Source organism: Rhodococcus sp. SORGH_AS_0301, assembly GCF_030818285.1.
Lineage (GTDB): Bacteria > Actinomycetota > Actinomycetes > Mycobacteriales > Mycobacteriaceae > Rhodococcoides.
This window is the reverse complement of sequence record NZ_JAUTAC010000002.1, coordinates 2,575,368-2,632,037: the sequence shown is the minus strand read 5'-3', so window position 1 is coordinate 2,632,037 and position 56,670 is coordinate 2,575,368. Positions and strand designations below refer to the sequence as shown.

Sequence of the window (56,670 nt, the reverse complement as noted above, 5' to 3'; positions counted from 1 at the left end):
ACGGTGCCTGTCTCGATGATCGATCCCCGGTCGGCGACCACGACGCGGTCGCAGAGAGAGGCGGCGACGGCCAGGTCGTGCGTGACGAACAGCAGGGCGGGTCCTCGATCGCCGCCGGTCGCGGCGCCGAGAGTCGCGACGACGGTGCTCTGGCTGACCACGTCGAGTGCCGTGGTGGGCTCGTCGGCCACGATCACCGGGGCGTTCGAGGCCAGAGCCATCGCGATGCAGACACGCTGACGCTGCCCGCCGGAGAGCTGGGCCGGACGCGCTGCCGCGATGCGCTCGGGATCGGTGAAAGCCATGCCCCGCAACAGTTCCTCTCGGTCGGCACGTCGCCGACTCGCCTCGCCGCGATGGCGCAGTGCGAGATCGAGCTGCCGTCCGACTGTGAGGAAGGGGGCGAGTGCGGACGACGCGTCCTGGAAGACCATCGCCGCCCGGGCGTCACGGGGGCGGCGGGGGACGGGCGTGCCCGCCACGTCGTGACCGCCGATGCGCACGTGACCGTCGACGACCAGGTCGGGAGGGGTGACGCCGACGACGGCGGACGCGATCACGGATTTCCTGGAGCCGGACGCGCCGACCAGTGCGACACGGTGTCCCGCAACGACATCGAACGTGATGCCGGTCACGAGCGTGGTGGCGCCGACCCGGACGGTCAGGTCCTCGACCTCGAGCACGGTGGTGGCCCTCCGCCTTCTGTCGATACTGATAATCGTTGTCGTCGAGACAGTAGGGGTTCGTCACGATGGGGGCAAACCGGCCGACGTCGCCCGTCCGATCCGACAACGGTTGTCGGTAACGCTATGATCGCTGCACGTCGTCCTCGCAGGCGATCCACCGTCACCGATCCGCAGCTGCTCGCAGCGCGGTGCAGAGGGAGTCCCACCATGATGTTTCCCGTCATCGCCAAGGCGGCGTCCACCGTCGTGACCGGGGTCGTGGGCGTCGCGGCCTACAACGGTGTGAAGAAGATCGTCGAGCGTGCACCGCTGCGCGAGGCTGCCGTCCGGGTCACCGAGGTGAGCCTGCGGGGGGTGCGCAAGGCGGAGGTCAAGGCCGAGTCCGCCCGTCTCGCGGTCTCCGACGTGGTCGCCGAGGCGAAGGATCGCATGGGTGAGGAGGCGCGGCCCCCGGCGGCGTCCGACGTCGGTCACGGCCACGACCACTGAGCGCCGACGTGAGCACCGCGGTCGCCGCTCGCACGGACACCGGTCCCGCCGAGACGCCGACACCCGCAGCACTCGAGGTCCTGTCCCACGGCGCCGGCAGGATGCGCGTCCGACTCGACTGGATCGCCGGCAGTGACGTCCGCGCGGTCGCGGTCGAGGACTTTCTCGACGCCGTTCCCGGTGTCCGCGCCGTGCACGCGTTCCCTCGGACGGCGTCCGTCGTCGTCTGGTACTCCCGCTCCCGTACCGACCCCGCGTCGGTGCTGGCCGCGCTGACGGCCGTACCCGCGGCGACCGCGCTCACGCCGGGCCAGGCCGCGGTGCGCACACCACGGTCGGCAGACGTCGGTACCGGCGAGCTGCTGCGCATGACGGTGGGCGGAGCGGCCCTGGTCCTGCTGGGCCTGCGCCGGTACGCGCTGCGCCGACCTCCCGTGCTGGGCCCCACCAGTCGGCTCGTCGCCACCGGGGTCTCCGTCTTCACCGGCTATCCCTTCCTGAAGGGCGCCGTGCGGTCCCTCACGGGAGGCCGCGCGGCCGGAACGGACGCCCTGGTGTCCGCGGCGACGGTCGCGAGCCTCGTCCTGCGTGAGAACGTCGTCGCCCTCACCGTGCTGTGGCTGCTGAACATCGGCGAGTACCTCCAGGAGCTGACGCTGCGCCGCACCAGGCGTGCCATCTCGGATCTGCTCAGCGGCACCCACGACACCGCGTGGATCCGGACCGGTGACGGTGCCGAGGTCTCCGTGGACATCGACTCGCTCGAGGTCGGCGACGAGGTCGTGGTGCACGACCACGTCGGAGTCCCGGTCGACGGCACCGTGATCGAGGGCGACGCCGTCGTCGACCAGTCCGCCATCACCGGCGAGACGCTGCCGGTCACTGTGACCGTGGGGACCCGGCTGTCGGCCGGATCCGTCGTGTTGCGCGGCCGCGTCGTCGTCCGCGCGTCGGCCGTGGGTCGCGACACGGCGATCGGCCGCATCATCGCCCGGGTCGAAGAGGCGCAGGAGGATCGCGCGCCCATCCAGACGGTGGGCGACAACTTCTCCCGTCGCTTCGTGCCCGCGTCGTTCCTGCTCTCGGCCGCCACGCTGCTCGTCACCCGTGACGTCCGCCGGGCCATGACCATGCTGCTCGTCGCGTGCCCGTGCGCGGTCGGTCTGTCCACCCCCACCGCCATCAGCGCTGCCATCGGCAACGGTGCCCGGCGCGGAATCCTCATCAAGGGCGGGTCCCACCTCGAACAGGCAGGCCGTGTCGACGCCGTCGTCTTCGACAAGACGGGAACGCTGACGGTCGGGCGCCCGGTGGTGACCAACGTGATCGCGTTCCACGACGCGTGGGAGCCGGAGCAGGTGCTCGCCTATGCGGCCAGCTCCGAGATCCACTCTCGGCATCCGTTGGCGGAAGCCGTGATTCGCAGTACCGAGGAACGTCGCATCGAGATTCCACCGCACGAGGAGTGCGAGGTGCTCGTCGGGTTGGGCATGCGGACCGTCTCGGACGGCCGGACGCTGCTGCTGGGCAGTGCGCCGCTGCTGCGCAGAGAGAACGTCGAGGTCTCCGAGGAGGCGTCCGACTGGGTGTCCCGTCTGCAGCACCGCGCCGAGACACCGCTGCTCCTCGCGGTCGACGGCGTGTTGGTCGGGCTGGTCAGTCTGCGCGACGAGATCCGCCACAACGCCGCCGAGGTACTGCGCGCGTTGCGGGCCGACGGTGTGCACCGCATCGTGATGCTCACCGGGGACAACCCGGCCACGGCCGCCGCCGTCGCGGCCGAGCTCGGTATCGACGAGTGGCGCGCCGAGGTCATGCCCGAGGACAAGCTCGACGTCGTCCGCGCCCTGCAGGCCGAGGGCCACATCGTCGCGGTCGTCGGCGACGGCACCAACGACGCGCCGGCGCTCGCGGCCGCGGACATCGGCATCGCGATGGGTGCCGCCGGGACCGACGTCGCGGTGGCGACCGCGGACGTGGCACTCGCCGGGGACGATCTGGCGCGACTGCTCGACGTGCGCGCCCTGGGGCGGCGCTCGGTGGCCGTCATCCGCCAGAACTACGGCATGTCGATCGCGGTCAACGCGATCGGACTGGCCGTCAGTGCCGGCGGAGCACTGTCGCCGGTTCTCGCGGCGATCCTGCACAACGCGTCGTCCATCATCGTCGTCGGTAACAGCGCGAGACTCATCGAGTACAGGCCCGAATCCGGGTAGGTTCGACAGAATGACGACCACCGCACCGCGTACCACCGCAGCACCCGTCGGACCGCTCGACCTCTTCGCCGCCGACTCCCTGCTCGACGAGGACGAGCGTGACATCGCGGCCACGGTCCGCGCGTTCGTCGACAAGCGGCTCAAGCCCGAGGTGGGGGACTGGTTCGAGGCCGGCACCCTTCCGCGTGAGATCGCCCGCGAGTTCGGCGGCATGGGTCTGATGGGCATGCACCTCGAGGGGTACGGCTGCGCCGGGACCAATGCGGTGAGCTACGGCCTCGCGTGCATGGAACTCGAGGCGGGCGACAGCGGGTTCCGGAGCTTCGTCTCCGTGCAGGGTTCGTTGTCCATGTTCTCGATCCACCGCTACGGGTCGGAGGAGCAGAAGCAGGAATGGCTCCCGCGTCTCGCCACCGGGGAGGCCATCGGGTGTTTCGGGCTGACCGAGGCCGACTTCGGCTCCAACCCGTCGGGAATGCGCACCCGCGCCCGACGGGACGGCGACGACTGGATCCTCTCCGGCTCCAAGATGTGGATCACCAACGGCACCCTCGCCGACGTGGCAACGGTGTGGGCGCGGACCGACGAGGGCTTTCGTGGATTCGTCGTGCCTACGGACGCACCGGGTTTCGCCGCTCACGCCATCGGTAAGAAGTTGTCGCTCCGCGCGTCGGTGACGGCGGAACTCGTCTTCGACGACATCCGGTTGCCGTCGTCGGCAATGCTGCCGGGTGCCACCAGTCTCGGAGCTCCGCTCTCCTGCCTCAACGAGGCGCGGTTCGGCATCGTGTTCGGCGCTCTCGGCGCAGCGCGAGACAGTCTCGAGACCGCCATTGCGTACGCGAACTCCCGCGAGGTGTTCGACCGGCCGCTCGCGAGTTTCCAGCTTACGCAACAGAAGCTGGCCGACATGACGCTCGAGCTCGGCAAGGGGTTCCTTCTCGCCGTCCACCTCGGCAGGATCAAGGACCGCGGTGAGATCACGCCGGATCAGGTGAGTCTGGGCAAGCTCAACAACGTGCGCGAGGCCATCGCCATCGCTCGCGAGTGCCGCACGATCCTGGGCGGTAGCGGCATCACTCTGGAGTACTCGCCGTTGCGGCACGCCAACAACCTGGAGTCCGTGCTCACCTACGAGGGAACCAGCGAGATGCACATGCTGTCCATCGGTAAGGCGCTGACCGGCCAGCAGGCCTTCCGCTGACTCCTCACCGCTTCTTCGCGGTCTGCTTCCTGTTCTCCTTGTCGATGGCGTCGACCAACTCGTCCTTGGTCATCGTCGATCGGCCGTGCACGTCGAGGTCGCGAGCGACCTCCTCGAGGTGCTTCTTCGACGCGTTCGCGTCGACGCCGCCGGCGCTGCGGCCCTTCGGGTTCGGGCCGCCGCTCTCGGCGCGCTCGTCGGAGGGGCCTTTCTCGTCCTTCGGCTCCCAGTGGTCGCCCACCTTCTCGTAGCTGTGCTTCAGCGAGGAGTAGGCGACTCGGTGCGCCCGCTGCTCGTCGTCGTATTCCTCCTCCGCGGAGTCGAGTGTCTTCGCGAAGGTGCGCTGCGCCTTCTCGTCCGATTTCTGCAGGGTGGAGGGCAGCTCCGACTCGATGGGCTTGCCGTCGTCGTTCGTGGTGGGCACGACTGCCTCCTTCTCTCGGGTCCTGACGTCGGGTCTCGTGTCCAGGTGGCCTACCCGCGTCCCGAGGCGCGAAAACCCTGCCGACGTCACCGTCTCAGCGGCACCGTCTCGCCGCGCCCGACGTAGGTGATGCGGTCACCGAGACCTCGCGCGCGCATCTCGCGGGAGAAGTCGGACAGGGGAGAGGCGAAGACACCGTAGTCGTCGACATGCACGGGCAGTACCTGCGCCGGGTCGACGAGCTGCATGGCGTCGGTGCCCTGGCGGCCGTCCATCGTCACCATCGCTCCCCAGCGCGGGTTCTGCCCGAACGGCAGGGTGGTGCCACCGAGGTGCACGACACCGGTGTCGATGTCCGGATAGCGCGTGGGGATCTCCCGGAGCTCGTCGACCATCAGGGTGTCGCCGGAGACGTACACGCGCAGGTCGACGGTGTCGGACTCCGCGGATCCGAACTCGAGCATCGTGCCCATCACCGGCGGAAGCACCCGCAGACGCTGTGCCCAGACGGGGCCGTGCCGACCGGGCATCGCCGTGATCGTCACGACCTGCTCTCCGACTCGCAGGCGTCGTGATTCCCACGTCGACAGTCCGGTCGCCGCCTCGAAGCCGCGACGGGTCAGTTTCGAGGCGGCGTGACCCGTGGTGAACACCGGCAGCGACCGGTCGAGCCCGCTCTGTGCGCGCCGGTCCCAGTGGTCTCCGTGCATGTGCGACAACACGATCGCGGACAGCGGTGGCAACTCGTCGATCGAGACGGCCGGATCGAGACGGCGTGTGGAGAACAGACCGTGACCGAGATAGGCACGCTCGCCGGCGTGCAGGAAGTTGGGATCGGTGAGCAGCGTGATGTCGCCGTAGCTCACCAACCCGGTCGCGTTACCGACGATGTGTAGCTGCCGTGGGAGACCATGCCGGCGGCTTCCCCGCCGACATGGTTCCAAACGGCGTGGTTCTACTTGGACAGCGTGAACTGCATGATGTCGATGGTTCCTCGGCGGAACTGCTTCGCACATCCGCCGAGGTACTTGATGTAGCGCTCGTAGACCTCGTCGCCGGCGATCGCGATGGCCTCGTCCTTGCGGGCCTCGAGGTTCTCCGTCCAGATCTCCAGCGTGCGGGCGTAGTGCTGCTGCAACGAGTGCACCCGGTCGACCGAGAACCCGACGGACGTCGCGCGTTCCTGGATGGTGCCCGGGCGCTCGAGCTCCCCGCCGGGGAAGATCTCCCGGAGGATGAAGCGCATGAAGACGGCGTCGCGCTTGTCGACGGCGACACCCTTCTCCGCCAGATCGTCCAGTCCGTAGCCGACGATGGTGTGCAGCAACATGACTCCGTCGGAGGGGAGCAGCGAGTGCGCCTTCTCGAAGAACGGGACGTGGCGCGCGCGACGGAAGTGCTCGAAGGCGCCGATGCTGACGATCCGATCGACCGGCTCGTCGAACTCCTCCCAGCCCTGCAGGCGTACCTCGGCCTTGCGGTCGCCCGTGAGGTCGTCCAGACGGGACTGGACGCGTCCGAACTGGTGCTCGCTGAGCGTCAGGCCGACCACGTCCACATCGAACCGCTCGCGGGCGCGGATCATCGCGGTTCCCCATCCGCAGCCGACGTCGAGCAGGCGCATGCCCGACTCGAGGCCCAACTTGTCCAGGGCCAGATCGATCTTCGCGAGCTGTGCCTCCTCGAGCGTCATGTCCTCGCGCTCGAAGTACGCACAGCTGTACGTCCACGTGGGGTCGAGGAAGAGCGCGAAGAAGTCGTCGGACAGGTCGTAGTGCGACTGAACGTTCTTGAAGAAGGGCTTCAGGTCTGTCATGTGGTCTAGCAACCTCACACTCGACGGGCAGGAAGGAGCGACGGCACACCCTCCCCCGGGGATGTCTGTCATGCGCGAATCTACGGTCTTCCCAGTCGATCCGCGCTCGGAACCGCCAGGTCGACGCGCTAAACGAACCTGCGGTCCGAGTCTCGCGCGTCCGTCGTGGTCGGCCCCGGTTCTCGGCTCCCGCAGGTCGTCGAAGGTCCGTTTCGAGGCTGTCACTCGGCGATGTCGCGCTCCTCCAGGATCGTGGTCGCCAGGGTGCGGTAACCGTGTTCGGGAAAGTGCACGGTGACGCGGTCCGCCTCGGCCGACACCACGTGCCCCGCGCCCCAGTCGCGGTGATGCAGCGTGTCGCCGGGCTGGTAGCTCGTGTCACCGCCGTTGACGTCGGACTCGGCCGCGGTGCCGGACTCGCAGGTGTCGCACCGACCGCAGAGTTGCTCCGTCACCTCGCCGAGGTACTCGAGGAGCACCTGTCGTCGGCATCGCCGCGTCTCGGCGTAGGTCCGCACCATCTGCACCCGCGATCGCGCCGCCGTCTCCTGCCGGCGAGCCGCCTCCAGTGCGCGCTCGACGGCCTCGGTCGTCGAGAGGCTGCCGGGCACCCACCCGGCGTCCGTGTGGTGCACGGCGTCGACGTGATCGAGCAGCTCCAGGGCGGTCTCCACAGCGCGCGGTGACAGGTCGGGCAACCCCGTGAGCGACTCGGTCGACATCGGTTCCGTGGCGGACCGCAGCGCCCCCTGCACCGCCTCGAGCGCATCTGGGCGCGGTCGGCGAGTGGCGAAGAACGACGGCAGCCCCAGGTCCTCGGCGCGAAAGTGCAGGACGGCAGCGGCGTCCGCACCGTCGCGACCGGCGCGGCCGAACTCCTGGTAGTACCGCTCCAGCGAATCGGGCGGTGCAGTGTGGACGACGAACCGGACATCGGGCTTGTCGATGCCCATCCCGAACGCCGACGTGGCCGCGACGACGTCGACCGTCCCGGCCGCGAACGCCTCGTGCGCCTCGTCGCGCGCGGACCGTGCGAGACCGGCGTGATACGCGAGCGCTCGGAGGCCGCGCTCCGCCAGCAGAGCCGCGAACTCCTCCGCCTGCGCGCGAGTGGCGGTGTACACGAGACCGGTTCCAGCCTGCCCGTTTGATTCCGACCGGCCTCCGGCCTGCCCGCCTGATTCCGACCGGCCTCCGGCCTGCCCGCCCGACTCCGACCGGCCTCCGGCCTGCCCGCCGGACTCCGAGCGCCGGACGACATCGTCCACGGCCGCCCGGAGTGCCATGTCCGCGTCGTGGTGCCGGACGACGGACAGCCGGATCTCGGGCCGATCGAAGGAGCCGACCACCGTCAACGGATCGAGCATGCCGAGGCGCGTCGTGATCTCGTCACGGATCGGCGGGGGAGCCGTCGCGGTGACGGCGATGATCGGCGGGCGTCCGATCGCCTCGGCCACGTGACCGAGACGAAGGTAGGCCGGACGGAAATCGTGGCCCCGGGCGGCGATGCAGTGGGCCTCGTCGACGGCGACGCACGCGACGCCGAGTGCGCGCAGCCGATCCTGCACCTCGTTCCGCGAGGCTGCTTCCGGCGTCAGGTAGACGATGGTCGCCTCACCGCGAGCGAGGGACTCCCACGAACGCTCGTTCTCGGTGTCGCTCTGCTCGGAGTGCACCGCGACCGCCCGCACGTGTGTCGACCGACGACGCAGACCGTCCACCTGATCGCGTTGCAACGCGATGAGCGGGCTCAGGACGACGGTCGGCCCGTCGAGCAGCGACGCGGCGACCTGATAGATGGCCGACTTGCCGAAACCGCTCGCCAGCAGTGCCAGCACGTCTCGTCCGGACACGACGGCATCGATCGAGTCACGTTGTCGCGGATGCAGTTCGGCATGACCGAGCGCCCGCGCGGCCGCATCGATGTCGGGCGGTGGGACGGTGTCGGGGCTCACGAACGCCCAGGTACCCGCGAGTGGGCGTGCGAATCCTGCGCGGCCGCACCGTCAGAAGCGGCGCGTCAACCGCAGCCGCAGTGGTCGGCCGTCGGGGTCGACCACCAGCCGGTAGAGGAGCGAGAACACCCGCTGCTTCCACAGCGGCGGCACCTCGATGGCATGCATGCGCAACCGTCCCCGCGGGCGATCACCGTCGCGGCCCCCGTCGTGCCACGCGTCGAGCTCGCTGACCTGCTCGGCGACCGCGTCGAAGCAGTCGTCCGGGTCGAGGAGGTCGGCGACGTCGGCGTCCGCGCCGCTCCCACGGGACAGGTGTTCGGCGAGGAGCTCGAGGCGGAGATCTCGGGCGAACACCCGCGCACCGTCACCCAGGCCACCGGGATCGACGGGCTCGCGCGCATCCCGCTCCTCGTCGACCACGGCCGCCGTGAGCTCCGAATCGTGCGTCCAGGAGCGGCGATTGAAGTTGTCGCTACCGACGGCCGCCCACACGTCGTCGACGATGCAGACCTTGGAGTGCACGTAGACCGGCACGCTGTCGTCGTTTTCCACGTCGAGGACGAGCACCCGGTCGGCGCCCGCGTCGCGTAGTAGGTCCAACGCGGCGGCGTGACCCAGGAGCGACGGCGGGATGGTCATCGCACTGTCGTCGTCGAGGTGCCGGGGTACCACGATGATCATGCGGAGCCGGGGCGAGCGCCGCAGCGCACGCGCGAAGACCCGCGCGACGTCCACGGACCACAGGTACTGGTCCTCGATGTAGATCAGGCGCTCGGCGCGACCGAGGGCTTTGGCGTACGCACGGGCGGCGCTGCGCTCGCCGTCCTGCGCGAACGGGTAGGACGGTCGGCGACGCGGGTAGGTGCGGAGCAACTGCACCGAGCACGTTCCCGTCGCCTCCGGGTCGGGGAGGGCAGTGGGCAGCTCGGACGGCTCGCGCCGGTGCCGGCGGACGACGTCGCTCACCACGTGCCACGGCAGCCGCGACAGTGCCGCCGGATCCTCCCAGCGCTCCCGGAAGGTGTCCTCGACGTCGCGCACGGCCGGACCGCGCATCTCGAGTTGCAGGTCGTGCCAGGCGGGGGTCTCCCCGTACTCCGGTGGAAACGGTCGGCTCAGGGCATCGCCGTGATGGTGCGCATCGTCCCGTCGCGACCGGGCCAGATCGATCCCGCCCACGAAGGCGACGTTGCCGTCGGGATACGACGCGGAGCGCATCACCACGAGCTTCTGATGATGGGACCCGAACGTCAGAACGCGCTGATCGAGAACGCACTCACCGCCCGCGTCCTCGAGGGCGGTCGCGAGGGCACTGTTCTTGCCGCCGGTGTATCCGAGGCCCTCCGCGTGCGAACGCCACAGCAGACCTCGGACGACGACACCGCGCGTCGCGGCACCGGTCAGCGCGTCCTCGACCGTCGGACCGCGGTCGGTGAGCACCTGCTCCGGGTCGCCGCGCCAATCGGTGAACAACACCAGATCGTCCGGTTTCGCGTCGGCCAGGTGCTCGTTCAGCACGCGGAAGTAGGTGTCGCCGTGCACGAGAGCGACGCAACGGTTGCCCTCCGTCCAGGCGCGGATGCGAGTGTCCGGGTTGGCGCGCTCCTCCGCGGACAGGAACCAGGGATGCGCCTCGTCGTCGAAGTCGATGTCGGCGAAGATCGACGACCGACCCAGGGCGTTCGAGATGCGGTCGACCGCCGTCATCAGCACGTTGCCGCGCGGTGGTGCACCCGTCTCGACCGCGCGTCGTCCCGACCCGTGCGTCACGCGACGCGTGCCGCGGGTGGGAGGGACTCGGTGCCGCCGGTGGGCCACGCCAGAGGGTCGGAACCCAGGGCGTGCAGCTGACGGACCTGGTCCTGACACCACGGCGACAGATCGCTCTCGCCCGCCAACACGGTCGCGACGAACTCGTTCCACGGTTCCCAGCGGTAGTCGGCCACCTCGTCCGGTCGCGGATCGACGGTCCTGTCGTCGTGCAGGACGAGGAACACCGGGCAGATCTCGTACTCGACCACGCCGTTGTCCATCACGGCGCGGTACCGGAACGAAGGGAGCACCGGAGCCGCGCTGTCCGCACCGATACCCAGTTCGTGATCGAGGCGCCGCAGAACCGCGGAGTCGAGACGCTCACCCGGCGCGGGGTGTCCGCAGCACGTGTTGGTCCAGATTCCGGGCCAGGTGCGCTTGTCGTGCGCCCGCTGTGTCACCAGGACCTCGCGCTCGCGGTTGATCACGTAGCTCGAGAACGCCAGGTGCAGCGGTGTGGCGTCGTGATGCACAGTGGCCTTGTCGTGGGTGCCGATGGCACGGCCGTCCTCATCGAGCAGTACTACGAGTTCCACACGTGTCCCTTCCGGATGTACGACCGGCCTCCGGTCCAGAGTAGTGGTCGCTCAGCGGGGCCGAGACGGGCGGACGGACACCACCTCGTGGGTGCGCACCGGCCCGGCGACGCGGGCGTGGCACGTGGTGAGGATCGGCGCCGACCGAGACTCCTGGAGGACCACCTCGACGGTGTCCCCGTGGTGGTCGAGGAGGACGTGTCGCCGACCGTCCGGGCCGGGAGCCTCCGACAGGGGATGCAGGGTGTCGATGGCGAAGTCCTGCAGGACGGTTCGTGCGGCGTGCTGGGCCACCTGCACGGCCCCCGAGAGCGCACTGCGGCCGCGCAGGAACTCCGGGGTGACGAGTCCGTCGTGGTGGCGGCGCAGGATGCGGACGACGTCCGCGTCGTCGACGTTGCCGTAGTAGAGACCGTGCGGCAGGACGATCATCGTGCCGGCGAACCGGTCGCCACCGAGGTGCGAGCACTCCCACACCTCGCCGGGGTACGCCGACACGGCCGGCCCGAGGATCGTGCGACCGCGGACGGCGCAACAGCGGTCGTGCCTGCCGTGGGTGCACACGGCCACGATGGTCTCCGTCGACGCGGTACCCGACGATCCGTCGAGCGGGACGTCGAGCAGTTCGGCCGCGTCGGACACCTCCCCCCGGTGCACGCTCTCGTGCCCCGGCCGTGCGTCCACCGACGCCCACCGCCACCGGCCGCGGCCTCGGCGACGGCCGGGCTCCCGGACGGCGAGGGGGCGGAATCCGGCACTCTCGATGCGGCGCACGAGCGCTCCACCCAGTACGGGATCGAGGACGGACGGGGAATCGAGGAACGCCGACGGGCCCCAACTTCCCGCGACCTCGACGAGGAACCATCGTTCTCCGCGAGAACCGCTTCCCGCCAACGTGTCTCCCCGATCACGAGCATTGTCGCTGCACGGGTGCCACGCCGCGGTGGTGCTCACCGGCGTCGTCACGATCGGGCGACGACGAGACCCTCGCGGAGCAGGCGACGCACCACGACGATCGCGTCCTGATCGTCGAGACCCGTGAGGTCGCCGACCGCGCAGTCTTTCCCGCTGTGCAGCTGCCGAACGGCGTCCGCCGCGATCGAGGGCAGCGTGATCGTCTTGGTCCGCGTCGTCACGGCGACCGACTCGGGCGACTGCGTCACCCGCGCGGCGAGCCCGGATCGCCACGTCACCACGGTGGCCGCGGACAGGCCGGCCATCGTGCGCACGGTCTCGAGAGGACGCACCGGAGCCGGCCGCGTGACCTCGACGAAGCGACGGCCGACACGCTCTGCCGCCGTCCGCGCTCGACCGTCGGTGTCGGCGAGGGTCGCGGTCAGATCTGCGATCAGCGCGCGCACGTGCGGTACGACGGCGTCCGGATCGGTCAGATCGAGCCCCACGGGCAGCGGGGCCCGGAAGCTCGCGTCGTCCGCGAGGGTGCCCAGCACGTGATGCAGGAGGTCGTGCCGGGTGAAGGCCGACATTCCGACGGTCAGATGGATCGAGGTGTCACCCAGGGCCTCGGCGGAATGGATCCAGCCCCTCGGAACGTACAGCGAATCACCCTCGCGCAGAACGACGTCGAGGGTCGGGTCCGTGCGCGCCATGGCGGCGACGGCGTCCCGGCGATCCGACCACGGCTGGTTCGACAGCGGATGCTCGTGCACCGGGGGGTGCAGGATCCACCGCTTCTCGCCGGCGATCTGGAGGACGAAGACGTCGTGCACGTCGTAGTGGGGATCGAATCCCCGCGAGGACGCGGGGGTGATGTACGAGTTGACCTGCACCGGGTGGCCGAGATCGGCGACCAGGTCGCCGGTGAAGTGGATGAGGGGAGGCCACAGTCGATGGAGTCCCTGCAGGACGAGGGTGTGGCCGTCCGCGAAGGCCGCCAGAATTCCGGCGGAGTCGAGCTGATCGGTCACCTCGGCCCCGAAGCCACCCGAATCGGTGAACTGACTGCGGTCGGTCAGTGCGCCGTTCCGGGCCATCCGGGCGAACGGAGTGCGCACGCCGCGTTCGGACACCAGCTCGTCGACGGCGTCCGTCGACAGCAGATCGGTGAACGGAGCGGGTAGATCGACCGCGCGCGTCAGGAGCGGCGCGCGACCCCAGTGGTCCTCGGCGAAGGCGCGGGGCTCGATGCTCAGAAGACGACGCAGCGCGGACCGGTCTCCCGGTCCGCGCTCGTCATCGGTCGGTCGGCTCAAGCCGTACCGTCCGCACCGCCGTCGTGGCCGTCGGGGTTCGAGCCGCCGTCGGCCGGGCCCTCGCCGCTGGCCGCGGAGCCGTCCGCGCCGCCGTCGTGTCCACCCGGGTTCGAGCCGCCGTCGGCGGGGCCCTCCGTGCTGGACGCGGTGCCGTCGGCGCCGCCGTCGTGACCGTTCGGGTTGGAGCCGCCGTCGGCGGGGCCTTCGCCGCCTGCTGCTCCGGAAGTGGTGATGTCGTCGTCGTTGATAGCCATCGTCTACCTTTCAGTCGTCACGACCGGACGCCGGAATTCCGGCGTCGGACACACATCGAACGTCCCCGTTCTACAGGAGACAGGTCACGTGTTGACGATTTCGGGACTTCTCAAACTCCGTGTCCACCGCATCGCCGCGTAGAGCACGCCGCCGACTAGGAGCAGCACGCCGGCACGCAGCCATGTCTGCGCGGTCTGCTGCGTCGCGAGCACGCCGCAGCTGATCAGAGCGAGCACCGGAAGGATCACCGGGGTGCGGAAGTGCGGGTGGTCCACCTGGTCCTTGCGCAGCACCAGCACGGCGAGGTTGGTGCTGACGAACACGATCAGGAGCAGCAGGACGACGGTTTCGGCGAGTGCTGCGACGGTCCCGGTGGCCGCGAGAATCATGGCCACCACCGTGGTCGCGACGATGGCCACCCAGGGAGTCTGCCGCCGTGGCAACACCCGGCCCGCGACGGCGGGCAGCAGTCGTTGTCCGGCCATGCCGTACGTGAGGCGACTGGCCATGATCATGGTCAGCAGGGCGCCGTTGGCAACGGCGATCAACGCGACGAGTCCGAACAGCCTGTCGGGGACACCGACGTCGGCGGCCGAGACGACGGCGAGCAGGGGCGCCGAGGTGTCCGCGAGGTCGCTCGCGGGCACGACCGCACTCACTGCGAGTCCGACCGCGACGTAGACCGCACCGGCCGCCGCCAGGGAGAGGAAGAGCGCGCGAGGGTAGACGCGGTGCACGTCCCGGACCTCCTCCGCCATGTTGGCCGAGGTCTCGAACCCCACGAACGAGTAGAAGGCGAGCAGTGCCGCCGCGAGGACCGCCACGGCAGGGTTCACGGCGTCGGTGAACTCGAGGGTGCGGCCGAGATCGCCGTCGCCGCGACCGAGCACGATGCAGGCGAGGACGACGACGAGGACGAGTCCGCTGACCTCGACGACGGTCATGACCAGGTTCGCCCGCATCGACTCCTTGATGCCACGCGCGTTCAGCAGAGCGACGACGGCGAGGAACACCAGCGCGGCAGGAACCGTCGGGACGTCGAGGAAGGCGCCCAGATAGTCACCGGCGAAGGCGACGGACAGCCCTGCCGCGCTCGTCACACCCGCCGCCAGCATCGAGAACCCGACGAGGAACGACACCACCGGCCGTCCGAAGGCTCGCTCGGCGAACACGGCGGCACCACCTGCGCGCGGGTACTTGGTCACCAGCTCGGCGTACGAGGCCGCGGTGAGCATGGCCATGGCGAGGGCTACCAGCAGCGGCACCCACACGGCACCGCCGACCTCGCCGGCGATCTCGCCCACGAGTGCGTAGATGCCCGCTCCGAGAACGTCACCCAGGATGAAGACGAACAGGAGTTTGCCGGTGACGGCGCGACGCAGACCGGGGGAGTCGCCCGGGGCCGCAGGGTCGTTCAGGTCGGTGCTCATCGCAGCCGGTTACCCGTTCGCGGGGCCGTTACCCACGCGCACGATCCGGCGATCCGGGTCGTTTGTCGGGTCCGCCTCCGGGTAGCCGGGGCGCGACAAGAGCACGACCCCCGAGCACTGTCAGGAGCCTTCATGTTCCGTCACACCGACCACCTCCAGTTCGACGTGAAGCCGGAGAAGCCGGATCCCGTCTACGCCCGAAAGCTGCAAGAGTTGATCGGCGGCGCGTACGGCGAGATGACCGTCACGATGCAGTACCTGTTCCAGGGATGGAACTGTCGCATGAAAGGCAAGTACAAGGACCTCATCATGGACATCGCGACCGAGGAGATCGGTCACGTGGAGATGATCGCGACCATGGTCGCGCGGCTCCTCGAGGGCGCACCGGCCACCGAGTCCACCAAGAACGCTGCCGCCGATCCCGTCGTCGCCGCGGTGCTGGGCGGGATGGATCCGCAGCAGGCCATCGTGTCCGGCGGCGGACCCACCCTCGCCGACAGCAACGGTGTCCCGTGGAACGGGCGCTTCATCGTCGCCAGCGGCAACCTGCTGGCGGACTTCCGCGCCAACGTCGCGGCGGAGGCGCAGGGCCGCGTGCAGACCGCACGCCTGTGGCACATGACCGACGATCCCGGTGTCAAGAACATGCTCGAGTTCAACCTCGCCCGCGACACGTATCACCAGAACATGTGGCTCGCGGCCATCGAGGAGTTGCAGGCGGACGGTCTGGAGGGTGTGGTGGCGCCGAACGACCTGTTCGACGAGGAGTACGACGAGCACGCGAGCACGCTGTGGCATCTGTCGGACGGCACCGAGTCCGACAAGGGCCGGTGGGCGCACGGCACCGCACCCGACGGCCGCCACGAGAACAGGTTCCTCGCCGATCCGCAGCCGCTGGGCAACAAGCAGAGTGGACCGCCGCCGGACCCGAAGCTCTACGCCACCTACGACGGCGGACTCGGCGAACCGTCGAACGCGGCTCTCGGCACGGAGAAGGGCGTCATGGGCAAGATCAAGGAGACGTTGGACCCCGACGCCGGCTGATCGGCCGACCCGAACGACGAAGAACCCCGGCGCGGATACGGCGCCGGGGTTCTGTCAGGTTGATGTGGATGGTGCGAGTCGATCCGGAGAACAGGCTCCGCGTGATCGTCCTCGCGTCGGAATGAACACGTGTCTCATCGTCACCGTGTTGATACGCACCACCTGCCTCGAGTTCGTCCTACGACCTGTTCGGCTTGCGTCTCCGACGATAACCCCGCGGAGTGACGCTGTCCACACCTGCGTCATGGCGACGTCATCCGGCAGTCGTCGCGCGTTCGTTCGGGACGCAGTGCGTCATCTGCAGGTCGGCGACGTCGCGGGGGCCGTTCTTCCCGAGATTCGCGCGCCGCCGGTCCTCCTCCTCCGACAGGGTCTGCGATGCGAGCGGTTCGAGTCCGCGGACGTCGTCGGCCGAGATGCCCAGCCCCTCTCCCACGCGGGCGCCGAGTTCGTCGTCGGCCATGAAGAAGTGCCAGACCATCCGCTCCTGCACCTCGCGCGTCGCCTCCGAGATGTTCGCGACGAGATTCGCCACGAGGTCGTCCTTCTCCCACTGGTCCATCAGCTGGTACCGCTGACCGGCCTGCTCGTAGTCGTTGGTGCGATCGATCCGCTTGCGGGTGAGGCGGCCGTGGATCTCCGGACCCTGCTCGTCGTGCGTCGGGTACTCGGCCTCACGGAGACCGCCCGTGATGGAGGGCTCGTAGTTCACGTGCGGATTGCTGCCGGTGTTGTCCACCGAGTACTGCATCTGGCCGCCCTGCTGGTTCGTGGACACCCGCGCGTTCTTCGCCTGGTTGACGGGCAGCTGCAGGTAGTTCGGCCCCACGCGGTAGCGCTGGGTGTCCGAGTACGAGAAGGTCCGGCCGACCAGCATCTTGTCGTCGGAGAAGTCCAGGCCGTCGACGAGCACACCGGTGCCGAACGAGATCTGCTCGTTCTCGGCAAAGTGGTTCGAGACGTTGCGGTCCAGCACCATGCGGCCCACCACCTTCGGCGGGAACTCGTTCTCCGGCCACACCTTCGTGTCGTCGAGCGGGTCGAAGTTCAGCTCGGGATGCTCGTCGTCGCTCATCACCTGCACGCGCAGTTCCCATTCAGGGAAATCGCCGCGCTCGATGTGCTCGTACAGATCCTTGCTCGCATGGCCCAGATCGTTCGCCTGGATCGCGGCGGCGTCCGCCTCGGTGAGCGACGCGACTCCCGCCTTCGGGATCCAGTGGTACTTCACCAGGTGAGTCTCGCCCTCGGCGTCGACCCACTTGTAGGTGTTCACTCCGAAACCCTGCTGCGTCCGGTAGTTGGCCGGAATCCCGCGGGGGGAGAACAGGTTCACGAGCATGTGGGTCGCCTCGGGCGTCTGCGACATGAAGTCGAAGATGCGCGCGGGCTCCTGCCGGAACGTCACCGGATCCGGCTTGAGCGAGTGGATGACGTCGGGGAACTTGATGGCGTCACGGATGAAGAAGACGCCCAGGTTGTTTCCGACGAGGTCCCAGTTGCCGTCCTCGGTGTAGAACTTGATCGCGAAGCCGCGGGGGTCACGCGCGGCCTCGGACGAATCGCGCCCGCCGATCACCGTCGAGAACCTGACGGCAAGGTCCGTGCGCTTGCCGGCCTCGGCGAACAGCTTCGCGCGGGTGTACCGCTCGATGGGTTCGTCGCCCCACTTCCCGGTGGCCTCGAAATAGCCGTAGGCGACGGCTCCGCGGGCGTGGACGACGCGCTCCGGGATGCGCTCGCGATCGAAATGGCTGACCTTCTCGAGGAACTGGTAGTTCTCGAGGGTGGCCGGACCGCGTGAGCCCACGGTGCGCTGGTTCTGGTTGTCGTAGACGGGATGCCCTTGACGATTGGTGAGGATGTCCCGGTCGTCTGCCGGTGTCGACCCTTGCGACGCGACGTCTGTCATGTGTCGGCTCCTTGACTGCTCTGTGGAACGGAGGCTTCGTGCAGCGGACCGCGTACCCGACACGATCGCGAGAAAACGTGATCGGACAGAATCCCGGAATGAGGACGAGTGCCGGTGTGCTGCTGTTCCGCGGGGGTGGGGGCGAGCTGGAGGTGCTGCTGGCTCATCCCGGCGGACCCTTCTGGGCGCGCAAGGACGCCGGCGCCTGGTCCATACCGAAGGGCGAGTACGACGCCGACACCGAGGATGCGCGCACAGCGGCGGCCAGAGAGTTCGCGGAGGAACTCGGGTCCCCGGTGCCCGACGGGGACTGGATCGATCTCGGCACGGTCGCGCAGTCCGGAGCCAAATCGGTTCGTGCGTTCGCCGTGCGCGGCGAACTCGACCCCTCGACCGCCGTGAGCAACAGTGTGGAGATGGAGTGGCCACCCAGATCGGGGCGGCGGCTGGTGTTTCCCGAGGTCGACCGCGTGGAGTGGTGTGATCGGAAGTCCGCGCGGCGTCGGCTGCTGAGCGGGCAGGTTCCGCTACTCGACGCCCTCGACCGCCACCTCGAGCAGCTCTGAGGCGCACGTCGCGCGGGCGGAGAACTTGTGTGCAGAGATCCGCGGTGAACGCGGATCTCTGCACACAGACCGTCGACGCATCGCGGAGCGGACTGGTCGCCCACGTGATGAGACGGATCGCTCAGCCCACTCAGGCGGCGCCCTGACCTCCGCCGCCGCCCTCGGTCATGCCCTCGTCACGGTCACCGTCGGCGTTGCGGAACTCGTCGAGTGTCGCCTCCGCCGCGTCGCCGGTCTGTTCGGCGGCACCGTCGGAGGAATCGTGGAGATCGTCCTGATCCGGCCCGCCCTCACGCCGCTCGGGGATGTCTCCCGCCGCCTGCTTGGCCTCGTCGATCTTCTCCTGCACGGAGTCGAGCATCGTCTCGTCCAGTTCGTCGGCCATGAGAACTCCTTCGATCGCGGGGAATGTGCCTCGTCACACTGCGTTTCCCCGTTGTACCGGCGGGTAACCACGATCTGTCACCGAATGACACGGAGCGGTCGTTCCGGCTGCTCTTGCACCGAGACTCAACTTCCATCACAGGGGGCACATCACATGGTCAGCACCACCGCACACACCGAACGGGCGACGCTCGTCGCCCAGCTTCGCGCTCTGCTCGCGCTCACCAACACCGAGGTTCAGGTGGCCGAGACCCGCGTCGCACAGGCTCGGACGGAAGCTGTCCGCGAGGAACTGCTGCAGAACGCGTCGAACGGACGCGATCGCGCTGCTCGCATCGATGCCGCCATTCGTGAACTCGGCGGCTTCCCCGGCGTCGTCGCACCCGTCGTCGGGCGCCTCACCGCGCTGCTCAAGGCCATCGGCGAGCAGGCGCAGCCGTTCGACGAGGCCCTTCTCGGCGATCTCGCGCTGGAGCACCAGCTGCTCGACCGCGCCCGTTACGTCAAGGCTCTCGCCACGACCGCGTCCACGCCGGGCGTCGTGTCGCTCGCAGACGATCTCGTGACCGCCCACACCGCGACCGTCGAGTGGCTCACCACCGTCCTCGCCGAGGACGCCCTCGGTGGACCGGCCGCACTGCGTCGCACGCCGATCCAGGCCGCCACCGGTGCTGCCGTGCGTCTCATCAACACGCCGGTCACCTGGTCGTCGCGAGGTGTCGACCGCGTCGTCGGCACGGCGAAGGACGTTCCCGCGAAGGTGTCCACCCTCATCGGCCGCGGCCAGCGCGCGACCGAACTGGCCGTCGACACCGTCACCGCGAGCCGCGACGCGGCACTCGAGACGGCCGAGGAGGTCACTCGTGACGGCGGCGCGACCGGTGTCGCCGACGCGATCCACCGCACCCGTGCGGCCGGCGGGACGCTCGAGGAGCACGAACTTCCCATCGCCGACTACGACGGTCTGAACGTCGCCGCAGCAGTCGCCGAGATCAAGGAACTGACCGATCCGGCAGATCTGCGCACCGTGGTCGCCTACGAGGAGCGCAACAAGAACCGCCACTCGGTGGTCTCCGCCGCGCAGACTCGTCTGGCAGCGCTGGCGAAAGACATCGTCGGCATCTCCTGATCCACTCACACGGAAGCCCCCGAGGATCATCGATCCTCGGGGGCTTCGTCGTTCGTCGGTCCGGTCAGCCCGCACGCCTGGTCGGGGTGTCGGCATGCTCCGGTCGTTCTCGGCGGGAGGGTGCCGAGTCGAGGGGAACCGGTCGTGCAGTCTCCGCTCCGCACCGTGCCATCACGGCCTCCCACCATTCCTGCCGCGGACCGGTCTCGGTCCAGACCACCGTGTCGATGTCCATCTGTTCATCTCCTGTCGAAACACCGGAATGCGTCGACGCCTCACTTCTCGAGCGCTGTGAGGGGGATTACCCGTTCGGAGCGAGATCACACCGACCGACCGAGACGGTCAGCGCCACCACGTCTCACTGGGGGTGACCGGAGTGGTGCGCTTGTGCCGGGTCTTGACGAACCAGTTCTCGATGGTGGCGGCGGCCTCGTCGGGTACGTCCTCGCCTTCGAGGTAGGCGTCGATCTGGGCGTACGTCACACCCAGTGCCTCCTCGTCGGGCAGCGCCGGCCGGTCGTCCTCGAGGTCGGCCGTGGGTACCTTCTTCCACGTGCTCTCCGGGGCACCGAGCTCGCGCAGCAGGGCCGCACCCTGGCGCTTGGTCAGGCCGGTCAGCGGTGTGAGGTCCACACCGCCGTCGCCGTACTTGGTGAAGAACCCCGTCACGGCCTCGGCAGCGTGATCGGTACCGACGACGAGCAGGTTCCGCTCGCCCGCGAGCGCGTACTGGGCGACCATCCGCTCGCGTGCCTTGATGTTGCCGCGAACGAAGTCGCGCAGTCGATCGACTCCGAGGGCCGTGGCAGCTGCCACGCCTGCGCCGTCCGCGGACGGCTTGATGTCCACCGTCACCGTGGTGTCGGGGCGGATGAAATCGAGCGCGATCGCCGCGTCGGCCTCGTCCGCCTGCTCACCGTAGGGGAGTCGTACGGCCATGAACGTCGCGTCGCCGCCGCCGGCGCGAACGCGTTCCGCGGCGAGCTGGCACAGGCGTCCCACGAGTGTGCTGTCCTGTCCGCCACTGATGCCGAGTACGAAGCCGGCAGTTCGGGTGGCGACGGCGTAGTCGGCGAGAAAGCCCACCCGCGTGTCGATCTCCGCTGCGGGATCGATGGTCGGACGGACCTCGAGTTCGGTTCGAATGGTGTCGCGAAGGCTTGGCATGACTCAACGCTAGCGCCGATCCTCCGCGCGTGCCGGGGATGTTTGTCACCGGACGGAGCGGGAAGGACTACCGGTCCGCGCATCACGTCGAGAGGAAGCCCGAAGTCACATGTCCCGAAGTCGTACGTCCCGAAGTCGCGTGTCGCAGCATGCCGGGCACGAGGAACTCATCGAGGGCGAGGCGGCCGAACCGGAGCAGCGCGTCGACACCGACGAGGATCTCGCCGAGCTCTGTTCGGAGATCGCGGAACTCGCACTCGAACGCGACCTCCGTATCGCCACCGCCGAGTCGCTCACCGCCGGGAACATCGCTGCCAACCTGGGCCGCGCGTCGTCGTCCGGAACGTGGTTCCGCGGGTCGATCGTCGCCTACGCCAGTGAGGTGAAGTACTCGCTGTTGCAGGTACCCCGCGGCCCCGTGGTGAGCGAGGAGGCCGCCACGGCCATGGCGAGCGGAGCGGCGTCGGCGCTCGGCGCGGATCTCGCCGTGGCCGTCACCGGTGAGGCGGGACCGGAGACGAACGAGGACGTGGAACCCGGAACGGTCTGGTTCGGCATCGCCGACCACGGGACGACCAGCGCGGAGCGCGTGGTCTTCGAGGGCGACCCGAAGGACGTCCTGGCCGCGACCATCGAACGCGCGCTACGCCTGCTGCGCGACCACGCCCGGTCAGGCGCCCAGCGCGAGTAGGGCGATGTCGTCGATCGGAGAGAGGTCGGGGATGAGGGCGACCAGATCCTCGACCATCTTCGTCGTGGACAGTCCGAGGCGGGCCTGCGTGAACTGCGCGAGACCGTCCTCGCCGAACATGGTGCGCCCGTCGGGACGTGCCTCGGTGATGCCGTCCGTGTAGAGCAGCAGTGTCTGCCCCTCCTGCAACCGGAAACTGCACGCACTGAAGGTCGCGTTCGGCAGAGCGCCGACGAACATGCCTGTACTGGAACGGATCTCGTGCACCTCGCCGCGAGCGGGATCGAGGAGCAGGGCGGGCGGGTGCCCGCCCGTCGCCAGTGTGACGCGGAAACCGCCGCGAGGATCCGGGGTGATCACACCGAACAGCACGGTGCAGAAACGCTGATGCGAGGTGTCCATCAACAACAGTCGATTGAGCTCGGCGAGCCCCTCCGTCGGATCGTCGTGGTGCAGCGCCGCGGCCCGCAGGGTGTAGCGGACCAGCGAGGTGACGGCCGCGGCGCCGGCGCCGTGGCCCTGGACGTCGCCGAGGAAGAACGCCCACCGGTCCTTGCCCAGCGCGAAGACGTCGTAGAAGTCGCCGCCGACCTGCAGCGGTGACGAGGCGTGGTAGTGCGACGCGAGCGTCAGACCCTCGATGGTGGGAAGGGAGGGTGGGAGCAGCGTGCGCTGCAGCACGGCGGCGTAGTCACCGATGATCGCGGAGTCCGCCTCGGCGCGCGTGCGGAGTTCCCGCTCGGCGCGCACGGTGGTCGCGGCCGACAGTCGCAACTCGAACTCGTCCATCGCGATGTCGGCCAGTTCCATCAGGATGTCCGCGCGATCGTCGGACACCGTGCGTGGCACCACGTCGTAGACGTTGACCGTGCCGAGCCGAAAGCCGTCGGCGGTCACGATGGGGGCGCCGGCGTAGAAGCGGATGCCGAGATCGCCGCGGACGAAGGCACTACCGGCGGTGGCCGGGTTCGCCAGGGTGTCCGACGCGACGAACGGCCCGTCGTGCGTCATCGCCATCGTGCACAGGGCGTCGTGACGTTCGGTGTGGTCCGGGAGCCCGTCGCCGTAGGTGGCGGTGAACCGCACCAGGTCGGCATCGATGATGGACACGGACGCGTACGGCGCGTCGAACCAGCGGGCCGCGAGGCGGGCGATGCGGTCGAAGGCGCCGTCGGCGGCGGTGTGCTCGACGTCGTACCGGGCCAACGCGGCCAGGCGTGCCGCCTCGGCGGCCTGCGCGAGGTCGGGACCGAGATCGAGGGCATCGATCGCCGTTCTCGACGTGGCACGGCGCGGGGAGTCGAACGCGTGGGACGAGAGTGCAGTCACGAAGCCTCCGGTGAGACGAGAGCGGTAATGCTCTCCCCGGGGCTGGAGGAGGAGAGACTCACGGGGAGCCTCAGCAATCGCGTACGAGTCTACGAGACCTGATCGTCGGTGTCGATGCCGGATGTCGGTGCCACGTCCCATGCCATGGTCACGGTGGTGCCCGAGTCGGCGGACGACAGCGTGACGTCGTCCGACAGGGTCTCGATCAGCGGCAGACCGCGGCCACGGAGGGGCCCCCGGCGACGAGTCGGACCACGTCCCGTGATCACGGACGGCGACCTCGAGCCGCGCGGAGTCGTAGGTGGCCTGGAGGTCGAAGACGCGTCGACCGGTGGTGGCGGCATAGGCGTGCTCGACGACGTTGGCCATCGCCTCGTAGACGGCGAGCACGATGTCGTACGTCCGCGCCGTGTCGAAGGGCGTGTGCGTCAACCACGCACCGAAGCGGACGCGAGCGTCGGTGATGCGCTGCGGTTCGGCGTCGAGATCGGTGAGGGACAACTGGGTGGGGGGCTGGTGGTGCTCAGTCGTCGCGTCGTCGATCACGAGGGGAGGAGTACCCCACGCGTGCCCGGTCCTCACACCGGGAGCGCTGCTCATGCGAGGTCGACGGGCGAACCGGACGTGGTGACGGCCGCGAGCGCCGCCTCGCGGGTGTCGAGCACGGGGAACGTCTCGTCGAGACCGACCAACTGCAGGGGGCGAGCGGTGGCCGCACCGCGGGCGACGACGGCGAAAGGCGACGTCGTCGCCCACCGCCTGATGCGAGGTCACCAGCACGGTCATACCGGCCGACGCGAGAAAATCGACACCCGTCAGATCGATGATCAGCGCGCTCGACGCCGTGGTCCGTACGGCGTCCACCGCGTCCTGAAGAATCGGCGCGGTGGCCAGATCGAGTTCGCCCACGACTGTCAGGATCGCTGCGTCGTCGTGCCATTCGGTGTCGACACGGAATGCGTCCGTGGTGTTCTCGGCGATCGACATCGGATGTCCTGCCTTTCGGTGTTCGGTCCAGAAAGGCCATTCAAGCAGCCGAGTCCGACCGATGCCACACCGGCTCCGAGCGCCGGGTGGGGAGTTTGACGGGGTTTTTTCAGGGTATCGAGCCCCGATGAGCAGCATCGGTACGGACGGCCGACGCGTTCTCGTCGCGGGCTGGTGACAGGGCCTCACACCCGGTCCAGCTGGTCGTCCCCCGATACGTCCGCGGTGTCGGTGGAGGTCGGCTCCGGAAGCAATGACCGGTAGACCCGATCGGTGTCGACGGCGATCTGCTCCCACGAATACCGGGCGCGAGCGCGATCGGCGGCCGACATGCCGTAGCCGGTGCGTCGACCCTCGTCGTTCAGCAGGCGACGGACGGCGTCGGCGACGGCGGCAGGTGTGCGGCGATGAACCAGCACGCCGGTGACACCGTCGATCACGGTGTCGAGGAAACCGCCGACCGCGGTGGCTACCACAGGGATCCCGCACGCCATCGCCTCGAGCGGCACGATGCCGAACGGCTCGTACGTGGGAGTGCAGACCACGATGTCGGCGGAGCGGAGAAGGTCGGGCATCGCCTCACGGGAGACCTGCCCGACCAGGCGGACGCGGTCGGCCACACCGTGGGCGATCGCGATCTGCTTCAGGCGTCGAGCCTCGTCGTCGTCCGAGACGTCGCTGCGCTCGCCGCCGGCGATGATGAGGTCGGTGTCCGGAATCGACGCGAGAGCCGCGATCATCAGGTCGAAACCCCTTGCGAGGCACCAGACGGCCGACCGCGACCAACCGCCGCCGTCGCGCGGGGCCGGGAGAGCTGACCGGCGCCGGCTGGAACTTCTCGAGGTCTACGCCGCACGGCACCACCGACACCCGTCGGCGCGGTATGCCCATCCGGACCAGTTCGGTGACCTCGTCCGAGCACGTCGCGACGACGTGATCGGCTCCGCGTGCGATGAGCCGCTCGATCTTGGGTCGGCTCGGCGGCGACGTGTCCCGCGTGCCCTGGTGCCGACGCTCGACCACACCGAGTGCGTGGAACGTCACCACGGTGGGAATCGCGAGCGGACGCGCCGCGAGCTGGGTCGCGAAGCCCGACATCCAGTAGTGGGCGTGGACCACGTCGGGTCGGTCTCGCGTCCAGCGCTCGGCCAGGTGCGAGGCGAAGTCGCCCATGTGGGGCAGTAGTTCGTCCTTCGGTACCGGCTCGGGCGGACCCGCTGGAACATGGACGACGCGGTAGCCCTCGTCGACGACGACCTCGTCGGGCTGTTCGCGCGAATCGCGTCGGGTGAACACCGACACCTCGTGGCCGCGGGCGACGAGGGCGACGGCGAGGCATCCGACATGGACGTTCTGCCCCCCGGCGTCGATACCGCCCGGCGCGGCGAGCGGGCTGGAATGTTCTGACACCATGGCGATGCGCATGAGGAATCCGTCCCTCGGATCGTGCGTTCCGAGTCGTCGCTGGTGACTGAACGACGTCTCGCTACTGTCGGTGGTGCAAGTCGAGGTCGGCTGGAGACCGGATCGGACAGAACGTCGGGCCCGCGGGTATGTCGAGAGCAGGCGGAAGTACGCGGGCCGTCGAACACCGTGAGTGATGAACACGCCGACGAGCTAGGTCGTGAATATCCCGAATCGAGAGAAGAAAACATCCGAACGCCGATCGGCTCCGAATGCCTGCTCCTCATCTGACGTGGGTGTCACTTCAGCGGATCGTGTCCCCAGTTCATCAGCGAGTAGCGCCACCGCGAGTGCTCCACGTCCTTCGAGGGGCCCTGGGCGCGATGTCGGTGCACGTATCCGACGACCTTGCGCATCGCGGCGACGTCGTCGTCCGTGAGATCGGATTTCTTCGTGTCCAGGATCGAGGTGATGCGCCGCCCCATCTCGTGCCCCGTCGACTCACCGTCCTTCGAGTCACCGACGGAGCGGGACTCGTCGGTCGTCAGCCAGTCCTCGAGCTCCTTCCGCGTCATGGTGACCGCGTCCTTCCAGTCGTCCCACACGTCGTCCACCGTCTCGTTCCTCTGCGTCATGACGCATCGCGTTCCCCGGAAGCGACGGCGACAATCACGATCTGTCGGCGCACCGACGCGGCGGGTCGACACCCGACGTGATCGAGCCCGCGCACCGCGCCCGTGCGACCATCTGCCGATGAGTGTGTTGGTGTGCTTTCATGCCCATCCCGACGACGAGGTGTTCGGCACCGGCGGGATCATGCGGTCGGCGGCCGACGCCGGCCACCGAGTGGTGCTGGTGACGGCGACGGACGGTGCGCTCGGTGAGGTGCCCGACGGCCTGTTGACCGAGGGCGAGTCGCTGCACGATCGTCGGCAGCGCGAGCTGGAGCGATCGGCCGAGGTGCTGGGTGCGCAGCGTGTGGTCCTGCTGGGATACGCGGACTCGGGGATGGCCGGGACCGAGGGCAACACGAACCCGCACGCCTTCGCCAACGTGGATGTCGAGGAGGCCGCTCGGCGGCTCGCGGACGTTCTCGTCGAGGAGCAGGCCCGTGTCCTGACGGTCTACGACTCGCACGGTGGTTACGGCCATCCCGACCACGTGCAGGTGCACCACGTGGGGGTGCGCGCCGCGGCCATCGCCGAGGTGCCGTTCGTCTACGAGGCGACGATGAACCGTGACCGCATGCGCGAGATGATGACGGCGAACCCCAACTGGGATCCGGGCGAGAACGAGGACGCCTCGCAGCTCGACATCGAGGCGTTCGGCCTGCCCGAGTCGGAACTCACCACCGCGGTGGACGTGTCCGGTGTCCTGGCCGCCAAGCGTGCGGCGATGGTGGTGCACGAGTCGCAGATCGGTGACTTCGGCCCGTTCATCCCCATGTCGGACGAGGATCTCGCGTCCGCGTTCGGCACCGAGTGGTTCCGACGCATCGTGCCCCCGGTCGACGCGCCCGACGCCGTGCGTGAGAGCGCCCTGCCCCTGTAGTCCGGTGTTCCGGGGACGGTTTGACGGCGGGAGCGCAGGGTAGCCCGGAGTATGAGCCTCGCCACAGGAGATGTCGCAGTACGCCTCACGGTCAACGGCGAGGAGCACCGGATCGAGTGCGACGTCCGGACGACCCTCCTCGACGCGCTCCGTGAACGGCTCGGGCTGACCGGGTCGAAGAAGGGATGCGACCGCGGCCAGTGCGGGTCGTGCACGGTGCTGTCCGGTGGTCGGCGCGTGGTCAGTTGCCTGACGCTGGCCGTCGCGGCGCAGGACGACGAGATCACCACCGTCGAGGGGCTCGCCGACGGAGAGGACCTGCATCCTGTGCAGGCGTCGTTCCTCGCGCACGACGCGTTCCAGTGCGGTTACTGCACCCCCGGTCAGATCTGCTCCGCCGTCGCTGTCCTCGACGAGGTGAAGAACGGATGGCCCAGCGCCGTCACCGAGGACCTCGACAGCGTGCCGACGGCTTCGGACGCGGAGATCCGTGAACGGATGAGCGGCAACATCTGTCGGTGCGGCGCCTATCCCAACATCGTCGATGCCGTGCGAGAGAACGTCGGCGGCAGATCCGATCGGACGATGGAGACGGGCGCGGAACAGTGAGAACCTTCGCGTACGACCGTGCCGCCGACGCGTCGACCATCGCGTCCGCACTCGCCGAGGGGTCCACCCGCGTGCTGGCCGGCGGAACCAACCTCGTGGATCTGATGAAGCTGGGAATCGAGACCCCGGACCGGCTCGTCGACATCACGGGTCTGGCCCTGGCGGACATCGAGTGGAACGACGGCAGTGGCGGCGGGGTGCCGGGTCTGCGCGTCGGGGCCCTCGTTCGCAACAGCGATCTGGCCGCCGACCCCGTCGTGCGTTCGCAGTTTCCCGTCCTGTCGCGCGCCGTGCTCTCGGGTGCGTCCGGTCAACTGCGGAACATGGCGACCACAGGTGGGAACCTGTTCCAGCGCACCCGCTGTCCGTACTTCATGAACGTCGACACCGCGTGCAACAAGCGTGAACCGGGCTCGGGCTGCTCGGCCTTGAACGGCGATCGGCGCAACGCCGCGGTGCTGGGCGCATCGCAGCACTGCATCGCCACCCATCCCTCGGACATGGCCGTGGGTCTCGCGGTGCTCGATCCCACTGTCACCGTCGTCGGGACCGACGGAGTGCGCGAGATCCGGTTCGCCGATCTGCATCGGCTTCCCGAGTCCGCACCTGAACGCGATTCGACTCTGCGACAGGACGAGTGGGTGACGCACCTCGACATACCGCCGCTTCCACCCGGTGCGCGCTCGACCTACCGGAAGGTGCGGGACCGTGCGTCCTACGCCTTCGCGAGGGTGTCGGTCGCCGCCGTCGTGGTCGTGGAGAACGGGGTGTTCACCACGGCGCGCATCGCGCTCGGCGGAGCTGCCCACAAGCCGTGGCGGGCCACGGTCGCGGAGTCCGACTTGCTCGGGGCGATCCCGTCCCGGAGCGGCGTGATCGCTGCGATGGAGCACGAGCTCGCGGCGGCACACACGTTCCCCGACAACGTCTACAAGTTGTCGCTCCTCGCGTCGACGGTGGCCTCCACCGTGATGTCCCTCGCCGACGCGGCCGCAGACGAGGCGGCCACCCGATGACCGTCACGGGAACACCGGTCGCGCGGCTCGAGGGCCGCGACAAGGTCACCGGAGCCGCTCGGTACGCGGCGGAGTACCAGGACGTCGGCGGAGAACCGGCCCACGCGGCGATCGTCGGCGCCGCCGTTCCGGCGGGGCGCGTGCTGGACGTGGACCGCGCCTCGGCGCTGACGCTTCCGGGTGTCCTCGCCGTGCTGTGGCACGGTAACGCTCCGACGCTCGGGTCCGCCGGGGACGGCGAGTTGCAGGTGCTCCAGTCCGATGTCGTCGCCTACCGCGGGCAGATCGTCGCCGTGGTCGTGGCGGAGACGTCGGAGCAGGCGACGTGTGCGGCCTCCGTTCTGGACGTCACGTACGAGAGTCGCCAGTGCGACAACGAATTACGGGAGCATCACCCGGGCATCTACGCACCCGAGCAGGTGAACGCGGGCTTCGACACCGATGTCGTCACCGGGGAACCGGAGCGGCGCTTCGAGGAGTCCGCGGTGCGCGTCGACGTCCGCTACACGACGCCGCCCGAACACAATGCGCCCATGGAGCCGCACGCGTCGATCGCCGCGTGGAGCGAGGACCGGTCGACCCTCGCGGTCTGGGACTCGACGCAGGCGCCGTCCGGCGTGGCCGGAGATCTCGCCGAGCTCTTCGGCGTCGACTCGGACGCCGTGCGCGTCATCGCCCGGCACGTGGGCGGCGGCTTCGGATCGAAGGGGAGCACGCGACCGAACGCGGTCGTCGCGGCCATGGCGTCGTCCGTCGTGGGTCGGCCGGTCTCGTTTCCGGTTCCACGCCGGTCGACCTTCGACTTCGTCGGCTACCGGACGCCGACGATCCAGCGGGTCCGACTGTCGGCGGACGCGGACGGCTCGATGACGGCGTTGCTGCACGACTCGCTCCAGCAGACCTCCACCGTGATGGAGTTCGTGGAGCAGACGTCCGAGGGCAGTCGCCACGTGTACGACATCGACGACGTCTCGACCACGCATCGCGCGGTCGCGCTGGACGTCGGGACACCGCGCTGGATGCGCGCTCCCGGTGAGGCGCCCGGCATGTTCGCTCTGGAGTGCGCGGTGGACGAACTGGCCCACGCGCTCGGAACGGACCCCGTCGAGTTGCGGCTGCGGAACGAGCCCTCGGTCGATCCCGCGGACGGGCAGACCTACAGCTCACGTACCGTCCGCGCCGTCTTCGAGGAGGGCGCGCGGCGCTTCGGTTGGGCCGGTCGTGACCCGCGGCCCGCGATACGCCGAGAAGGACGCACCCTCGTCGGGACCGGCGTCGCGATGGCGACCTACCCCGCGATGACGTCGCCTAGCACGGCGCGGGCGACCGTCCGTGACGACGGGACGGTCGACGTGTCCGTCGCCGCGTCGGACATCGGTACCGGCGCACGAACAGTGCTCGCCCAGATCGCCGCCGACGCGCTCGAGGTCGCGCTGGACCGGGTCCACATCCACGTCGGGGACAGTGCGCTGCCCACGGCGCCCGGCGCAGGCGGGTCCTCGGGTACCTCGTCGTGGGGCTGGGCGGTGACCAAGGCCTGTCGTGCGCTGCGCGCGGACGGAGACCTCGCACCGGGTGCGACGGCCACCGCGGACACCACCGACGACCTCGAGGAGCGTGCGGCGCTGGCGCGGCAGGCGTTCGGCGCCCATTTCGCCGAGGTGCACGTCGACGTCGACACGGGGGAGGTCCGCGTGACGCGGATGCTGGGCGTCTTCTCCGTGGGCCGTGTGCTGAACCCTCGGTTGGCTCGGTCACAGCTCCTGGGCGGCATGGTGTTCGGTATCGGCATGGCACTCATGGAGGAGGGCATCGTGGATCGACGACACGGCGGCTTCCTCAACGCCGACCTCGCGGAGTACCACGTCCCGGTGGACGCCGACGTCGCCGACATCGAGGCGATCTGGGTCGAGGAGCACGACGACGATCTGAACCCGATGGGCAGCAAGGGGATCGGCGAGATCGGCATCGTGGGGTCGCCTGCTGCCATCGCCAACGCGGTGTTCCACGCGTGCGGTGTCCGGGTGCGAGACCTGCCCATCACTCTCGACACCCTGATCGAGCGGATGGACCCCGCGCTGCGCCTGTGACCACCCGGTCAGCCCAGCAGATCGTCCAGGCGCTCGTAGCCCTCCCGCATGCCCTTCTCCATGCCGCTCGCTGCCATCGAGTCCCGCGCCTCCAGTGTCGGGTACACCGAGTGGCCCTCCAGCCGGCAGCGGTCACCCAGGTCGACGAACGTGAGGAACTCGATGCTCACCACGTCGGGGAAGCCCTCGTACTCGAAGGTCTGCACGGCGAACTCGTTCGTCCGCACCGTGTGGAACACGCCGTGGAACGCGTACTCCGCACCGCCGGGATCACGGTGGACGTAGCGGTACCGGCCACCGCCGCGGAAGTCGTACTCCTCGACCGACATCTCGTAGCCGGCGGGACCGAGCCAGCGGGACACCAGTTCGGGCTCCGCGTGCGCCCGGAAGACCGCGGACACGGGTGCGTCGAACTCGCGCCGGACATCGATGAACGGCAGACCCGCCGGTGAGTGGATGTGCAGCGCCCTGTCGCCGGTTCCGGTCATCGTCGTCTCCTCGATCTCGGGTGGCGGGGAGGTCCAGTGTGAATCAGTGCTGGTCGTCGGTCGTGTGGATTCGGGAAGAACGGAAGGTGGTAGACACATCGGGACATGATCGCCGGTTCCACCGCGGCGAGGGTGTCTGCCATCACACTGCCGCGACAGCTCGGGGGACCCACGTGCGTATCGCTCTGCTGTCCTACCGGAGCAAGCCCCACGTCGGCGGTCAGGGTGTCTACGTCGCGCGTCTGAGTCGAGCGCTGGTGGACGAGGGGCACGAGGTCGAGGTGTTCTCCGGTCAGCCCTATCCCGATCTCGACCCGCGGGTGCGGCTCACGCGAGTACCGAGCCTCGACCTCTATCGAGACGACGATCCGTTCCGCACCCCGCGGCCCTCCGAGATCCGAGACCTGGTCGACGTGTCCGAGGTGCTGACCATGTGGACGGCCGGGTTCCCGGAGCCCCGCACGTTCGGGGCGCGCGCCGCTCGTCTGCTGCGCGCGCGAGCCGACGAGTTCGACGTGGTGCACGACAACCAGTCGCTGAGCTACGGATTGCTGCGCATCCCGTTGCCGCTCGTGGCCACCATTCATCACCCCATCACCCGCGACCGTGCCCTCGACCTCGCGGCGGCGCCGTGGCGACGACGGATCACCGTGCGGCGCTGGTACGGCTTCCTCACCATGCAGCGGCGGGTGGCGCGCCGGATCCCGCGGTTGCTGACCGTGTCCCGCTCGTCCGCGGTGGACATCGTGGACGCGTTCGGGGTCGCTCCGGGTGCGGTGACGGTGGTCCCGCTCGGGGTCGACACCACCGTGTTCACCCCCGGCGCGGCGCCGCGAGTTCCCGGCCGCATCGTCGCCGTCGCGAGTGCCGACGTCGCCCTCAAGGGTGTGCGGCACCTTCTCGAGGCGGTCGCGAAGATGCGCACCGAGCGGGATGTCGAACTCGAACTGGTGTCGAAGGTGGACCCCGCAGGGCCGACCCGGACGTTGATCGACGATCTCGGTATCGACGACATCGTGCGGACGCGGAGCGGTCTCGACGACGCCGAACTGGCGCGCGTGCTGGCGTCGGCCGACGTGGCCTGCGTGCCGTCGCTGTACGAGGGCTTCTCGCTCCCGACCATCGAGGCCATGGCCTGCGCGACCCCCCTCGTGGTGAGCCGCACCGGGGCGATCCCCGAGGTCGTGGGGCCCGACGGGCTCTGCGCCGATCTGGTGCCTCCCGGTGACAGCGACGCCCTGGCGCGGGCCCTGATGCGCGCGCTGGACGACGAGCCCCGCCGACGCGCCATGGGCGAGCGCGGGCGGGAACGGGCCACGCAGACCTACGGCTGGCCGGCGGTGGCCGCCGCGACCGTCGCGGAGTACGAGAAGGCGATCGCCGATCGCCGTGGACGAGGGAATCGAGAGACGACATGCTGACGATGGACTTCGACCGGCTCGGCTTCGGTGCGGGCGATCGCGTCATCGACATCGGGTGCGGCCAGGGGCGCCACTCCTACGAGTTGTACCGCCGCGGGGCCCATGTCACCGCCTTCGACCAGAACGCGGACGAACTCGACGAGGTCAAGGTCATGTTCGGCGCGATGGCCGAGGAGAAGCAGGTACCGGAGTCCGCCACGGCGGAGACGGTCGTCGGCGACGCGTTGTCCCTGCCGTTCCCGGACGAGTGGTTCGACGGGGTGATCGTGTCCGAGATGCTCGAGCACGTGCCGGACGACGCGTCGGCCATCGCCGAGATCGCGCGCGTGGTGCGCCCCGGCGGCACGGTGGCGGTGAGTGTCCCGCGCTGGTTGCCCGAGCGGGTCTGCTGGTCCCTCTCCGACGAGTACCACGCGAACGAGGGTGGCCACGTCCGGATCTACCGTGCGAGTGAGTTGGCGGCGTCGCTCACCGCGGCCGGCCTCGAGGTCACGCACACCCACCACGCGCACGCACTGCACGCTCCGTACTGGTGGCTCAAGTGCGCGGTCGGGGTGCGGAACGACGATCACCCGCTGGTGCGCGGCTATCACTCGATGCTGGTGTGGGACATGATGAAGGCCCCGCGCACCACCCGAGTGCTCGAGCAGGTCCTGAATCCCGTCATCGGCAAGTCCGTGGTGATCTACCTGCGCAAGCCGGAGACCGGGATCGGCGGACCGGGGGCCGGACGTGGCGCTCACTGATCACGTGACGCCGTCGGTTCCCGGAATCCTGTCCGCCGAGCAGTGTCTCGCCAGTGCGCGCAGCATCGCCGCCGTCCAGGTCCGGTCCGGGGCGATTCCGTGGTCCGAGGGCGGGCACCTCGACCCGTGGGACCACGTCGAATCGGCCATGGCGCTCAGCGCCGCGGGCCTCGTCGAGGAGGCCGACGCCGCCTACGAGTGGTCGCGGCGCACGCAGCGCAGCGACGGCACCTGGCCGATCCGGCTGCGCGGCGACGTCGTGGAGGACGCCGGCGCCGACACCAACTTCTGCGCGTACATCGCGGTGGGAGTGTGGCACCACTTCCTCGTCACCGGCGACGACAACTTCGCCCTGGCCCTGTGGCCCACCGTGCGCCGCGCCGTCGACTTCGTCCTCGGTCTGCAGACCGACCGCGGCGAGATCGCCTGGGCCGCAGGGCCGAACGGATCGCGTGCCGAGGCCCTGCTCACCGGGAACGCCAGCATCCACCACAGTCTGCGGTGCGCGCTGGCACTCGCGGCGTACATCGGCGACCCGCAGCCGGACTGGGAGGTCGCCGTCGGCCGGCTGGGTCACGTTCTACGGCATCACCTCTCGGCTTTCACGCCGAAGCCGTCGTACTCCATGGACTGGTACTACCCGATCCTGGGCGGCGCCGTGCGCGGACCGGCGGCCGGGCGGCGCATCGACGACCGGTGGTCGGACTTCGTCGTGGAGGGGCTCGGAATCCGCTGTGTCGACGACCGACCGTGGGTCACCGGTGCCGAAACGTGTGAGCTGGTTCTGACTCTCGACGCGATGGACCGGGTCGACGTGGCGACGGACCTGCTCGGAAGCATGCAGCACCTGCGGGAGGACGACGGGTCGTACTGGACCGGGCTGGTCTACGCGGACGGCAAGCGGTGGCCCGTCGAGAGGACGACGTGGACCACCGGAGCCATGATTCTGGCGGCCGACGCCCTGTCCCGGTCCAGTGCCGGATCCGGCATCTTCCGGGGGGACGATCTGCCCGTCGGGCTCTCCGGTGCGCATCGCAGCTGCGGTTGCGCCGGGGAGTTCTACCCGGCGAGCGTGCCCGGCTGACCCGAGGTCCGCACCAGCACTCGCAGTGAGCCGACCACGCGGTTCTCGGTGAACATGCCGCTGTCGAGGGCGCGCCGGTAGATGCGGTACGGGGCCTGCCCGCCGTCCGCCGGATCCGGGAACACGTCGTGGATGAGCAGGGCGCCTCCGACCGCGACCCACGGCGCCCACCCCTGGAAATCGACCGTGGCCGCCTCGTCGGTGTGGCCGCCGTCGATGAACACCACGTCGACGGGATGCTTCCACAGCGCGGCGACGTCGCCGGAACGGCCGACGACGGCGACGACGACGTCTTCGAGGCCCGCCCCCGCCAGGGTGCGGCGGAATCGTCCGAGAGTGTCCAGCGCACCGGTGGCCGGGTCGACGAGCGTGGTGTCGTGGTACTCCCAGCCGACCTGGTGCTCCTCGGATCCGTGGTGGTGGTCGACGGTGACCACACGGCCGCCCGTGGCGCGCGCCGCGGCGCCGAGGTACACGGTCGACTTGCCGCAGTAGGTGCCGATCTCCACCACCACGCCGTCGCCCAGGAACTCGGCGGTGGCGTCGAAGAGCGCGAGTCCCTCGTCGGCGGGCATGAATCCTGTTGCCGCCTCGGCGAACTCGCGCAGGTCGTCGGGCATGACGGGACGTGCGGGGGTGTCGGTCACACGGGCGAGCCTAGCTGGTCGAACACCTTGCCCGGGTTGAGGATGCCCTGCGGATCGAGTGCGTCCTTGACCGCGCGGTGCATCGCGAGGACCACCGGATCGAGTTCCTGGACGAGTCCGTGCATCTTGAGCAGGCCGACGCCGTGCTCGCCGGTGACCGTGCCGCCGAGGGCGAGTGCGGCGTCGATGATCTCGGCGAACGCCGCCTGCGAGCGTGCTCGGGCGGCGTCGTCGCCCGGGGGTGTGATGAGCAGTGGGTGCAGGTTGCCGTCGCCGGCGTGGGCGATGTTGGCGATGACGACGTCGTGGGCGATGCCGATCTTCTCGATCCGCGACAGCATTTCCGGCACATGGCGTTTGGGGACGCACACGTCCTCGGTGAGCACCGGGCCCAGTCGTTCCATGGCCGGGTAGGCCAGGCGCCGCGCCGCGAAGAGCGCGTCCGCCTCCTCCTGATCGGTGGACACCGCCGACCAGGTGGCGCCGCCCTCGTCGAAGCAGGCGAGCATTTTCTCCGCCTCCTGGTCACCGATCTGCCCGGGGGTGTCCACGCGGCCGAGCAGCACCACCTCGGCGTCGACGGACAGTCCTATGTTCTTCCACGCGTCCACCGCGAGGAGGCACTGCTTGTCCACCAGTTCCAGAGCGGAGGGGGTGAGCCCGGCGGCGGCGACGGCGGCGACCGCTCGGCCCGCGTCGACGATCGAGTCGAAGTAGCCGGCGACGGTGCGTTGCGGGTCCTGGAGGGGGCGCAGCTTGACGGTGATCTCGGTGATGACGCCGAGTGTTCCTTCCGAGCCGACCATCAGTCCGGCGAGGTCGTACCCCGCGACGCCCTTCGCGGTGCGTCGGCCGAGTCGGACCTTCTCACCGGTGCCCGTGACCACCTCCATGCCCATGACGTAGTCGCGGGTCACGCCGTACTTCACGCAGCACAGGCCGCCGGCGTTGGTGGCGACGTTGCCGCCGATGGTCGACCACGGCGAACTCGCCGGATCCGGTGGGTACCAGAGGCCGACCTCCGCGACGGCAGCGCGCAGATCGTCGTTGATCACGCCCGGTTGCACGACGGCGTACCGCTCGAGGTGATCGATCTCGGTGATCGCGGTCATGCGGTCGAGCGCGAGGACGATGCACCCCGCGGTGGCGTTCGCGCCGCCGGAGAGTCCTGTCCCGGCGCCGCGGGTCACCACGGCGGTGCCGTGGTCGAGGCATGCCCGTACCGTCGCCTGGACCTCGTCGGCCGTGGCCGGACGCACCACCGCGAGAGGGGTCGCGGACGGCGCCCACTCGGCCTCGTCGTGCTGGTAGGACGCCATGACGTCGGGATCGACCACCACCCGATCGGCGGGGAGTACGGCGAGCAGGGCATCGACGATCATCGGTCGAGCGTAGCGCCGGGCGACCGCCCGCCCGCCGGATCCCGCCCCCCTCTTCGGAGGGTGGTGGGAGTGGTTCAGGTCACATACGTTCCTCCCGAGTCCGACGATTCGGACGATCCTCACCTCGGATGGAGAACCATGACCACAGTTTCGCCGGACGACGCGACGGCGCGCGCCACCTCGGCACCACCCGTCGCGGCACCGCCCGCCACGAGCGTCCGCAAGGTGGCCGTCGCCAGCGGCATCGGAACGACCATCGAGTTCTACGACTTCTTCATCTACGGCACCGCGGCCGCGCTGGTGTTCCCGACGGTGTTCTTCCCGGCACTGGGATCGACAGCCGGCACCGTGGCCTCGTTCGCCACCTTCGCCGTCGCGTTCGTCGCGCGTCCCGCGGGAGCCGTGCTGTTCGGTCACTTCGGCGACCGCATCGGCCGCAAGAAGACGCTGATCTCGACGCTGCTGCTGATGGGTGTCTCCACCTTCGTCATCGGGCTGCTCCCCGGTGCCGCGACCATCGGCGTCGCCGCACCGATCATCCTGGTGGTGCTGCGGTTCGGGCAGGGGTTCGCCGTCGGCGGCGAATGGGCGGGAGCGACGCTGCTGACCGCCGAGTACGCACCGGCGAAGCGGCGCGGCTTCTACGGCATGTTCCCGCAGCTCGGTCCGGCCGCCGCCTTCATCCTCTCCAGCACGACGTTCCTGGTGACCGGCGCCGTGTTCGGCGACACCAACGACACGTTCCTGAACTACGGGTGGCGAATCCCGTTCCTCTTCAGCGCCGTGCTGGTGCTGATCGGTCTCTACATGCGCCTCGCGATCGAGGAGACGCCGGTGTTCAAGGCCGATCAGGCCGCCGCCGCGACCACGCCGTCCGCTCCCACCCGGCTCCCGGTGCTCGAGGCGTGGCACGTGCAGAAGCGCGAGGTGCTGCTCGCGGCCGGTGCGCTGGCGTCGCTGTTCTCGCTGTTCTACATGGGCACCGCGTATCTCACGAGCTACGGCACGAAGACCCTCGGCTTCGACCGGCCGTTCGTGCTGTGGACCGGCATCGTCGGTGCGGTGATCTTCGGCATCACCATCGCGCTGTCGGCGACGTTCTCGGATCGGGTGGGTCGGCGCCGCGTCATCATGGTGTCCTGCGCGGCGGCCGTTCCCTGGTCGCTCGCCCTGTTCCCGATCCTCGACACGGGATCGAGTACGGCGTACGTGATCGCGATGTGCGTGACCCTGTCCATCTTCGGTATCGCCTACGGCCCCACCGGTGCGCTGCTCCCGGAGCTGTTCCGGACCCGGTTCCGCTACACCGGTGCCGGTCTCGGCTACAACCTGGCGGGCGTGCTCGGCGGTGCGATCCCACCGCTGCTGGCGGCTCCGTTGACGGCGCAGTTCGGCAGCATCGCCGTGGGCGTCATGCTGGCGCTCCTGTCGGTGCTCAGTCTGATCTGCACGCGAGCACTGGTGGAGACGAAGAACAACGACCTGACCTGACCCCACGACGACGAATCCGGTGCCGAGATCCGCGGTGAACGCGGATCTCTGCACCGGATCTCGTGTGCGTGGAGGCTAGCGGGTGCCGCCCTTGGCGTACTCGGCGATCGCGTCGATGTTCGTCGAGTCGATGAAGGCCGGGCCGGTCAGAACGGGCGTGCCGCCACCGATGGTGTTGCCGTTGTTCAGGTACAGCCACAGCGAGTCGACGGCCAGGTAGCCCTGGAGGTACGGCTGCTGATCGACGGCCCACGCGACGTCGCCGCTCTGGATGGCCTCGACGAGTGCGGCGTTGGTGTCGAAGGTGACCACCGTGGCCTCGGAGTTGGCGTTCGCCTTGGACTGCACCGCGGTCAGCGCGATGGGGGCGCCCAGGGCGACGATGTGGTCGATGGTCGGATCCTGCTGCAGCTTGGCCGTGATGGTGGCCTCGACGGACGGCATGTCCTTGCTGTTGACGTTCAGGATCTCGGTGGAACCGCCGGTGAAGCCCTGCGTCACACCGGCGCAACGGGATTCGAGGGCGACCTGGCCCTGCTCCTGGATGATGCAGAGGGTCTTCTTCGCACCCTCGGTGGTCAGACGCGCACCGACGGCCTGGCCGGCGATGGTCTCGTCCTGGCCGAAGTACTGCTGGACGCCCTGGTCCTTCCACGCGTCGTAGCCGGAGTTGAAGGCGACGACCGGGATGCCGGCGGCCGTGGCGGCCTCGACGGCGGGTGCCATGGCGTCGGGCTTGGCCAGTGTGACCGCGATGCCGTCGACGTCGGAGTCGATGGCGCTCTGCACCAGGTTGGCCTGGTTCGGGGCCTCGGGATCGGCCGAGTAGCGCAGCTCGATGTTGTCCTTGGCCGCAGCCGCCTCGGCGCCCTTGCGGATGAGGTCCCAGAACGTGTCACCGGGAACCTCGTGCGTGATCATCGCGATCGTGGCGCGCGGGGTGTCGGCCGTGCCGGCGTTGCCGCCGCCGTCACCGGAGGACTCCGGTGCGCCGCCCGAACTGGAGCAGCCCGCTGCCAGGCTGACGCTCAGTGCCACGCCGAGAGCGACAGCAGTGCCCCGACGGGTGAAATGACGTGTCATTCGGTCTCTTTCTCGAACGCCGACGAGAGAACAACGCGGCGACATACTGGGTACGACTTGGAATGGATCGAGCCGGTGACCTCTTCGGTCGCGGCCCGACATATGTGTAATCCACATCACAAGGGAAGTCAATAGTTTGTTCGGACAATACGTCCGCAGCACAGCGAGCCGTCAGGATCGAGACCCGGTCGCGATCATCGCCAGGACGGCCGGGCGGTCGAGCTTGCCGCGGGCCGTGCGGGGGAGCGCGGGCACCGTGACCACGCGGGTGGGCATCGCCGGTGCCTCCAGGTGCGCCCGCAGATGACGCCGCAGAGCGGTGCGGTCGACCGGCTCCGAGACCGTGATCGCCGCGACCGGGACGTGCCCCATCCTCGGATCCGGCTCGCCCACACACGCCGCGTCGAGCACGCCGGGAAACCCCCGCAGGGCGGTCTCCACATCGAGTGGCTCCACCTTGAGGCCGCCGCGCACGATGGTGTCGGAACTGCGGCCCGCGAGAAACAGCCACCCGCCGTGGATCTCGCCCCGATCGCCCACGCTCGTCCACCCGTTCACGGGCCCGTCGGACGGTTCCGCGTGGTCGGGGTGGGTCAGGTATCCGTCGAACAGCATGTCGCTGTGCACGCTGACGACGCCGTCCACAGTTCTCGTGCGGACACCCGAGACGAGCCGCCCGGCGGAGCCGTCGGGAACCGGTTCGGTGGAGGAGTCCACGGCCACCAATGACAGCTCCGAGGCGCCGTAGAAGTGGACGAACCGAGCGCCGGGAACGCGAGCGGACAGGGCGTCGCGACCGGAGCGCGGCCAGAAAGCACCCGAGGACAACACTTCTCGGACCTGCGCCAGCCCGGGTCGGCTGGACACGGCGATGTCGTGTGCGAGGGTGGGCACGGTGTAGACGTGCGTCGGGTCGACGTCTCCCGCGGAGGACCACGACTCGAGGGGCCGTAGGTCCACGGCAGCACCTCGCGTGAGCGCGTGCACCAGTCCGTAGAGGAAGTGGGTGTGGTCCAGGACGCCCGGTGCGGACACCCGGGAGTGCCGGTCCACGGTGAACTCCTCGTCGGACCGATCGAGCGTGCGCGACCACGATCGCCGCGAGCGGACGAAGAGCTTGGGAGTGCCCGACGTGCCGGAGGTCAACCCAGCCAACAGTTCTCCGGCCTCGTCCGGTGCCGGGAGGGGGACCGCGGGTGCGGCGGCGAGGTCGTCGGGCGAGGTGAGCGTGCCGGTGACGCCGAGTCGACGCAGCCGGGTCCGCCCGCGCTCCGTGGCGATCACCGCAGCGGGGCGACCGATCTCGAGAACCGATGCGAGGTGGTCGGGAAGCAGGTGGCGGTGCAGGAGCACGAGCGAGCAACCTGCACGGATCGCGCCGAGAACCGTGACGACGGAACCGAGATCGGACGCCGGGAGGACGGCCACTCGCTCCGCACCGAGCAGGCGTGCGGCGACGCGTCCCGACCGATCCCACATCTCACGATAGGTGAGACTGCCGTCCGCGGCGACGACCGCGAGCGAGTCCGGACGGTCCCGGGCGCGACGACCGATGCGCTCGTCGATCGAGTCCGCGATCACGCGTCATCGTCCCGGTCGTCGTCCACACCGCGGGCGACGAGACTGTCTCCCAGCGCATCCGCGGTCCGCAGCGCGCGGACCACCACGGGTGTCGCCAGCGCGGTCATCGACCACTGCAGTCCGCGGGCCTTCCGTGCGTCGGAGACCTCGTGCACGATGCCGGTGAGGAGGGGGACGAGCCGGATCGTCAGTGCCAGCAGCAGTCCGATACGGTCGGGGTCGACGCCGAAGCGCCGCAACGGTTCCAGGACCCTGCCGCACACGTCGAGCATCGCGGTCACCCGGGTGGTGAGGGTGACCAGACTCGCCGCGGCCACCGTGACGACGAGAATCCCGCACACGACCACGGCGCGGGCCGGGGTCGTGATGATCACCTGGAACACCGCGATGATCGCGATCATCCAGAAGAGCGGCCGGATCTGCGCGAGTGCGGTCCGCGGGCCGATGCCCCCGACCCCGAAGAGAACGGCGACCACGCCGGCAGCGACCGCGACGTCGACCGGTCGGCGAACGAGGGCGATGACCGCGATGACGCCGACCATGAGCAGCAGAAGCTTCCACCCGGCCGGAAGCCGGTGCAGGAGCGAGTGACCGGGTCGGTAGAGGCCGATCATTCGAGCAGCGCCTCGTACGCGGGCAGGGCGTCGGCGGGCCGTCCGTCGTGGGCGACCCGAGCGTCGTGGATCACGATGACGCGATCGAAGTTCGTCAGGAGATCGAGGTGATGTGTCACCACGACGACCTGCTGCTCGAGAGTGTCGAACACCGCGCCGACCTTGCGGGAGTTGCGGAGATCGAGAAGCGTGGTGGGTTCGTCGGCCACCAGGACCTCGGGTCGGCGGATCAGCACCGCGCCGATCGCCAGCATCTGTTTCTGTCCGCCGGACAACAGGTGCGCGGGATGATCGGCGTGACCGGCCAGCCCGAAACGGTCGAGCATGTCGGCGACGCGGTCCGCCACCTCGTCCTTCGACGCTCCGGTGCGGCGCAGCGAGAACGCCAGATCCTCGGCGACGGTCGGCATCACGATCTGGTTGTCCGGGTCCGTGAACACGAACCCGACCTTCCGTCGCACCTGGCCACCCTTGCGCGCGACGTTCAGACCGTCGACGGTGACGGTGCCGGAACTCGGCGACACCAGACCGTTGATCATGCGGGCCAGGGTCGACTTCCCGGAGCCGTTGGATCCGACGATGCCGACGCGGTGTTCGGTGATCTCGAGATCGATGTCGCGCAGCACGGGCCGATCGCCGTATCCGTGCGAGACGTGATCGAACCGGATCACGCTCATGCTCCGACTCGTTCCACGAGCATGGCGATGCCCTGACCACCGCCGATGGCGCACACCGCAAGACCGAGAGCGGGGGAGTCGGTCGTGGCCATCTGCTCAGCCAACCGGACGAGGAGAATCGCTCCGGAGGCGCCCCACGGGTGTCCGAGCGCGATGGCCCCTCCGTGCGGGCACACGATGTCCGGATCGATGCCCAGACGGTCGACGGCCGCCAGGGCCACCGAGGCGAAGGCCTCGGTGATCTCGACGATCCCGACGTCGGACAGGTCGACTCCGCAGCGGTCGAGGACGGCGCGGACCGCGGGCACGGGGGACAGTCCGGGGAGCGCGGGATCCGTCCCGGCGACGGCCCAGCCGAGTACCCGCAGGGCAGGGCCGTCGGCCCGGTCCGCGGTCGTCACGGCGAGCACGGCCGCGCCGTCGGAGATGCCGCACGAGTTGCCCGCGGTGGCGGTGCCGTCGGGGGAGAACGCCGGACGCAGCCTGCTCAGACGCGCCGTGGTGAGTCCGCTGCGCACCCGCTCGTCCCGATCGATCCCGGCGACGGTGACGATCTCCGCCGAGAAGTCCGTCTGCGAGGCGAGTCGGTGCGAGCGTTCGGCGTACGCGTCCTGTCGCTCCCGGTCGATGCCGAGCGTGCGGGCGAGATCGTCCGCGGCCGTGCCCATGTCGGGGTCGGGGTGACCGCGCGGGGTGAACGGTGCGCGCGTGTACCGCTGCGGACCCCCGTCGCCGACCGGGGCGTGGAAACGCCACGGCGCCGTGCTCGCCGATTCGACTCCCCCCGCGAGAATCAGGGCGTCGTCACCCGCGCGGACACGGGACGAGGCCAGGGCCACGGCGTCGAGGCCCGAGCCGCACTGGCGGTCGACCGTCACGCCAGGGACGTGGTGACCGAGACCGGCCTGCAGCGCGGCGACCCGAGCGAGGTCGCCGCCGGGACCGAGGCAGTTGCCCAGGACGACGTCGTCGATGCGGCCGAGATGGTGCACCCGGCGAGCGACGTCGGCGAGGACGGGTGCCGCGAGGTCGGCGGCCGTCAGGTCGGCGAACGCATGCCCCGCCGTGCCGATCGCCGTCCGCCGTCCCGCCAGCAGGATCGGATCGCGCGGGGACGAGCGCACCATGTCAGGCGGCGGACCCGACGGTCGCGCGACGCCGCGGCGCGACGAGACCGGGGTAGGCGCGGTGCACGCCCTTCGCGACGACGGTCGCGACGACGACCTTGACCGCGTCGCCGGGAACGTAGGCGCCCGTGGACGCGATGGCCGCCCCTACGCCGAGGTCGGTGCGCAGCAGGAGGCCGAGGACGCCGAAGACGTAGATGACGGCGATGCCGCCCACGGCGTTGACGAGCAGACCGGCCCACAGCGTGTAGGACGGGACGATCAGCCGGGTGAGCGCGCCGATGACGAAGGCGCCCACGACCCATCCGACGAGGTACCCGACGCTGGGGGCCGCGAAGACGCCGAGACCGCCGCGTCCGCCGGCGAGCAACGGCAGGCCGATCGCGACGAGTGCGAGCAGGACCAGTACCGCGGCCGCACCCTTGCGGGCGCCGAGAACCGCGCCCGCGGCGATGACGCCGAGGGTCTGCAGGGTGATGGGCACACCGCTGATGCCGACCGTGATGGAGCCGGGAAGGCCGAGTGCCGCGATCAGTGCCGCGAAGACGGCGACCTGAGCGAGGTCACGAGCCGAGAAACGAGGGGACACGGTCGGGACTCCTGTGCGTGGCGTGAGCGAGAACCACTTGAACGGTGTTCAAGTGCGCGGAGTCACGCTAGTGGGGTGCTCGTACCCGGTGCAACTCCCCGTCGTGTCACAGCGACGCGACGAGGGCGTTCAGAGTGGCGGAGCTGCTGTGCGCGGGATGCCACCCGAGGTCGCGCTTGGCCTTCGAGGTGTCCATGACGACGGACGTCCGTCCCACGTGCACCCACTCCACCATCGACGGGACGAACGGGAGGGTGCGGATCACCGCCGACGCCGCAGACCCGAGCAGGGACGGCACCCGCACCGGGAAGGCGCCCAGCGCGGCCGCCACCTGCGACAGGGACACCACCCCGTCGCCCGCGATGTTGTACGGGCCGGGAGGTGCGTCCGTGGTCGCGGCGAGCGCGATGGCCGTCGCCACGTCGTCGTGGTGCACCAGTTGCAGCGGGTGTCCCGGGTCGGGGAACACCGGACGCACCGCGCCGACCACGGCCCCCAGTGGTGCGGGGAGCTGGGCGGCGATCGAGCGCCACGGCATGGAGTCGGCCAGGGCGGGCGCTTTCGGGCCGGCGACGATGCACGGCCGCAGGACGTACACCTCGAGGTCCGATCCCGCGGTGACCTCGTCGAGGACCTCCTCGAGTTCGGCCTTCTGCTCGGAGTAGTAGTGCTCCTTCGATCCGCGCGTCGGCGTGTCCTCGGTCAGCGGCACCCGGTTGTCCGAGTGATAGCCGTACGCGGCGACGGACGAGGTGTAGACGAGCCGTGTCGGCCGCGCGGCGGCCACCGTCGCCTCGAAGACGGTGCGAGTCCCGGCCAGGTTGATCCGTGAACTCTCGGCACGCGATCCCATGATGAGGAAGGCGAGGTGCACCACGACATCCGCCTCGGCGACGAAGGCGTCCACCGCCTCACGATCGAGTATGTCGCCCTGCCGGTACTCCGTCTTGGTCCAGCCGTGCTCGTCCACGTCGAACGGTCGTCGCGCCATGCCGAGGATGCGGTCCACGGCCGGATCGCGCTCGAGCGCGTCCACCGCCGACATGCCGATCTCGCCGGTCGGACCGGTCACTGCCACTGTGAGTCCCATGGGTCGATGATGCCCGCTGACGTCGGGATTCAAGCAAGGTTCGGTGGGAGTGAGAGACTGCGACGATGCAGGATCCGGACCATGTTCTCGGCGCGCTCCGTCGCTCACCCGATGTCGAGGCGCCCAATCTCCACGCCGTCGACGCCTCCGACCGGTTGATCCTGGCCGAGGCCGCGGAGTCGACCTCCACCGCCGAGCCCGGGTCGGTCGCGGTGATCGGCGACCGGTACGGCGCGCTGACCCTCGGGACCGCCGCCGCGCACGGCCTCACCGGCATTCGCGTGCACCAGGATCCCCTCACCTCCGAGCTCGCGCTGGCCCGCAACGCCGGCGCGCTCGGCCTCGGCGACGTCTACACGAACCACGCGTTTGATCGAGAGTTGCTCGACGGTGCGACCGTGGTGCTGCTGCAGCTTCCCCGCGCCCTCGCCGAGCTCACCGAGATCGCCGAAGCCGTTGCCCGCTGGGCGGATCCGTCGGTCCGCGTCATCTCGGCGGGTCGACTCAAACATATGAGTCGGTCGATGAACGACGTGCTCGCCGCGAACTTCACCGACGTGGCGGCCACCCGCGCGGCGCAGAAGTCCCGCGGGTTGGTGGCGACCGGGCCGCTGCCTCGCGAGAGCGCGACGTACCCCGTGTCGACCGTCCTCGCCGATCTGGACCTCACCGTGGTCGCCCACGGTGCCGTCTTCTCCGGGGACCGGCTGGACATCGGCACCCGGTACCTGTGCACGTTCCTCGACCGGATGTCGCCCGACGCGCGCCGCATCGTCGATCTGGGGTGCGGGACCGGCATTCTCGCGGTCCTCGCCGCGCGCCTGCGGCCGGACGCGGAGGTGGTCGCCACAGACCGCTCGGCCGCGGCGGTGGCCTCGGCGGTGGCCACGGCGGAGGCGTCCGGCGTGCGGGTCACGGCGCGTCGGGACGACGCCATGGCGTCGGAGGCGCCCGCGAGCGCCGACGTGATCCTGTGCAATCCACCGTTCCACGAGAACGCGGCCGTGCACACCGGGGGAGCGGAGAAACTCTTCGCGGCCGCGCGGACCGTCCTGCGCCCCGGCGGCGAACTGTGGGCGGTGCACAACTCACACCTGCGGTTCCGCTCCATGCTCGCGCGCATGGTGGGGCCGACGGAGGTGATGGGCCGCAACGACAAATTCACCGTCACCCGGTCGATCAGGTGACGGTGAGTGTGTCGGCCGCACAAGTCAGGCGGACGTGACTCAGTCGAAGTAGGAGCCCGCGTCCTCGGGGGTCCCGTCGATCTGGCCGCGGTGCGTCGCAGAGTTCTCAACCACGACTCCGTCCACCACGTCCGCGTCCTTCACGGCGGCGCCGTCGGTGCCGTCGTCCTCCGTGGCGTCCGCGATGTAGTCGTTCTCGTCGTCGCTGTCGACGACTCGGTCCACCAGTTCCTCGGTCAGTTCGTCGTCTGGTGTCGCCGCCACGGGGACGTCGAGTTCCTCCTCCAGCGGGACGTCCGGCACTTCCTCGGCCAGCTTCTGGTCGAGGCTCTCACCCTCACGCGCCTCGCGTTCGGTGGTGCCGAACTTGTCGGCCTCGGTCCACGAGTCCGGCGGGGTGACCACGTCGTCGACGTCGTCCGTGCCTCGGATCTCGTCCGAGTCGAGACTCTCACTCTGGTCCAGCGTGTCTCCGGGTCCGTCTTCGATGCTCATGAGGGAGAAGGTGCCCGGATCGCCCGAGCGACAAACGTGAGCGGACAAACGTGCGCCGACCGTGTGTACTGATGCGGTACTGCGCTGGGGGAACGGCGACGTCCGCCCGGTACAGTCCGTTTTGTCCGATGGGAACTTTTCCGTCGCATCCGAACGTTGAGAGATACACAGGCTCCACCACACGAAAGGGATGAGACACGGTGCGCACTTCCAGCAACCCGGTGTTCCGCAATCTGCCCAAGCAGGCGGGAGGCGGATATGCCTCCTTCGGTTCGGCCGCCGCCGGTGCCGGTGCGGTCACCCAGCAGTACGGCTCCCCGCAGGGACAGCCGCAGCCGTACCAGACCGGTCCGCAGCAGCGTGCGATGACGATCGACGACGTCGTCACCAAGACGGCCACCACCCTCGGTGTCCTGACGGTGTTCGCCATCGCGTCCTACGTGCTCGCGAGCAACAACCCCGGCCTGGCCCCGATGTTCGTCATCGGCGGCGGACTCATCGGCTTCGTCCTCGTCCTCGTGGCGACGTTCGGCCGCAAGATGGACAGCGCGCCCCTGGTGCTCGCGTACGCGGCCTTCGAGGGCGTGTTCCTCGGTGCCCTGTCGCTCCTCTTCACCGGTCCGATGTTCGGCGTGAGCAACGGCAGCTCGCTCATCGTGCAGGCTGTGCTCGGTACGTTCGGCGTGTTCTTCGGCATGCTGATCGTCTACAAGACCGGCGCGATCCGCGTGACTCCTCGCTTGACCCGCATGATCGTCGGCGCCCTCATCGGCGTGGTCGTACTGATGCTCGGCAACCTGATCGCCAGCTTCTTCATGGACGGCGGTTTCGGTCTGCGCGACGGCGGACCGATCGCCATCATCTTCAGCCTCGTCTGCATCGGCCTCGCAGCATTCAGCTTCCTGCTGGACTTCGACCAGGCCGACCAGCTGATCCGTGCCCAGGCACCGGAGAAGGCTGCCTGGGGCGTCGCGCTCGGTCTGACCATCACCCTGGTCTGGCTGTACGTCGAGATCTTGCGACTGCTGAGCTACTTCAACAACGATTAGTTCCAGCGGTAGTCGTCACAGCTGACAGCCCCCGTCCTCCTCTCGGAGGGCGGGGGCTGTCTGCTGTACGAGACCGACTCAGCTGAGGCGCTCGAGCACCATGGCCATGCCCTGTCCGCCGCCGACGCACATGGTCTCGAGACCGAACTGCTTGTCGTGGGCGCGCAGGTTGTTGAGCAGGGTCGCGGTGATGCGGGCACCGGTCATGCCGAAGGGGTGGCCGAGGGCGATGGCGCCGCCGGAGACGTTGAGCTTGTCCTCGTCGATCTTCAGTTCCCGTGCGGAGCCGATCACCTGGACGGCGAAGGCTTCGTTGATCTCGACCAGGTCGATGTCGTCGATGGTCTTGCCGGCGAGCGCGAGCGCCTTCTTCGAGGCCTCGATGGGGCCGAGGCCCATGATCTCGGGCGAGAGGCCCGAGACGCCGGTGGACACGACGCGGGCGAGCGGGGTCAGGCCGAGTTCCTTGGCCTTGGTGTCCGACATGATCACCAGTGCCGCGGCGCCGTCGTTGAGCGGGCAGGCGTTGCCGGCGGTGATGGTGCCGTCCGGGCGGAAGACCGGCTTCAGTTGCGAGATCTTCTCGTAGGTGGTGCCGGCGCGGGGGCCGTCGTCGGTGCTGACGACGGTGCCGTCGGGCAGCGTGACCGGGGTGATCTCGTTCTCGAAGTGGCCCTTGGCGATGGCTTCCTCGGCGCGGTTCTGGCTGCGGACGCCCCAGTGGTCCTGCTCCTCACGGCTGATGCCGGTGAGCTGGGCGACGTTCTCCGCGGTCTGGCCCATCGCGATGTAGGCGTCGGGGAGGTTGCCGTTCTCGCGGGGGTCGGACCAGGTCTGGCCACCCTCGGCGATCTTCTCGGTGCGGGCCTGCGCGTCGGCGTAGATGGGGTTCTGGGTGTCCGGGTAGGAGTCGGAGTTGCCCTTGACGAAGCGGGAGACGGTCTCGACTCCGGCGGAGATGAACACGTCGCCCTCGCCGGCCTTGATGGCGTGCAGTGCCATGCGGGTGGTCTGCAGCGACGAGGAACAGTAGCGGGTGATGGTGGTGCCGGGGAGGAAGTCGTAGCCGAGCTGGATGGCGACGTTGCGGCCGATGTTGAAGCCCTGCTCGCCGCCGGGCAGACCGCACCCCATGAGGAGGTCGTCGATCATGGTGGGGTCGAGGGCGGGCACCTTGTCGAGGGCTGCCTTGACCATCTGCGCTGCGAGGTCGTCGGGACGCATGCTGACGAGCGACCCCTTCATCGCGCGCCCGATGGGCGAACGGGCCACGGACACGATCACTGCTTCTGGCATGGGAGGACTCCTCGGGTTGGCGACGATATGACTGGAGGGTAACTCTCGTCCGGTGGGCCCCCGGTCACTGCAGGGCGTCTCGCGGCCGTAGCCGCGACACGTGGCGGTTGGCCGAGGCGGTGAGGCGGGAGACGAGGCGACGCTGCTCGGCGACGTCCGACACCGTGGGCAGCGTCGGCAGGGGGCCGCCCGCCCATTCGCCCAGCGCGGCCGCCAGCACGGGCAGGATCTGCTGGGCAGCGAGTTCGTATCCGGCCGCGGACGGATGGAAACGGTCGGCCGAGAACATCCGCTCCGGTGCCGCGAGGAACTCCGGGGCGAGCAGATCCGCCAGCGCGACGGGGTGGCCGCCGGCGGCGAGCGTCGCCGACGTCTGAGCCCGCGCGAGTCGGTGGCCCCACGTCCGCACGACAGCGCGGAGCGGCTGCGGGATGGCGGTGACGACACCGAGATCCGGGCACGTTCCGACGACCACGACGGTGCCCTCCGCCCGCAGGCGACGCACCGCGGTACGCAGACGCTCGGCCGAGGCCGCCACCGCATGCTTCTTGGTGACGTCGTTGGCGCCGATGAAGACGACGGCAGCGTCGGGCCGGTCGTGGTGGGCGACCAGCATCGCATCGACCTGACCCTCGAGTCCCTTGGATGTCGCGCCGGGAATGGCCTTGGTGCTCAACCGGATCCGCTTCCCGCTCTCGTCGGCGAGACCCCGCGCGATCAGCACGCCCGGCACCTCGTCCGCGACGACGCAGCCCATGCCGGCCGCCGTCGAGTCGCCGAAGATCATCAGGTGCAGGTCGGACTGCACGCCGGGGCGCCACCGCTGCGGGACGCGCGCACCCGGGGCGTACACACCGTCGGCCTCGGGCGGCCGGTCCGTGCTGCGGCCGATCACGGTCCGGGCAGCGGCCGCCTGCGCCAGCAGGTGCCGGTACGCGGCCCAGGACAGCGTTCCCGCGCCGGATCCCGCGACGACGGTGGCGGCTCCCGCCACCGCTGCCTGTCGCCACCCACCGCGACCCGAGCCGCCCTGCTGCATCGCACCTCCGTTCACCTGTCCGATTCTAGGTGCGCCGACGGTGGTGCCGTGCAGTGCGATCGCCGCAGCGCGACGAGGCTCGGTGGGTGTCCGGCCGGACATCTGGGAGGATGGACGCATGCGCATTGCAAACAGCGTCGTCGACCTCATCGGCAACACCCCGCTGGTGAAGCTGAACACCGTCGTCGCCCCCGGGTCCGCACTCCTCGCCGCCAAGGTGGAGTACCTCAATCCCGGTGGCAGTTCGAAGGACCGCATCGCCGTCAAGATGATCGAGGCGGCCGAGGCGTCCGGTGAACTGAAGCCCGGCGGCACCATCGTCGAGCCCACCTCCGGCAACACCGGAGTCGGCCTGGCCCTCGTCGCACAGCAGCGCGGCTACAAGTGCGTCTTCGTGTGCCCCGACAAGGTCGGCGAGGACAAGCGCAACGTCCTACGTGCCTACGGCGCGCAGGTCGTCGTGTGCCCCACCGCTGTCGCCCCCGAGGATCCGGACAGCTACTACAGCGTCTCGGACCGCCTCGTGCGCGAGATCGACGGTGCCTGGAAGCCCAACCAGTACGCCAATCCGGGTGGTCCGCAGAGCCACTACGAGACCACCGGACCCGAGATCTGGAACGACACGGACGGCAAGATCACGCACTTCGTCGCCGGCGTCGGTACCGGCGGCACCATCACCGGAACCGGTCGCTACCTCAAGGAGATGTCGGGCGGTGCGGTGAAGATCATCGGTGCCGATCCCGAGGGTTCCGTCTACTCGGGCGGGACCGGCCGGCCGTACCTCGTCGAGGGCGTGGGCGAGGACTTCTGGCCCAGCGCGTACGACCCGTCGATCCCGGACGAGATCATCGCCGTGTCCGACGCCGACTCGTTCGAGATGACGCGTCGCCTGGCCCGCGAGGAGGGCCTGCTGGTCGGCGGATCCTGCGGTATGGCCATGGTCGCCGCGCTGCAGGTGGCCGAGCGCGAGGGCCCGGACGCCCTCGTCGTCGTCCTGCTGCCCGACGGTGGTCGCGGCTACCTCGGCAAGATCTTCAACGACAAGTGGATGAGCTCCTACGGCTTCCTGCGCACCCGGCTCGATGGCGGCACCGCCGAGCCCACCGTCGGCGACGTGCTGCGCGGCAAGTCCGGCGCACTGCCCGACCTCGTGCACACGCACCCGTCCGAGACGCTGCGCGACGCCATCGAGATCCTGCGCGAGTACGGCGTCTCCCAGATGCCGGTCGTCGGCGCCGAGCCGCCGGTCATGGCGGGCGAGGTCGCGGGCAGTGTCAGCGAGCGCGATCTGCTCAGTGCCGTGTTCGAGGGCCGGGCGAACCTGTCCGACGCCGTGAAGACGCACATGAGTGCGCCGTTCCCGCTCATCGGCGCCGGTGAGCCGGTCTCGGCCGCGACGAAGACGCTCGGCGACACCGACGCCGTCATGGTCGTCGACGACGGCAAGCCGGTCGGCGTCATCACCCGCCACGATCTCCTCGGATTCGTCACCACCGCGTCCTGACACACGGAACTACTGACCCATCCCGACCGGCCTCCGGCCTGCCCGCTCGTTAGGCTGGTGCGCATGAGTGAGCAGCGCAGCAAGTCCGACACGACGTCCTGGCAGGGGTTCTCCACTCGCGCGGTGCACGCCGGGTACGAGCCCGACCCGCTGACCGGTGCGGTCAACGTCCCGATCTACGCGAGCTCCACCTTCGCCCAGGACGGCGTGGGTGGTATGCGCAGCGGGTTCGAGTACGCCCGCACCGGCAACCCGACCCGGCGTCCGCTCGAGGCCAACCTGGCAGCCCTCGAGAACGGCCACTACGGTCGCGCGTTCTCCTCGGGCATGGCCGCGACGGACGCCCTCCTGCGGGCGTCGCTGCGCCCGGGCGACCACCTCGTGATCCCGAACGACGCGTACGGCGGCACCTTCCGGCTCATCGACAAGGTGTTCACCCAGTGGGGCATCGAGTACTCGGTGGCCGCGGTGTCGGACGTCGACGCCGTGCGCGAGGCCATTCGCCCCGACACGAAGCTGGTCTGGGTCGAGACGCCCACCAATCCGCTGCTCAACGTCGGCGACATCGAGGCTCTGTCGGGCGTCGCACACGAGGCGGGCGCGAAGATCGTCGTCGACAACACGTTCGCGTCGCCGTACCTGCAGCAGCCCCTCACGCTCGGCGCCGACGTGGTGCTGCACTCGACGACCAAGTACATCGGTGGACACTCCGACGTCGTCGGCGGCGCCCTCGTGTGCAACGACGAGGAACTGGACGCGTCGTTCGCCTTCCTGCAGAACGGCGCCGGCGGTGTTCCCGGACCGTTCGACGCGTTCCTGACACTGCGCGGCATCAAGACGCTCGCCCTGCGCATGGAGCGGCACAGCGACAACGCCGAGAAGATCGTCGAGCTGCTGACGGGTCACCCCGCCGTCTCCTCGGTCATCTACCCGGGATCCGAGAGCCACCCGTCCCACGCCGTCGCCGCCAAGCAGATGCGTCGGTTCGGCGGCATGGTGTCGGTCCGTCTGAAGGGTGGCCGCCAGGCGGCGCTGGACCTCTGCGCGCGCACCGAGATCTTCACTCTCGCCGAGTCGTTGGGCGGCGTCGAGTCGTTGATCGAGCATCCCGGCGCCATGACCCACGCCTCCACCGCCGGCTCGCTGCTCGAGGTGCCGGACGACCTGGTGCGCCTGTCCGTCGGCATCGAGGACGCCGCCGACCTGGTGGGCGACATAGAACAGGCGCTCGCCTGACGCTCGCCTGGGGGCATTCGGGTTTAGGGTTCCAGCCATGGATCTCCTCACCGCCGACCGGCTGGACCGCGCCACCGCGCTGCTCGCCCCGGTCATGCGCCGCACACCCCTCGTGGCGTCCCGTGTCCTGTCCGATCGCACCGACCGCCAGGTGTGGCTCAAGTGCGAGAACCTGCAGCGCACCGGATCGTTCAAGCCGCGGGGTGCGTACAACCGGATCGCGGGTCTGACCGACGAGGAGCGCGCTCGTGGGGTGGTCGCGGCCAGTGCCGGCAATCACGCGCAGGGCGTCGCGTGGGCGGCGTCGGAACTCGGGGCCGCGTCGACGGTGTTCATGCCGAACGGTGCGCCGCTGCCGAAGTTGGTGGCCACCAAGGCGTACGGGGCCACCATTCACCAGGTGGGCACCACCATCGACGAGGCTCTCCTGGCGGCCATGGCCTTCGCCGACGAGACCGGCGCCGTGCTGATCCACCCGTTCGATCACATCGACGTGGTCGCTGGCCAGGCCACGGTCGGCGTCGAGATTCTCGACCAGATGCCCGATGTGGGCACCATCGTGGTGCCGACCGGCGGCGGCGGTCTCGTCGCCGGCATCGCCGCTGCCGTCGCGTTGAGCGGCAAGGACATTCGCATCGTCGGGGTGCAGGCGGAACAGGCAGCCGCGTGGCCCGGATCGCTCGAGGCCGGTATGCCGATCTCCGCCGAACGGATGTCGACGATGGCCGACGGCATCGCCGTGGGGCGTCCCGGGGCGGTGCCCTTCGCACACGTCACCGAGATGGTTGACCGCGTGATCACCGTCAGCGAGGACGCGCTGTCGCGGGCACTGCTGCTGTGTATGGAGCGCGCCAAACTCATCGTCGAAGCCGCCGGAGCGGCAGCCGTCGCTGCGCTCATGGACCATCCCGAACAGTTCCACGGTGACGGGCCGATCGTCGCTGTCCTGTCCGGCGGCAACATCGATCCGCTCCTGCTGACACACGTCGTCGCGCACGGGTTGCGAGCGGCGGGTCGCTATCTGACGGTGCGCATCGTCATCCCCGATCGCCCGGGCGGCCTGGTGGGGGTGCTCGGCGTAGCACGCGACACGGCCGCGAGTGTGGTCGACGTGGTGCACGCGCGCACGGCGGGGCGGCTGGCGATGGACGAGGTCGAGATCATGATGACCCTGGAGACCCGGGGCCCGGACCACCGCGCCGCCGTGCTGTCTGGTCTCGCGGCCGCAGGATACGAGGCCGAAGTTCAGGAGTGATCAGACAGTTCAGGAGTGATCAGGCGGCGATGAAGACCGCGGCGGAGGCGTGGTCGGCGGCGCGATCGACCAGCGCGTCGGCGCCCGCTGCCGCGGCGCGCGACAGCGCGGCTGCCACCACGGGGGAGGACGCGGCCACCGTGGCCGTGGTGGTGCCCGTGGTGGTCACCATCGTGGTTCCCGAGGCGATCGGAACGAGGCGTTCCGCCGAGCCGTCGATCACCGAGATCTGCCATCCACGAACGGGTTCCGGCCCGGCGACGGCAATGTCGGTGTCGGTCGAGTTCGCACCCGACACCGACACCAGTGCCCCGCAGGCGAAGCGGCGTGCGATCGTCGCGGCGATGCGCTCCACGACCACGGCGAGCGCTGTCGCGTCCAGATCGACTGTGGCCCAGCCGGGAAGGCGCACGCCGAGACCGTCGACCTCGATGGCCTCGTGAGTGTCCGTGCCCGAGCTGCGGAGCGGATCGACGGCGCCGGCCGTCAGGTCCGCGGCGGCGAGGGCGTGTCGCACCTGGTCCGCCAGAGCAGGGGAGACGCGCATGGTCCGGCCGAAGGAGCGGTTCAGTCGCTGCAGTTCGGAGTCCGCACGGGTGAGCGAGACGATGTCGAGCCACGTGTCCAGGGCGGTGCGCGCCGCGGCTGCCGCATCGGTGATCACGGCCGCGTCGGTGACGACCACCCGCACGTGGCGGTCGTCGATGTCGAACCCTGCGAATGCCTTCGTGGCGAGACTCATCTGGTGGCACCTCCATGGCGTTCATCGCTCGGCGAGCGCGTGCCTGTTACACCAGGGCTTCGAGCCCGGCGGCCACACGGATGGGAAACGCAGTTCGGCCCCGTACGCGAACGTGCGGGGCCGAACGACATGCGTCGTGCGAGATCAGTTGTGGTACGGCTCCGCGCTCGCGAGCGTGACCTTCATGGTCTTGCCGTTGGGCAGCGAGTACTCGCGCGTGTCGCCGACCTTGGCGTCGATCAATGCGCCGCCGAGGGGCGAGTTGGGGGAGTAGACCTCGAGCTTGCCGTCCCGTGCGCCCTCCTCACGCGTGGCGATGAGGAACGTCTCGGAATCGGACTCGTCACCGTCGTAGTAGACCTTGACGACCGACCCGGGGAGCGCGACGCCCGACTGGGTGGGAGCCTCGCCGACCTTGGCGTTGTTCAGCAGCTCCTGCAGCTGGCGGATACGCGCCTCCTGCTGGCCCTGCTCCTCGCGGGCGGCGTGGTATCCACCGTTCTCCTTGAGGTCGCCCTCTTCCCGTCGCTCGTTGATCTCCGCGGCGATGACGGGTCGGTTGGCGATGAGCTGGTCGAGTTCGCCCTTGAGCCTGTCGTGCGACTCCTGGGTCAACCAGGTCACCTGGGTCTCGCTCATCTCGATCACTCCCTCGTGTTCTTCAGAGCCGTTCGGCTCCGGTATTCGTAGGCGGCGTGCGGTGGTGTCACCGAGCCCACACGTGAAAGAGAGCCCGCGCTGGTGCGCGAGCTCCGTCACGAGCAGGGCGTTCCGCCGGGGCGGAACGCGGTCGATGCGAACGGCCCTTGGCTCGAGTGCTCGCGTTACGCCCGTCAATGCAGCAATACACGGCCCCACTGGGTGAGCCGTGTACGAAGCGATTTTACCACGAAAGAACTTCGTGGTTTCTTGGTCGGCACCCGACGGTCACCGAGGTGTGAGATGTTCCGGCACGTCCAGGCTGCATCCGTAGAGGTCGGCGAGGCCCGGCGCGGCCGAGGTGATCACGAAGCTGCGGACGTCCTCGGTGCCGTTCTCGGACGCCGGGATCAGTACTTCGCGTCGCCCGGTCTCGGTTCCGTCGCGCGATCGCGATCGGATGATGCAGACCGCGGGCTGGGACGGGTCGTCCCTGGTCACGTTCAGGCGTACGTCGACGCGGTCCTCGCCGACGATGTCGAACGACACCATGGTCCCGTCGACGTCGGGGGTGGTGAACTTGGTGTATCCGAGGTAGGCGACGGCCACGCCCAGCGCGATGACCAGCAGCGTCAGAGCCACGGCGAGGACACGGGACGGGGCGATTCCCCGACTGGTGGGGTAGCGACCCTCGGGGAGACTCTGCGGCGTGGTGGACATCGCCGTCGAACTTACCCGCGGACCCGGTACCGCCTCGGCGGGGTACCGGACGAAGTGGAACTATTGGAGGTGCCCGGACCGGAACCGGAGCACCACCGATAGTTGAAGTGAGGCACACGTGAGCGGACTGCGACTGATGGCAGTGCACGCCCATCCCGACGACGAGTCCTCCAAGGGCGCTGCCACCATGGCGCGTTACGCGGCCGAGGGCAACGAGGTGCTGGTGGTCACGCTCACCGGCGGTGAGCGCGGCGACATCCTCAACCCGGCCATGGACATCCCCGGTGTGCGCGAGCGCATGTCCGAGGTGCGCAAGGAGGAGATGGCCGCTGCCGCAGCCATTCTCGGGGTGCAGCAGACGTGGCTGGGGTTCGTGGACTCCGGTCTGCCGGAGGGAGATCCGCTGCCGCCGCTTCCCGAGGGATGCTTCGCGCTGGTGCCGCTCGAGGAGTCGACCGAGGCTCTGGTGCGCGTGGTGCGCGACTTCAAGCCGCACGTCATGACGACCTACGACGAGAAGGGTGGCTACCCCCACCCCGACCACATCCGCTGCCACGAGGTGTCGGTCGC

General features: G+C 69.4%; 52 protein-coding genes and 3 pseudogenes (2 of these 55 running past the window's edge). 21 read left to right on the top strand and 34 right to left on the bottom strand.

The genetic code is table 11. The features are described from left to right. Positions 1–683: the 5' portion of an ATP-binding cassette domain-containing protein gene (locus QE397_RS12930; RefSeq protein ID WP_307095150.1), read on the bottom strand. 103 nt of this gene lie to the left of the window's left edge; only the first 683 of its 786 coding nucleotides appear in the window; the start codon lies at positions 681–683; its stop codon lies beyond the left edge, outside the window. A gap of 210 nt (positions 684–893) precedes the next feature. Here QE397_RS12930 and QE397_RS12925 point away from each other — a divergent pair, with 210 nt between their 5' ends. The 3 genes from QE397_RS12925 to QE397_RS12915 all read left to right on the top strand — a co-directional run bounded on the left by QE397_RS12925 (position 894) and on the right by QE397_RS12915 (position 4,595). Then, positions 894–1,175 carry a DUF1490 family protein gene (locus QE397_RS12925; RefSeq protein ID WP_307095149.1) on the top strand — a complete coding sequence of 94 codons (282 nt, stop codon included), beginning with the start codon at positions 894–896 and terminating at the stop codon, positions 1,173–1,175. Positions 1,176–1,276: 101 nt separating this feature from the next. After that, the gene (locus QE397_RS12920) at positions 1,277–3,391 is read left to right on the top strand and encodes a cation-translocating P-type ATPase (protein WP_307097542.1); all 2,115 of its coding nucleotides are present in this window, start codon (positions 1,277–1,279) and stop codon (positions 3,389–3,391) included. A 10-nt stretch (positions 3,392–3,401) separates the two neighbouring features. Beyond that, positions 3,402–4,595, top strand: a complete 1,194-nt coding sequence (locus tag QE397_RS12915; RefSeq protein WP_027503983.1) for an acyl-CoA dehydrogenase family protein — start codon at positions 3,402–3,404, stop codon at positions 4,593–4,595. Between the two features lie 4 nt (positions 4,596–4,599). Here the strand turns inward: QE397_RS12915 and QE397_RS12910 are convergent, their stop codons facing one another. The 10 genes from QE397_RS12910 to QE397_RS12865 form a co-directional block, all read right to left on the bottom strand. After that, a complete protein-coding gene (locus QE397_RS12910) occupies positions 4,600–5,019 on the bottom strand; it encodes a ChaB family protein (protein ID WP_222638235.1) in 420 nt (139 codons plus the stop codon). Positions 5,020–5,105: 86 nt separating this feature from the next. Continuing rightward, positions 5,106–5,885, bottom strand: a complete 780-nt coding sequence (locus tag QE397_RS12905; protein WP_307095147.1) for an MBL fold metallo-hydrolase — start codon at positions 5,883–5,885, stop codon at positions 5,106–5,108. 89 nt (positions 5,886–5,974) lie between these two features. Then, positions 5,975–6,835 (bottom strand): cyclopropane mycolic acid synthase family methyltransferase, encoded by an 861-nt coding sequence (locus QE397_RS12900; protein ID WP_027503980.1) that lies wholly within the window; start codon positions 6,833–6,835, stop codon positions 5,975–5,977. A 221-nt stretch (positions 6,836–7,056) separates the two neighbouring features. Further along, entirely contained in the window at positions 7,057–8,790 is a 1,734-nt protein-coding gene (locus QE397_RS12895; protein ID WP_307095144.1) for a RecQ family ATP-dependent DNA helicase, read from the bottom strand. 51 nt (positions 8,791–8,841) lie between these two features. After that, on the bottom strand, positions 8,842–10,500 hold the full coding sequence (locus tag QE397_RS12890; protein ID WP_307097540.1) for a phospholipase D family protein: 1,659 nt from the start codon (positions 10,498–10,500) through the stop codon (positions 8,842–8,844). 59 nt (positions 10,501–10,559) lie between these two features. Further along, on the bottom strand, positions 10,560–11,141 hold the full coding sequence (gene idi, locus QE397_RS12885) for an isopentenyl-diphosphate Delta-isomerase (RefSeq protein WP_027503978.1): 582 nt from the start codon (positions 11,139–11,141) through the stop codon (positions 10,560–10,562). Between the two features lie 51 nt (positions 11,142–11,192). Beyond that, on the bottom strand, positions 11,193–12,095 hold the full coding sequence (locus QE397_RS12880) for a sucrase ferredoxin (protein WP_307095142.1): 903 nt from the start codon (positions 12,093–12,095) through the stop codon (positions 11,193–11,195). 8 nt (positions 12,096–12,103) lie between these two features. Further along, positions 12,104–13,354 carry a cupin domain-containing protein gene (locus tag QE397_RS12875; RefSeq protein WP_307095141.1) on the bottom strand — a complete coding sequence of 417 codons (1,251 nt, stop codon included), beginning with the start codon at positions 13,352–13,354 and terminating at the stop codon, positions 12,104–12,106. Then, on the bottom strand, positions 13,351–13,608 hold the full coding sequence (locus QE397_RS12870) for a hypothetical protein (protein ID WP_027503975.1): 258 nt from the start codon (positions 13,606–13,608) through the stop codon (positions 13,351–13,353). The genes QE397_RS12875 and QE397_RS12870 overlap by 4 nt, the downstream gene beginning before the upstream one ends. An 84-nt stretch (positions 13,609–13,692) precedes the next feature. Further along, entirely contained in the window at positions 13,693–15,039 is a 1,347-nt protein-coding gene (locus QE397_RS12865; RefSeq protein ID WP_307095139.1) for an APC family permease, read from the bottom strand. Between the two features lie 132 nt (positions 15,040–15,171). Between QE397_RS12865 and QE397_RS12860 the strand changes: the two genes are divergently transcribed. Then, complete coding sequence (locus QE397_RS12860) at positions 15,172–16,083, top strand: manganese catalase family protein (RefSeq protein WP_307095137.1); 912 nt, start codon at positions 15,172–15,174, stop codon at positions 16,081–16,083. A gap of 253 nt (positions 16,084–16,336) precedes the next feature. Here QE397_RS12860 and QE397_RS12855 read toward each other — a convergent pair whose 3' ends face one another. Then, positions 16,337–17,995 carry a catalase gene (locus QE397_RS12855; protein WP_222638228.1) on the bottom strand — a complete coding sequence of 553 codons (1,659 nt, stop codon included), beginning with the start codon at positions 17,993–17,995 and terminating at the stop codon, positions 16,337–16,339. A 98-nt stretch (positions 17,996–18,093) separates the two neighbouring features. Between QE397_RS12855 and QE397_RS12850 the strand changes: the two genes are divergently transcribed. Continuing rightward, positions 18,094–18,561 (top strand): NUDIX domain-containing protein, encoded by a 468-nt coding sequence (locus tag QE397_RS12850; protein WP_222627489.1) that lies wholly within the window; start codon positions 18,094–18,096, stop codon positions 18,559–18,561. A 130-nt stretch (positions 18,562–18,691) separates the two neighbouring features. Here QE397_RS12850 and QE397_RS12845 read toward each other — a convergent pair whose 3' ends face one another. Beyond that, complete coding sequence (locus tag QE397_RS12845) at positions 18,692–18,946, bottom strand: hypothetical protein (protein ID WP_027503971.1); 255 nt, start codon at positions 18,944–18,946, stop codon at positions 18,692–18,694. Between the two features lie 153 nt (positions 18,947–19,099). On the opposite strand from QE397_RS12845, the gene QE397_RS12840 reads away from it, so the two are divergent. Beyond that, positions 19,100–20,074, top strand: a complete 975-nt coding sequence (locus tag QE397_RS12840; RefSeq protein WP_027503970.1) for a hypothetical protein — start codon at positions 19,100–19,102, stop codon at positions 20,072–20,074. Positions 20,075–20,416: 342 nt separating this feature from the next. On the opposite strand, the gene nadE is transcribed toward QE397_RS12840, so the two are convergent. After that, positions 20,417–21,241: an ammonia-dependent NAD(+) synthetase gene (gene nadE / locus QE397_RS12835; RefSeq protein ID WP_027503969.1), complete on the bottom strand. Its 825-nt coding sequence runs from the start codon at positions 21,239–21,241 to the stop codon at positions 20,417–20,419. 139 nt (positions 21,242–21,380) lie between these two features. Between nadE and QE397_RS12830 the strand changes: the two genes are divergently transcribed. Next, positions 21,381–21,932 (top strand): CinA family protein, encoded by a 552-nt coding sequence (locus tag QE397_RS12830; RefSeq protein ID WP_307095131.1) that lies wholly within the window; start codon positions 21,381–21,383, stop codon positions 21,930–21,932. On the opposite strand, the pseudogene QE397_RS21800 reads toward QE397_RS12830, so the two are convergent. The 4 genes and pseudogenes from QE397_RS21800 to QE397_RS12815 form a co-directional block, all read right to left on the bottom strand. After that, positions 21,912–23,087, bottom strand: a pseudogene (locus QE397_RS21800) (PP2C family protein-serine/threonine phosphatase); the annotation flags it as partial. The gene QE397_RS12830 and the pseudogene QE397_RS21800 overlap by 21 nt on opposite strands. A gap of 263 nt (positions 23,088–23,350) precedes the next feature. Beyond that, positions 23,351–24,248: pseudogene (locus QE397_RS21795) on the bottom strand (ATP-binding protein). A gap of 185 nt (positions 24,249–24,433) precedes the next feature. Beyond that, positions 24,434–25,673: pseudogene (locus tag QE397_RS12820) on the bottom strand (glycosyltransferase). 278 nt (positions 25,674–25,951) lie between these two features. Continuing rightward, positions 25,952–26,287 carry a DUF3140 domain-containing protein gene (locus QE397_RS12815; protein WP_056447328.1) on the bottom strand — a complete coding sequence of 112 codons (336 nt, stop codon included), beginning with the start codon at positions 26,285–26,287 and terminating at the stop codon, positions 25,952–25,954. Between the two features lie 118 nt (positions 26,288–26,405). Between QE397_RS12815 and QE397_RS12810 the strand changes: the two genes are divergently transcribed. From QE397_RS12810 to QE397_RS12795, 4 genes are read left to right on the top strand one after another with little or no spacing between them, the layout of a single operon-like run. After that, positions 26,406–27,203: a PIG-L family deacetylase gene (locus QE397_RS12810; protein ID WP_222627483.1), complete on the top strand. Its 798-nt coding sequence runs from the start codon at positions 26,406–26,408 to the stop codon at positions 27,201–27,203. A 51-nt stretch (positions 27,204–27,254) separates the two neighbouring features. After that, positions 27,255–27,812 (top strand): 2Fe-2S iron-sulfur cluster-binding protein, encoded by a 558-nt coding sequence (locus QE397_RS12805; RefSeq protein ID WP_307095127.1) that lies wholly within the window; start codon positions 27,255–27,257, stop codon positions 27,810–27,812. Beyond that, positions 27,809–28,828 carry a xanthine dehydrogenase family protein subunit M gene (locus tag QE397_RS12800; RefSeq protein WP_307095125.1) on the top strand — a complete coding sequence of 340 codons (1,020 nt, stop codon included), beginning with the start codon at positions 27,809–27,811 and terminating at the stop codon, positions 28,826–28,828. Before QE397_RS12805 ends, QE397_RS12800 begins: the two co-directional genes overlap by 4 nt. Next, on the top strand, positions 28,825–30,918 hold the full coding sequence (locus QE397_RS12795) for a xanthine dehydrogenase family protein molybdopterin-binding subunit (protein WP_307095123.1): 2,094 nt from the start codon (positions 28,825–28,827) through the stop codon (positions 30,916–30,918). Before QE397_RS12800 ends, QE397_RS12795 begins: the two co-directional genes overlap by 4 nt. Before the next feature lie 8 nt (positions 30,919–30,926). Here QE397_RS12795 and QE397_RS12790 read toward each other — a convergent pair whose 3' ends face one another. Beyond that, on the bottom strand, positions 30,927–31,406 hold the full coding sequence (locus QE397_RS12790; protein ID WP_027503962.1) for an SRPBCC family protein: 480 nt from the start codon (positions 31,404–31,406) through the stop codon (positions 30,927–30,929). A 173-nt stretch (positions 31,407–31,579) separates the two neighbouring features. On the opposite strand from QE397_RS12790, the gene QE397_RS12785 reads away from it, so the two are divergent. The 3 genes from QE397_RS12785 to QE397_RS12775 are packed head-to-tail and all read left to right on the top strand — an operon-like array spanning position 31,580 to position 34,657. Beyond that, positions 31,580–32,827, top strand: coding sequence for a glycosyltransferase family 4 protein (locus QE397_RS12785; RefSeq protein WP_056447340.1), 1,248 nt, complete (start codon positions 31,580–31,582; stop codon positions 32,825–32,827). Beyond that, positions 32,821–33,573: a class I SAM-dependent methyltransferase gene (locus QE397_RS12780; RefSeq protein ID WP_027503960.1), complete on the top strand. Its 753-nt coding sequence runs from the start codon at positions 32,821–32,823 to the stop codon at positions 33,571–33,573. The genes QE397_RS12785 and QE397_RS12780 overlap by 7 nt, the downstream gene beginning before the upstream one ends. Continuing rightward, complete coding sequence (locus QE397_RS12775) at positions 33,560–34,657, top strand: prenyltransferase (protein ID WP_307095117.1); 1,098 nt, start codon at positions 33,560–33,562, stop codon at positions 34,655–34,657. Before QE397_RS12780 ends, QE397_RS12775 begins: the two co-directional genes overlap by 14 nt. Here the strand turns inward: QE397_RS12775 and QE397_RS12770 are convergent. Both QE397_RS12770 and QE397_RS12765 read right to left on the bottom strand, forming a co-directional pair. Continuing rightward, positions 34,633–35,277: a class I SAM-dependent methyltransferase gene (locus tag QE397_RS12770; RefSeq protein WP_307097538.1), complete on the bottom strand. Its 645-nt coding sequence runs from the start codon at positions 35,275–35,277 to the stop codon at positions 34,633–34,635. The genes QE397_RS12775 and QE397_RS12770 overlap by 25 nt on opposite strands. 23 nt (positions 35,278–35,300) lie before the next feature. Further along, complete coding sequence (locus tag QE397_RS12765; RefSeq protein WP_307095115.1) at positions 35,301–36,686, bottom strand: FAD-binding oxidoreductase; 1,386 nt, start codon at positions 36,684–36,686, stop codon at positions 35,301–35,303. 138 nt (positions 36,687–36,824) lie between these two features. On the opposite strand from QE397_RS12765, the gene QE397_RS12760 reads away from it, so the two are divergent. Then, positions 36,825–38,177, top strand: coding sequence for an MFS transporter (locus tag QE397_RS12760; protein WP_307095113.1), 1,353 nt, complete (start codon positions 36,825–36,827; stop codon positions 38,175–38,177). A gap of 75 nt (positions 38,178–38,252) precedes the next feature. Here QE397_RS12760 and QE397_RS12755 read toward each other — a convergent pair whose 3' ends face one another. The 7 genes from QE397_RS12755 to QE397_RS12725 form a co-directional block, all read right to left on the bottom strand. Further along, positions 38,253–39,260, bottom strand: a complete 1,008-nt coding sequence (locus QE397_RS12755) for a substrate-binding domain-containing protein (protein ID WP_027503955.1) — start codon at positions 39,258–39,260, stop codon at positions 38,253–38,255. 171 nt (positions 39,261–39,431) lie between these two features. Further along, a complete protein-coding gene (locus tag QE397_RS12750; RefSeq protein WP_307095110.1) occupies positions 39,432–40,841 on the bottom strand; it encodes a class I adenylate-forming enzyme family protein in 1,410 nt (469 codons plus the stop codon). After that, positions 40,838–41,455 carry an energy-coupling factor transporter transmembrane protein EcfT gene (locus QE397_RS12745; protein WP_307095108.1) on the bottom strand — a complete coding sequence of 206 codons (618 nt, stop codon included), beginning with the start codon at positions 41,453–41,455 and terminating at the stop codon, positions 40,838–40,840. Before QE397_RS12745 ends, QE397_RS12750 begins: the two co-directional genes overlap by 4 nt. Next, on the bottom strand, positions 41,452–42,132 hold the full coding sequence (locus QE397_RS12740) for an energy-coupling factor ABC transporter ATP-binding protein (protein ID WP_027503952.1): 681 nt from the start codon (positions 42,130–42,132) through the stop codon (positions 41,452–41,454). Before QE397_RS12740 ends, QE397_RS12745 begins: the two co-directional genes overlap by 4 nt. Next, the gene (locus tag QE397_RS12735) at positions 42,129–43,259 is read right to left on the bottom strand and encodes a thiolase family protein (RefSeq protein ID WP_027503951.1); all 1,131 of its coding nucleotides are present in this window, start codon (positions 43,257–43,259) and stop codon (positions 42,129–42,131) included. The genes QE397_RS12740 and QE397_RS12735 overlap by 4 nt, the downstream gene beginning before the upstream one ends. Position 43,260: 1 nt before the next feature. Next, positions 43,261–43,848, bottom strand: a complete 588-nt coding sequence (locus QE397_RS12730; RefSeq protein WP_307095104.1) for a biotin transporter BioY — start codon at positions 43,846–43,848, stop codon at positions 43,261–43,263. Positions 43,849–43,954: 106 nt separating this feature from the next. Then, the gene (locus QE397_RS12725; protein ID WP_222627471.1) at positions 43,955–44,938 is read right to left on the bottom strand and encodes an NAD-dependent epimerase/dehydratase family protein; all 984 of its coding nucleotides are present in this window, start codon (positions 44,936–44,938) and stop codon (positions 43,955–43,957) included. Between the two features lie 65 nt (positions 44,939–45,003). On the opposite strand from QE397_RS12725, the gene QE397_RS12720 reads away from it, so the two are divergent. Then, the gene (locus QE397_RS12720; protein WP_307095101.1) at positions 45,004–46,125 is read left to right on the top strand and encodes a class I SAM-dependent methyltransferase; all 1,122 of its coding nucleotides are present in this window, start codon (positions 45,004–45,006) and stop codon (positions 46,123–46,125) included. Positions 46,126–46,164: 39 nt separating this feature from the next. Here the strand turns inward: QE397_RS12720 and QE397_RS12715 are convergent, their stop codons facing one another. Beyond that, positions 46,165–46,620, bottom strand: coding sequence for a hypothetical protein (locus QE397_RS12715; RefSeq protein ID WP_027503948.1), 456 nt, complete (start codon positions 46,618–46,620; stop codon positions 46,165–46,167). Between the two features lie 200 nt (positions 46,621–46,820). Here QE397_RS12715 and QE397_RS12710 point away from each other — a divergent pair, with 200 nt between their 5' ends. Continuing rightward, positions 46,821–47,669 (top strand): Bax inhibitor-1/YccA family protein, encoded by an 849-nt coding sequence (locus QE397_RS12710; RefSeq protein WP_027503947.1) that lies wholly within the window; start codon positions 46,821–46,823, stop codon positions 47,667–47,669. A 78-nt stretch (positions 47,670–47,747) separates the two neighbouring features. Here the strand turns inward: QE397_RS12710 and QE397_RS12705 are convergent, their stop codons facing one another. Together QE397_RS12705 and QE397_RS12700 are read right to left on the bottom strand one after the other, a co-directional pair. Further along, on the bottom strand, positions 47,748–48,965 hold the full coding sequence (locus tag QE397_RS12705; RefSeq protein ID WP_222638200.1) for an acetyl-CoA C-acetyltransferase: 1,218 nt from the start codon (positions 48,963–48,965) through the stop codon (positions 47,748–47,750). 64 nt (positions 48,966–49,029) lie between these two features. Continuing rightward, positions 49,030–50,004 (bottom strand): SGNH/GDSL hydrolase family protein, encoded by a 975-nt coding sequence (locus QE397_RS12700; protein WP_051613045.1) that lies wholly within the window; start codon positions 50,002–50,004, stop codon positions 49,030–49,032. 118 nt (positions 50,005–50,122) lie between these two features. On the opposite strand from QE397_RS12700, the gene QE397_RS12695 reads away from it, so the two are divergent. The 3 genes from QE397_RS12695 to ilvA all read left to right on the top strand — a co-directional run bounded on the left by QE397_RS12695 (position 50,123) and on the right by ilvA (position 53,999). Then, the gene (locus tag QE397_RS12695) at positions 50,123–51,508 is read left to right on the top strand and encodes a cystathionine beta-synthase (RefSeq protein WP_027503945.1); all 1,386 of its coding nucleotides are present in this window, start codon (positions 50,123–50,125) and stop codon (positions 51,506–51,508) included. A 63-nt stretch (positions 51,509–51,571) separates the two neighbouring features. Next, the gene (locus QE397_RS12690; protein WP_027503944.1) at positions 51,572–52,744 is read left to right on the top strand and encodes a cystathionine gamma-synthase; all 1,173 of its coding nucleotides are present in this window, start codon (positions 51,572–51,574) and stop codon (positions 52,742–52,744) included. A 37-nt stretch (positions 52,745–52,781) separates the two neighbouring features. Next, positions 52,782–53,999, top strand: coding sequence for a threonine ammonia-lyase (gene ilvA, locus QE397_RS12685; protein ID WP_027503943.1), 1,218 nt, complete (start codon positions 52,782–52,784; stop codon positions 53,997–53,999). A 19-nt stretch (positions 54,000–54,018) separates the two neighbouring features. Here ilvA and QE397_RS12680 read toward each other — a convergent pair whose 3' ends face one another. The 3 genes from QE397_RS12680 to QE397_RS12670 all read right to left on the bottom strand — a co-directional run bounded on the left by QE397_RS12680 (position 54,019) and on the right by QE397_RS12670 (position 56,100). Further along, on the bottom strand, positions 54,019–54,741 hold the full coding sequence (locus tag QE397_RS12680; protein ID WP_307095097.1) for an FAD:protein FMN transferase: 723 nt from the start codon (positions 54,739–54,741) through the stop codon (positions 54,019–54,021). Between the two features lie 144 nt (positions 54,742–54,885). Further along, a complete protein-coding gene (gene greA / locus QE397_RS12675; protein WP_027503942.1) occupies positions 54,886–55,380 on the bottom strand; it encodes a transcription elongation factor GreA in 495 nt (164 codons plus the stop codon). A 288-nt stretch (positions 55,381–55,668) separates the two neighbouring features. Next, positions 55,669–56,100, bottom strand: coding sequence for a DUF4307 domain-containing protein (locus QE397_RS12670; protein ID WP_027503941.1), 432 nt, complete (start codon positions 56,098–56,100; stop codon positions 55,669–55,671). A gap of 136 nt (positions 56,101–56,236) precedes the next feature. Here QE397_RS12670 and mca point away from each other — a divergent pair, with 136 nt between their 5' ends. After that, positions 56,237–56,670, top strand: partial view of a mycothiol conjugate amidase Mca gene (mca, locus tag QE397_RS12665; protein WP_037184227.1) — the 5' portion only. It continues 415 nt past the right edge of the window; the window shows 434 of its 849 coding nt (coding positions 1–434); the start codon lies at positions 56,237–56,239; its stop codon lies off the right edge, out of view.

What these genes read in the sequence shown, in the direction of transcription:
- QE397_RS12925 (WP_307095149.1), top strand. Translation starts at nt 894, where the DNA reads ATGATGTTTCCCGTCATCGCCAAGGCGGCGTCCACCGTCGTGACCGGG.
- QE397_RS12920 (WP_307097542.1), top strand. Translation starts at nt 1,277, where the DNA reads ATGCGCGTCCGACTCGACTGGATCGCCGGCAGTGACGTCCGCGCGGTC.
- QE397_RS12915 (WP_027503983.1), top strand. Translation starts at nt 3,402, where the DNA reads ATGACGACCACCGCACCGCGTACCACCGCAGCACCCGTCGGACCGCTC.
- QE397_RS12900 (WP_027503980.1), bottom strand. Translation starts at nt 6,835, where the DNA reads ATGACAGACCTGAAGCCCTTCTTCAAGAACGTTCAGTCGCACTACGAC.
- QE397_RS12890 (WP_307097540.1), bottom strand. Translation starts at nt 10,500, where the DNA reads ATGACGGCGGTCGACCGCATCTCGAACGCCCTGGGTCGGTCGTCGATC.
- QE397_RS12870 (WP_027503975.1), bottom strand. Translation starts at nt 13,608, where the DNA reads ATGGCTATCAACGACGACGACATCACCACTTCCGGAGCAGCAGGCGGC.
- QE397_RS12865 (WP_307095139.1), bottom strand. Translation starts at nt 15,039, where the DNA reads ATGAGCACCGACCTGAACGACCCTGCGGCCCCGGGCGACTCCCCCGGT.
- QE397_RS12860 (WP_307095137.1), top strand. Translation starts at nt 15,172, where the DNA reads ATGTTCCGTCACACCGACCACCTCCAGTTCGACGTGAAGCCGGAGAAG.
- QE397_RS12855 (WP_222638228.1), bottom strand. Translation starts at nt 17,995, where the DNA reads ATGACAGACGTCGCGTCGCAAGGGTCGACACCGGCAGACGACCGGGAC.
- QE397_RS12850 (WP_222627489.1), top strand. Translation starts at nt 18,094, where the DNA reads ATGAGGACGAGTGCCGGTGTGCTGCTGTTCCGCGGGGGTGGGGGCGAG.
- QE397_RS12845 (WP_027503971.1), bottom strand. Translation starts at nt 18,946, where the DNA reads ATGGCCGACGAACTGGACGAGACGATGCTCGACTCCGTGCAGGAGAAG.
- QE397_RS12840 (WP_027503970.1), top strand. Translation starts at nt 19,100, where the DNA reads ATGGTCAGCACCACCGCACACACCGAACGGGCGACGCTCGTCGCCCAG.
- nadE (WP_027503969.1), bottom strand. Translation starts at nt 21,241, where the DNA reads ATGCCAAGCCTTCGCGACACCATTCGAACCGAACTCGAGGTCCGTCCG.
- QE397_RS12815 (WP_056447328.1), bottom strand. Translation starts at nt 26,287, where the DNA reads ATGACGCAGAGGAACGAGACGGTGGACGACGTGTGGGACGACTGGAAG.
- QE397_RS12810 (WP_222627483.1), top strand. Translation starts at nt 26,406, where the DNA reads ATGAGTGTGTTGGTGTGCTTTCATGCCCATCCCGACGACGAGGTGTTC.
- QE397_RS12805 (WP_307095127.1), top strand. Translation starts at nt 27,255, where the DNA reads ATGAGCCTCGCCACAGGAGATGTCGCAGTACGCCTCACGGTCAACGGC.
- QE397_RS12795 (WP_307095123.1), top strand. Translation starts at nt 28,825, where the DNA reads ATGACCGTCACGGGAACACCGGTCGCGCGGCTCGAGGGCCGCGACAAG.
- QE397_RS12790 (WP_027503962.1), bottom strand. Translation starts at nt 31,406, where the DNA reads ATGACCGGAACCGGCGACAGGGCGCTGCACATCCACTCACCGGCGGGT.
- QE397_RS12780 (WP_027503960.1), top strand. Translation starts at nt 32,821, where the DNA reads ATGCTGACGATGGACTTCGACCGGCTCGGCTTCGGTGCGGGCGATCGC.
- QE397_RS12770 (WP_307097538.1), bottom strand. Translation starts at nt 35,277, where the DNA reads ATGCCCGACGACCTGCGCGAGTTCGCCGAGGCGGCAACAGGATTCATG.
- QE397_RS12765 (WP_307095115.1), bottom strand. Translation starts at nt 36,686, where the DNA reads ATGATCGTCGATGCCCTGCTCGCCGTACTCCCCGCCGATCGGGTGGTG.
- QE397_RS12760 (WP_307095113.1), top strand. Translation starts at nt 36,825, where the DNA reads ATGACCACAGTTTCGCCGGACGACGCGACGGCGCGCGCCACCTCGGCA.
- QE397_RS12755 (WP_027503955.1), bottom strand. Translation starts at nt 39,260, where the DNA reads ATGACACGTCATTTCACCCGTCGGGGCACTGCTGTCGCTCTCGGCGTG.
- QE397_RS12745 (WP_307095108.1), bottom strand. Translation starts at nt 41,455, where the DNA reads ATGATCGGCCTCTACCGACCCGGTCACTCGCTCCTGCACCGGCTTCCG.
- QE397_RS12740 (WP_027503952.1), bottom strand. Translation starts at nt 42,132, where the DNA reads ATGAGCGTGATCCGGTTCGATCACGTCTCGCACGGATACGGCGATCGG.
- QE397_RS12735 (WP_027503951.1), bottom strand. Translation starts at nt 43,259, where the DNA reads ATGGTGCGCTCGTCCCCGCGCGATCCGATCCTGCTGGCGGGACGGCGG.
- QE397_RS12725 (WP_222627471.1), bottom strand. Translation starts at nt 44,938, where the DNA reads ATGGGACTCACAGTGGCAGTGACCGGTCCGACCGGCGAGATCGGCATG.
- QE397_RS12720 (WP_307095101.1), top strand. Translation starts at nt 45,004, where the DNA reads ATGCAGGATCCGGACCATGTTCTCGGCGCGCTCCGTCGCTCACCCGAT.
- QE397_RS12715 (WP_027503948.1), bottom strand. Translation starts at nt 46,620, where the DNA reads ATGAGCATCGAAGACGGACCCGGAGACACGCTGGACCAGAGTGAGAGT.
- QE397_RS12705 (WP_222638200.1), bottom strand. Translation starts at nt 48,965, where the DNA reads ATGCCAGAAGCAGTGATCGTGTCCGTGGCCCGTTCGCCCATCGGGCGC.
- QE397_RS12700 (WP_051613045.1), bottom strand. Translation starts at nt 50,004, where the DNA reads ATGCAGCAGGGCGGCTCGGGTCGCGGTGGGTGGCGACAGGCAGCGGTG.
- QE397_RS12695 (WP_027503945.1), top strand. Translation starts at nt 50,123, where the DNA reads ATGCGCATTGCAAACAGCGTCGTCGACCTCATCGGCAACACCCCGCTG.
- QE397_RS12690 (WP_027503944.1), top strand. Translation starts at nt 51,572, where the DNA reads ATGAGTGAGCAGCGCAGCAAGTCCGACACGACGTCCTGGCAGGGGTTC.
- ilvA (WP_027503943.1), top strand. Translation starts at nt 52,782, where the DNA reads ATGGATCTCCTCACCGCCGACCGGCTGGACCGCGCCACCGCGCTGCTC.
- QE397_RS12680 (WP_307095097.1), bottom strand. Translation starts at nt 54,741, where the DNA reads ATGAGTCTCGCCACGAAGGCATTCGCAGGGTTCGACATCGACGACCGC.
- greA (WP_027503942.1), bottom strand. Translation starts at nt 55,380, where the DNA reads ATGAGCGAGACCCAGGTGACCTGGTTGACCCAGGAGTCGCACGACAGG.
- QE397_RS12670 (WP_027503941.1), bottom strand. Translation starts at nt 56,100, where the DNA reads ATGTCCACCACGCCGCAGAGTCTCCCCGAGGGTCGCTACCCCACCAGT.